The sequence below is a fragment of the Streptomyces sp. SLBN-8D4 genome (assembly GCF_049739545.1).
GTDB classification, from domain to species: domain Bacteria; phylum Actinomycetota; class Actinomycetes; order Streptomycetales; family Streptomycetaceae; genus Streptomyces; species Streptomyces canus_C.
The window spans coordinates 7,066,938-7,123,477 of sequence record NZ_JBMGQC010000001.1 but is presented as its reverse complement, the minus strand read 5'-3'; the positions used below and the strand labels follow the sequence as shown (position 1 = coordinate 7,123,477).

The 56,540-nt window shown below is 71.0% G+C and carries 51 protein-coding genes, 1 pseudogene and 1 riboswitch (2 of these 53 cut by a window edge); of the genes and pseudogenes, 22 read left to right on the top strand and 30 right to left on the bottom strand.

Annotated features, from left to right (window positions below; all coding sequences use genetic code 11):
• A protein-coding gene (locus RKD20_RS32330) for a glycosyltransferase 87 family protein (protein ID WP_424880786.1) crosses the window boundary here: on the top strand, positions 1 to 1,008 show its 3' portion. 234 nt of this gene lie to the left of the window's left edge; 1,008 of the gene's 1,242 nt are visible here — the last part of the coding sequence; the start codon falls outside the window, past its left edge; the stop codon is at positions 1,006 to 1,008.
• Positions 1,009 to 1,384: 376 nt separating this feature from the next.
• Here RKD20_RS32330 and RKD20_RS32325 read toward each other — a convergent pair whose 3' ends face one another.
• On the bottom strand, positions 1,385 to 2,698 hold the full coding sequence (locus tag RKD20_RS32325) for an MATE family efflux transporter (RefSeq protein WP_424880785.1): 1,314 nt from the start codon (positions 2,696 to 2,698) through the stop codon (positions 1,385 to 1,387).
• Positions 2,699 to 2,788: 90 nt separating this feature from the next.
• Between RKD20_RS32325 and RKD20_RS32320 the strand changes: the two genes are divergently transcribed.
• Positions 2,789 to 3,319, top strand: a complete 531-nt coding sequence (locus RKD20_RS32320) for a PadR family transcriptional regulator (RefSeq protein ID WP_424880784.1) — start codon at positions 2,789 to 2,791, stop codon at positions 3,317 to 3,319.
• Here RKD20_RS32320 and RKD20_RS32315 read toward each other — a convergent pair.
• The 5 genes from RKD20_RS32315 to RKD20_RS32295 form a co-directional block, all read right to left on the bottom strand.
• The gene (locus RKD20_RS32315; protein WP_424880783.1) at positions 3,307 to 4,500 is read right to left on the bottom strand and encodes a hypothetical protein; all 1,194 of its coding nucleotides are present in this window, start codon (positions 4,498 to 4,500) and stop codon (positions 3,307 to 3,309) included. The genes RKD20_RS32320 and RKD20_RS32315 overlap by 13 nt on opposite strands.
• Before the next feature lie 33 nt (positions 4,501 to 4,533).
• Positions 4,534 to 5,550, bottom strand: a complete 1,017-nt coding sequence (locus tag RKD20_RS32310) for an NlpC/P60 family protein (RefSeq protein ID WP_424880782.1) — start codon at positions 5,548 to 5,550, stop codon at positions 4,534 to 4,536.
• A 225-nt stretch (positions 5,551 to 5,775) separates the two neighbouring features.
• Entirely contained in the window at positions 5,776 to 6,810 is a 1,035-nt protein-coding gene (locus tag RKD20_RS32305; protein WP_007381471.1) for an NlpC/P60 family protein, read from the bottom strand.
• Between the two features lie 209 nt (positions 6,811 to 7,019).
• Positions 7,020 to 8,363 carry an NYN domain-containing protein gene (locus RKD20_RS32300; protein WP_424880781.1) on the bottom strand — a complete coding sequence of 448 codons (1,344 nt, stop codon included), beginning with the start codon at positions 8,361 to 8,363 and terminating at the stop codon, positions 7,020 to 7,022.
• Between the two features lie 35 nt (positions 8,364 to 8,398).
• Entirely contained in the window at positions 8,399 to 8,638 is a 240-nt protein-coding gene (locus tag RKD20_RS32295; protein ID WP_007381473.1) for a hypothetical protein, read from the bottom strand.
• 171 nt (positions 8,639 to 8,809) lie between these two features.
• Between RKD20_RS32295 and RKD20_RS32290 the strand changes: the two genes are divergently transcribed.
• Positions 8,810 to 9,550: a rhomboid family intramembrane serine protease gene (locus RKD20_RS32290; protein ID WP_424880780.1), complete on the top strand. Its 741-nt coding sequence runs from the start codon at positions 8,810 to 8,812 to the stop codon at positions 9,548 to 9,550.
• On the top strand, positions 9,547 to 9,828 hold the full coding sequence (locus RKD20_RS32285; RefSeq protein ID WP_020137395.1) for an Lrp/AsnC family transcriptional regulator: 282 nt from the start codon (positions 9,547 to 9,549) through the stop codon (positions 9,826 to 9,828). Before RKD20_RS32290 ends, RKD20_RS32285 begins: the two co-directional genes overlap by 4 nt.
• An 18-nt stretch (positions 9,829 to 9,846) precedes the next feature.
• Here the strand turns inward: RKD20_RS32285 and RKD20_RS32280 are convergent, their stop codons facing one another.
• From RKD20_RS32280 to RKD20_RS32250, 7 genes and pseudogenes are all read right to left on the bottom strand, one after another.
• The gene (locus RKD20_RS32280) at positions 9,847 to 12,006 is read right to left on the bottom strand and encodes a protein kinase domain-containing protein (protein ID WP_424880779.1); all 2,160 of its coding nucleotides are present in this window, start codon (positions 12,004 to 12,006) and stop codon (positions 9,847 to 9,849) included.
• 68 nt (positions 12,007 to 12,074) lie between these two features.
• The gene (locus RKD20_RS32275; protein WP_424880778.1) at positions 12,075 to 13,436 is read right to left on the bottom strand and encodes an aminotransferase class V-fold PLP-dependent enzyme; all 1,362 of its coding nucleotides are present in this window, start codon (positions 13,434 to 13,436) and stop codon (positions 12,075 to 12,077) included.
• 120 nt (positions 13,437 to 13,556) lie between these two features.
• A riboswitch (SAM riboswitch) is annotated at positions 13,557 to 13,673 on the bottom strand.
• 76 nt (positions 13,674 to 13,749) lie between these two features.
• A complete protein-coding gene (gene trpD, locus RKD20_RS32270; protein ID WP_424880777.1) occupies positions 13,750 to 14,814 on the bottom strand; it encodes an anthranilate phosphoribosyltransferase in 1,065 nt (354 codons plus the stop codon).
• Positions 14,815 to 15,001: 187 nt separating this feature from the next.
• A complete protein-coding gene (locus RKD20_RS32265) occupies positions 15,002 to 16,639 on the bottom strand; it encodes a cytochrome b (protein WP_424883376.1) in 1,638 nt (545 codons plus the stop codon).
• A 504-nt stretch (positions 16,640 to 17,143) separates the two neighbouring features.
• Positions 17,144 to 17,518, bottom strand: a pseudogene (locus tag RKD20_RS32260) (ubiquinol-cytochrome C reductase); the annotation flags it as partial.
• 170 nt (positions 17,519 to 17,688) lie between these two features.
• The gene (locus RKD20_RS32255; RefSeq protein WP_424880776.1) at positions 17,689 to 18,498 is read right to left on the bottom strand and encodes a c-type cytochrome; all 810 of its coding nucleotides are present in this window, start codon (positions 18,496 to 18,498) and stop codon (positions 17,689 to 17,691) included.
• 60 nt (positions 18,499 to 18,558) lie between these two features.
• On the bottom strand, positions 18,559 to 19,179 hold the full coding sequence (locus tag RKD20_RS32250) for a cytochrome c oxidase subunit 3 (RefSeq protein WP_007381483.1): 621 nt from the start codon (positions 19,177 to 19,179) through the stop codon (positions 18,559 to 18,561).
• 145 nt (positions 19,180 to 19,324) lie between these two features.
• Between RKD20_RS32250 and RKD20_RS32245 the strand changes: the two genes are divergently transcribed.
• On the top strand, positions 19,325 to 19,726 hold the full coding sequence (locus RKD20_RS32245) for a hypothetical protein (RefSeq protein ID WP_424880775.1): 402 nt from the start codon (positions 19,325 to 19,327) through the stop codon (positions 19,724 to 19,726).
• 93 nt (positions 19,727 to 19,819) lie between these two features.
• Here RKD20_RS32245 and RKD20_RS32240 read toward each other — a convergent pair whose 3' ends face one another.
• The 4 genes from RKD20_RS32240 to coxB form a co-directional block, all read right to left on the bottom strand.
• Positions 19,820 to 21,082 (bottom strand): Ig-like domain-containing protein, encoded by a 1,263-nt coding sequence (locus RKD20_RS32240; protein ID WP_424880774.1) that lies wholly within the window; start codon positions 21,080 to 21,082, stop codon positions 19,820 to 19,822.
• Positions 21,083 to 21,213: 131 nt separating this feature from the next.
• Entirely contained in the window at positions 21,214 to 21,612 is a 399-nt protein-coding gene (locus RKD20_RS32235; RefSeq protein WP_424880773.1) for a cytochrome c oxidase subunit 4, read from the bottom strand.
• Complete coding sequence (gene ctaD / locus RKD20_RS32230) at positions 21,609 to 23,351, bottom strand: cytochrome c oxidase subunit I (RefSeq protein ID WP_424880772.1); 1,743 nt, start codon at positions 23,349 to 23,351, stop codon at positions 21,609 to 21,611. The genes RKD20_RS32235 and ctaD overlap by 4 nt, the downstream gene beginning before the upstream one ends.
• Positions 23,348 to 24,313: a cytochrome c oxidase subunit II gene (gene coxB, locus RKD20_RS32225; protein WP_424880771.1), complete on the bottom strand. Its 966-nt coding sequence runs from the start codon at positions 24,311 to 24,313 to the stop codon at positions 23,348 to 23,350. Before coxB ends, ctaD begins: the two co-directional genes overlap by 4 nt.
• 245 nt (positions 24,314 to 24,558) lie before the next feature.
• On the opposite strand from coxB, the gene RKD20_RS32220 reads away from it, so the two are divergent.
• A complete protein-coding gene (locus RKD20_RS32220) occupies positions 24,559 to 25,920 on the top strand; it encodes a cysteine desulfurase/sulfurtransferase TusA family protein (protein ID WP_424880770.1) in 1,362 nt (453 codons plus the stop codon).
• Between the two features lie 4 nt (positions 25,921 to 25,924).
• Here RKD20_RS32220 and RKD20_RS32215 read toward each other — a convergent pair whose 3' ends face one another.
• On the bottom strand, positions 25,925 to 26,899 hold the full coding sequence (locus RKD20_RS32215; RefSeq protein WP_020115841.1) for a carbohydrate kinase family protein: 975 nt from the start codon (positions 26,897 to 26,899) through the stop codon (positions 25,925 to 25,927).
• Between the two features lie 202 nt (positions 26,900 to 27,101).
• Between RKD20_RS32215 and RKD20_RS32210 the strand changes: the two genes are divergently transcribed.
• Both RKD20_RS32210 and RKD20_RS32205 read left to right on the top strand, forming a co-directional pair.
• Positions 27,102 to 27,311, top strand: a complete 210-nt coding sequence (locus RKD20_RS32210; RefSeq protein WP_424880769.1) for a hypothetical protein — start codon at positions 27,102 to 27,104, stop codon at positions 27,309 to 27,311.
• A 191-nt stretch (positions 27,312 to 27,502) separates the two neighbouring features.
• Positions 27,503 to 29,836 (top strand): hypothetical protein, encoded by a 2,334-nt coding sequence (locus RKD20_RS32205; protein ID WP_424880768.1) that lies wholly within the window; start codon positions 27,503 to 27,505, stop codon positions 29,834 to 29,836.
• Positions 29,837 to 29,918: 82 nt separating this feature from the next.
• Here the strand turns inward: RKD20_RS32205 and RKD20_RS32200 are convergent, their stop codons facing one another.
• Entirely contained in the window at positions 29,919 to 30,275 is a 357-nt protein-coding gene (locus RKD20_RS32200) for an iron-sulfur cluster assembly accessory protein (RefSeq protein WP_020137379.1), read from the bottom strand.
• A 254-nt stretch (positions 30,276 to 30,529) separates the two neighbouring features.
• On the opposite strand from RKD20_RS32200, the gene nadA reads away from it, so the two are divergent.
• Positions 30,530 to 31,726 (top strand): quinolinate synthase NadA, encoded by a 1,197-nt coding sequence (nadA, locus tag RKD20_RS32195; RefSeq protein ID WP_424880767.1) that lies wholly within the window; start codon positions 30,530 to 30,532, stop codon positions 31,724 to 31,726.
• A gap of 568 nt (positions 31,727 to 32,294) precedes the next feature.
• Here the strand turns inward: nadA and RKD20_RS32190 are convergent.
• The 6 genes from RKD20_RS32190 to RKD20_RS32165 all read right to left on the bottom strand — a co-directional run bounded on the left by RKD20_RS32190 (position 32,295) and on the right by RKD20_RS32165 (position 37,570).
• On the bottom strand, positions 32,295 to 33,440 hold the full coding sequence (locus RKD20_RS32190; protein ID WP_424880766.1) for an RNA polymerase sigma factor: 1,146 nt from the start codon (positions 33,438 to 33,440) through the stop codon (positions 32,295 to 32,297).
• Positions 33,433 to 33,855: a YciI family protein gene (locus RKD20_RS32185; protein ID WP_020115848.1), complete on the bottom strand. Its 423-nt coding sequence runs from the start codon at positions 33,853 to 33,855 to the stop codon at positions 33,433 to 33,435. Before RKD20_RS32185 ends, RKD20_RS32190 begins: the two co-directional genes overlap by 8 nt.
• 114 nt (positions 33,856 to 33,969) lie before the next feature.
• On the bottom strand, positions 33,970 to 34,647 hold the full coding sequence (locus RKD20_RS32180) for a response regulator (protein ID WP_424880765.1): 678 nt from the start codon (positions 34,645 to 34,647) through the stop codon (positions 33,970 to 33,972).
• On the bottom strand, positions 34,644 to 35,876 hold the full coding sequence (locus tag RKD20_RS32175; RefSeq protein ID WP_424880764.1) for a sensor histidine kinase: 1,233 nt from the start codon (positions 35,874 to 35,876) through the stop codon (positions 34,644 to 34,646). The genes RKD20_RS32180 and RKD20_RS32175 overlap by 4 nt, the downstream gene beginning before the upstream one ends.
• Before the next feature lie 613 nt (positions 35,877 to 36,489).
• Positions 36,490 to 36,768, bottom strand: a complete 279-nt coding sequence (pspAA, locus tag RKD20_RS32170) for a PspA-associated protein PspAA (RefSeq protein WP_020115851.1) — start codon at positions 36,766 to 36,768, stop codon at positions 36,490 to 36,492.
• A gap of 22 nt (positions 36,769 to 36,790) precedes the next feature.
• A complete protein-coding gene (locus tag RKD20_RS32165; RefSeq protein WP_234438850.1) occupies positions 36,791 to 37,570 on the bottom strand; it encodes a PspA/IM30 family protein in 780 nt (259 codons plus the stop codon).
• Positions 37,571 to 37,787: 217 nt separating this feature from the next.
• Here RKD20_RS32165 and RKD20_RS32160 point away from each other — a divergent pair, with 217 nt between their 5' ends.
• The 3 genes from RKD20_RS32160 to RKD20_RS32150 all read left to right on the top strand — a co-directional run bounded on the left by RKD20_RS32160 (position 37,788) and on the right by RKD20_RS32150 (position 40,393).
• Positions 37,788 to 38,465, top strand: coding sequence for a DUF3043 domain-containing protein (locus tag RKD20_RS32160; protein WP_424880763.1), 678 nt, complete (start codon positions 37,788 to 37,790; stop codon positions 38,463 to 38,465).
• An 83-nt stretch (positions 38,466 to 38,548) separates the two neighbouring features.
• Entirely contained in the window at positions 38,549 to 39,250 is a 702-nt protein-coding gene (locus RKD20_RS32155; RefSeq protein ID WP_424883375.1) for a methyltransferase domain-containing protein, read from the top strand.
• Positions 39,251 to 39,307: 57 nt separating this feature from the next.
• The gene (locus tag RKD20_RS32150; protein WP_424880762.1) at positions 39,308 to 40,393 is read left to right on the top strand and encodes a S1C family serine protease; all 1,086 of its coding nucleotides are present in this window, start codon (positions 39,308 to 39,310) and stop codon (positions 40,391 to 40,393) included.
• A gap of 43 nt (positions 40,394 to 40,436) precedes the next feature.
• Here the strand turns inward: RKD20_RS32150 and RKD20_RS32145 are convergent, their stop codons facing one another.
• Positions 40,437 to 40,652, bottom strand: a complete 216-nt coding sequence (locus RKD20_RS32145) for a hypothetical protein (protein WP_020115856.1) — start codon at positions 40,650 to 40,652, stop codon at positions 40,437 to 40,439.
• A gap of 176 nt (positions 40,653 to 40,828) precedes the next feature.
• Between RKD20_RS32145 and RKD20_RS32140 the strand changes: the two genes are divergently transcribed.
• Complete coding sequence (locus RKD20_RS32140; RefSeq protein WP_424880761.1) at positions 40,829 to 42,031, top strand: bifunctional adenosylcobinamide kinase/adenosylcobinamide-phosphate guanylyltransferase; 1,203 nt, start codon at positions 40,829 to 40,831, stop codon at positions 42,029 to 42,031.
• Here RKD20_RS32140 and RKD20_RS32135 read toward each other — a convergent pair.
• A complete protein-coding gene (locus tag RKD20_RS32135; protein ID WP_424880760.1) occupies positions 42,020 to 42,613 on the bottom strand; it encodes a MarR family transcriptional regulator in 594 nt (197 codons plus the stop codon). The two genes, RKD20_RS32140 and RKD20_RS32135, sit on opposite strands and share 12 nt — an antisense overlap.
• A 126-nt stretch (positions 42,614 to 42,739) precedes the next feature.
• Between RKD20_RS32135 and cobT the strand changes: the two genes are divergently transcribed.
• The 3 genes from cobT to RKD20_RS32120 all read left to right on the top strand — a co-directional run bounded on the left by cobT (position 42,740) and on the right by RKD20_RS32120 (position 46,373).
• Entirely contained in the window at positions 42,740 to 43,840 is a 1,101-nt protein-coding gene (gene cobT / locus RKD20_RS32130) for a nicotinate-nucleotide--dimethylbenzimidazole phosphoribosyltransferase (RefSeq protein WP_424880759.1), read from the top strand.
• A gap of 61 nt (positions 43,841 to 43,901) precedes the next feature.
• The gene (locus tag RKD20_RS32125) at positions 43,902 to 45,665 is read left to right on the top strand and encodes a phosphatidylglycerol lysyltransferase domain-containing protein (RefSeq protein WP_424880758.1); all 1,764 of its coding nucleotides are present in this window, start codon (positions 43,902 to 43,904) and stop codon (positions 45,663 to 45,665) included.
• A gap of 9 nt (positions 45,666 to 45,674) precedes the next feature.
• On the top strand, positions 45,675 to 46,373 hold the full coding sequence (locus RKD20_RS32120; protein ID WP_424880757.1) for a hypothetical protein: 699 nt from the start codon (positions 45,675 to 45,677) through the stop codon (positions 46,371 to 46,373).
• A 607-nt stretch (positions 46,374 to 46,980) separates the two neighbouring features.
• Here RKD20_RS32120 and RKD20_RS32115 read toward each other — a convergent pair.
• The gene (locus RKD20_RS32115) at positions 46,981 to 47,736 is read right to left on the bottom strand and encodes a hypothetical protein (RefSeq protein ID WP_424880756.1); all 756 of its coding nucleotides are present in this window, start codon (positions 47,734 to 47,736) and stop codon (positions 46,981 to 46,983) included.
• A gap of 73 nt (positions 47,737 to 47,809) precedes the next feature.
• Between RKD20_RS32115 and RKD20_RS32110 the strand changes: the two genes are divergently transcribed.
• Positions 47,810 to 48,592: an adenosylcobinamide-GDP ribazoletransferase gene (locus tag RKD20_RS32110; protein WP_424883374.1), complete on the top strand. Its 783-nt coding sequence runs from the start codon at positions 47,810 to 47,812 to the stop codon at positions 48,590 to 48,592.
• Here RKD20_RS32110 and RKD20_RS32105 read toward each other — a convergent pair.
• The gene (locus RKD20_RS32105) at positions 48,589 to 49,371 is read right to left on the bottom strand and encodes an endo alpha-1,4 polygalactosaminidase (protein ID WP_424880755.1); all 783 of its coding nucleotides are present in this window, start codon (positions 49,369 to 49,371) and stop codon (positions 48,589 to 48,591) included. The genes RKD20_RS32110 and RKD20_RS32105 overlap by 4 nt on opposite strands.
• A 232-nt stretch (positions 49,372 to 49,603) precedes the next feature.
• Between RKD20_RS32105 and RKD20_RS32100 the strand changes: the two genes are divergently transcribed.
• The 3 genes from RKD20_RS32100 to sucB all read left to right on the top strand — a co-directional run bounded on the left by RKD20_RS32100 (position 49,604) and on the right by sucB (position 54,706).
• Positions 49,604 to 51,139, top strand: a complete 1,536-nt coding sequence (locus RKD20_RS32100) for a leucyl aminopeptidase (RefSeq protein WP_424880754.1) — start codon at positions 49,604 to 49,606, stop codon at positions 51,137 to 51,139.
• Positions 51,140 to 51,451: 312 nt separating this feature from the next.
• Positions 51,452 to 52,840: a dihydrolipoyl dehydrogenase gene (gene lpdA, locus RKD20_RS32095; protein ID WP_037899715.1), complete on the top strand. Its 1,389-nt coding sequence runs from the start codon at positions 51,452 to 51,454 to the stop codon at positions 52,838 to 52,840.
• A 66-nt stretch (positions 52,841 to 52,906) separates the two neighbouring features.
• Entirely contained in the window at positions 52,907 to 54,706 is a 1,800-nt protein-coding gene (gene sucB, locus RKD20_RS32090; protein WP_424880753.1) for a 2-oxoglutarate dehydrogenase, E2 component, dihydrolipoamide succinyltransferase, read from the top strand.
• Between the two features lie 59 nt (positions 54,707 to 54,765).
• Here the strand turns inward: sucB and RKD20_RS32085 are convergent, their stop codons facing one another.
• Positions 54,766 to 55,437, bottom strand: a complete 672-nt coding sequence (locus RKD20_RS32085) for a hypothetical protein (RefSeq protein WP_424880752.1) — start codon at positions 55,435 to 55,437, stop codon at positions 54,766 to 54,768.
• Between the two features lie 214 nt (positions 55,438 to 55,651).
• On the opposite strand from RKD20_RS32085, the gene RKD20_RS32080 reads away from it, so the two are divergent.
• Both RKD20_RS32080 and aceE read left to right on the top strand, forming a co-directional pair.
• Complete coding sequence (locus RKD20_RS32080; RefSeq protein WP_424880751.1) at positions 55,652 to 56,275, top strand: GntR family transcriptional regulator; 624 nt, start codon at positions 55,652 to 55,654, stop codon at positions 56,273 to 56,275.
• Positions 56,276 to 56,535: 260 nt separating this feature from the next.
• Positions 56,536 to 56,540, top strand: partial view of a pyruvate dehydrogenase (acetyl-transferring), homodimeric type gene (aceE, locus tag RKD20_RS32075; protein WP_424880750.1) — the start only. The gene runs 2,698 nt beyond the window's last position; 5 of the gene's 2,703 nt are visible here — the first part of the coding sequence; the start codon lies at positions 56,536 to 56,538; its stop codon lies off the right edge, out of view.

Genomic DNA, 56,540 nt, shown 5'->3' with positions numbered 1-56,540 from the left:
CCCGCGCTGCTGCCCTTCCTGGAGTACACCCAGGCCTTCTTCCTGATCGCCTTCGCCGCCGACCTGGCCGTCCTCCTCCTGCTGCTGTACGCGGGCCTGCGCCCCGGGCGGCGGCTGCGGGGGGCCTGGGTCTGGGTGGCGGGCGTACCTCTGCTCGGGCCGACCGTCTACTCCCGCTACGACGTGATGGTGACCGCGGTGGCGGTCGCCGCGGTTCTCGCGGCCGCCCGGCATCCGAAGGCGGCGGGGGCGCTGGTGGGCTTCGGGGCCATGCTGAAGGTGTGGCCGGCGCTGATCCTGGTCGGCATCCGCAGGCGCAGCGTCTGGGCCTCGGCGGCGGCGACGGTCGCGGTGGTCGCCGGAGTGTTCTCGGTGGCGATGCCGGGGGCCTTCGCCTTTCTGACCTTCCAGCGGGAGCGGGGCACCGAGGTGGAGTCGCTGGGCTCCCTGGTCTTCCACATCGCCCGCCATCACGGCTGGGACGGCTCGGTCCTGCTCAACTACGGCTCGGTCGAGTTCCTCGGCCCCTGGGTGACCGCCGTCAGTACGGCCGCCATCACGCTGACCGGCATGGCCTTCGGACTGCTGTTGCTGTGGCGGCTGACGGCCACGCGGTTCGAGGCGCACACGGCGGCCGACGCGGCGCTGGTGGCGGTGCTGATGTTCACCACCACCAGCCGGGTGATCAGCCCGCAGTACATGGTGTGGCTGGTCGGCCTCGCGGCGGCCTGTCTGTGCTTCCGCGCGAGCCGGATGGGCCTCCCGGCCGTCCTGGTGCTGGCGGCGTGCTTCGTGACGGTCCTGGAGTTCCCGATCTGGTTCGCGGACGTCGTGGGCAGCACCCCGCGCGGCATCGCCCTCCTGCTCGTGCGCAACGGCCTGCTGGTCCTCGCCACGGTCATCGGCATGCGCGAGCTGTGGCGGGCCACGGTCCCGAAGCAGACCCCGCCGCCCCCGGTCCCGGACCAGCCCGCCGCCCCGACCCGAGAGGCCTCGGCCTCCTCCTGAACCCGGACACGGGTCGGCGTCCTGAAGCCCCCGATCCCGCTCACGGACGCCATGCGCGACACCTCGCCCCACAACCCGCGCCGACCACGCCCCGGATCAGACCACCACCCCCCACCCGCGAGACCTCCACCTCCCCCTACACCCGGACACCGGCCAGCACCCCGAACCACCCGACCCCGCTCACGGACGCCATGCGCGACACCTCGCCCCACAACCCGCGCCGACCACGCCCCGGATCAGACCACCACCCCCCACCCGCGAGACCTCCACCTCCCCCTACACCCGGACACCGGCCAGCACCCTGAACCACCCGACCCCGCTCACGGACGCCATGCGCGACACCTCGCCCCACAACCCGCGCCGACCACGCCCCGGATCAGGCCACCACTCCCGCCCGCGAGACCTCCACCTCCCCCTGAACCCGCGCACCCGCCCGACGGAACAGGAGCAGCGCGATCCCGCACTGCAGTGTCATGGCCAGCGCGAGTGCCAGGCACACGCCGGGCAGGCCGAGGCTCGTGCAGGTGTACGCCAGCGTCAGCTGGACCGCCGTGCCGAGCAGCGTCACCTTCAGCAGCACCGGTGCTCCCCCACTGCCCTCGAAGACCCCGCCGAGCGCGATGAAGCAGGCCATCAGCAGCAAGTAGGGGCCGACGCAGCGCAGGAACAACACCCCGTCGTGGGCGACTTCGGGCCCCGCGCCGAAGGCGGCCATGATCCAGGGGGCGGTCACGAGAAGCAGCGCGGCCGCCGCGAGCCCCACCGCCCCGGAGACCAGCACCGCCTCCCGTCCGACCGCCCGCCGCGCGTCCCGCCCGGCGCCCCGCAGATGCGCGGTGTGGATCGAGGCGGCCTGCCGCACCGCGTAGAAGGCCATCGTCGCCACGTACATGACCTTGTAGGCGATGGAGTACGCGGCCACCGCCGTCACCCCGAGCCGCGCCACGATCGCGACGAGGACGAGCGCCCCGCCCTGCCGCACGGTGAAGTCGGCGGCCATGGGGAGCCCGGTGCCCAGCGTCCCGCGCAGGGAGACACCGGCCGGAGCCCCCGCACAGGACCGCAGCAGCGCGTTCCGGCGCAGCACGACCAGTCCCGCCCCGAGGGCCACCGCCCGGCACAGCACGGTCGAGGCGGCGGCGCCCCGGACCCCGTACGCCTGGATCAGGAACGGGTCGCACACCAGGATCAGCCCGTTCGCGAGGAGGGCGAGCCGCATGGGTGTCCGGGTGTCGCCCGCGCCCTTGAGGACGCCGTCGACGAGCTGCTGGGCGAAGAAGACGGCGATGCCCGGCAGGGAGATCGCGAAGTAGGCGGTGGCCAGGGACACGGCCGGGCCGCCGTCGAGCACCAGCCGGGCCAGCGGCTCGCGGAGCAGGAAGCCGCCCACGGCGACCACCGGCGTGACCAGCGCCCACAGCGCCAGGCCGCCGCGCACGGCCGCCCGCACCCCGCCTGGATCCCGGGCGCCCCGGGCGTGCGCCACCAGCACGGTCGTACCGGAGCCGAAGACGAGCGCGACGCCCAGCAGCACGTTCTCGGTGTTGGTCGCCACGGCCACGGCGGCGACGGCGGAGCCACCCAGCCGGGAGACCCACATGGTGTTGATGATCCCGGCGGCCACGGAGGCCAGAAGGCCGAGGTAGACGGGGTGGGCGAGCGCGACGAGCTGCTTGCGATGGCTGTTCACGGAGCAATCCCCCTCGATACGAGATACCTCGAATCGAGGTATCTCGATAAGAGGTAGCATGGCGCCACGCCCCCCGCAAGGAGGAATGCAGTGCTGGAGCTGTCGATCCTCGGCTTCCTCGCCGAGGGACCGCTGCACGGCTATGAGCTCAAGGAGCGCATCAAGGCGCTGACCGGCCATGTCCGCCCGGTCAGCGACGGGGCGCTCTATCCGGCGATCACCCGGCTCGTCAGGGCGGGCCTGCTCGACGAGCGCGCGGAGCCCGGGACGAGCGCCGCGCCGCGCCGGACCCTGTCGCTCACCGAAAGGGGCCGCGAGGACCTCCTTCAGCGGCTGCGGCACCCGAAGCAGGCCGAGATCACCGACCAGGTCCGCTTCAACACCGTCCTCGCGTTCCTGCGGCACCTGCCGGACCGGCGCGAGCAGGCGGCCGTGCTGCGGCGGCGGCTGGAGTTCCTGGAGGCACCGACGAGCTTCTTCTACGACGGCGGCGGACCGGTGCGCGCGGAGGACACGGACGACCTGTTCCGCCAGGGCATGCTGCGGGTGGCGCGGGCGACGGGCCGGGCAGAGCGGGCGTGGCTGGCGGAGGCCGTCGAGCAGTTGGATCAGCCGAGCTGATCGCGCAGGTACTCCTGCCATGCGGCGGTGAAGGCCTTCAGGTCGGTGTCGAGCACCTTCGCCACGGCCTCCTCCACCGCACCCGGCCGCTTCGTGTGCGTGCCCACTGCCCGGTAGAACGCGCCCAGCTTCGCCTCGCCCCACCGGTCCGCGATCATCCGGCAGGCCATCCAGCCGCTCTCGTAGGACACCGCGAGACCGGACGCACTGCCGTCGAAGCCGAAGTCCGCGTCGGACGGCAGGGCCGCCGGCACCCGGCCCGCGGAGACGGCCTCCCCCAGCTCCGGCGCGACCTCGGCCGGGGTACGGCCGGTGCCCCGGTACCCGACCCAGTCGGCATACCCCTCCGACAGCCACAGCGGGGTCGCGGCGGTGGTGTCGGCGCGGGTGGCGACATGGGTGGTCTCGTGGGTGAGGACGACCTGCCTGCCCAGGGTGCCGAGCAGACCGTACGCGTCGGGGTTGACGATGATCCGGTCCGCGGGCGCCCGCGCCGGGGCGCCCGTCTCACCGGTGGTGACGGCCGCGATCCCGCGGTACGAGGAGGCAGGTGAGCCGAGCAGACCCGCCATCCCCTCCAGGGACTTGGGTACGAGCACGACGACGTGCCGGGACCAGGCGGTGCCCCAGGCGTCCGACACGGCGGGCACGGCGCGGTCGGCCAGGTCCGCGAAAACGTGCAGCCTCTCGCCGGACTGGCCGACGCCGAGGACCATGCTGTGCTTCCCGCGGACGACGGTCACCTCGCCCTGGTCCCACAGCTGCTGCGAGGACTTGTGGGCGGGCTTCTCGCTGACGACGTACCAGCGGCCGGACGCGTCCCGGGACAGGTCCAGGACGCGGGCCACGGTCACGGGGGCCTGGTCGTATCCCTGGATCTGGTAGCGGAGTTCGGCGTCCGCGGTGGCCGTCTCACCGGTGCGGTGGACGCCGGTCACCTTGTAGGACCAGGAGGCGAGCGGCACCGCGCTGACGTCCTCGAACCAGCCCGCGGCGCCCGTCCCGGCCACCGCCGCCGTGTCGCGGTCGAGGACGGCCGCGGCCCGCCGGTCGAGCAGGTGCTGCACATCGGCCTTGACGGAGTCGGTCGGCGTCGGGCTCCCGCCGCAGGCCACCAGCGAGGCGAGCAGCAGGCACAGCACCACGACACCGTGTTTCGGCACCCGCCTTCGACCAGCCATGTTTCCCGATCGTACGGGTATCGCGGCCATGGGTCAGGGGCGCGTGACCGTCGCCCCCGGCATCATGCCCACCGGGTCGTAGCGCACCGGGGCACCGGGGTACGGGGCGTGCACGACCTGGCCGTTGCCGACGTACATGCCGACGTGGCTGGCGTCGCCCCGGTACGTGACCAGGTCGCCGGGCCGTGCCTGGGAGAGCGGTACCTGGCGGCCGGCGTAGCGCTGGGCCTGCGAGGTGCGCGGGAGGGAGACCCCGGCCTGGGCGTACGACCACTGCATCAGGCCCGAACAGTCGAAGGCACTCGGCCCGTTGGCACCCCACACGTACGGCTTGCCGATCGCGGACTGCGCGGCGGCCACGGCGGCGGCCGCCCGGCCCGAGGGCGCCGCGGCACCCGAGAGGTCGGGCATGTCGGAGCGCCCGGAGCGGGAGACCCGGTCGTAGGCGGCGCGCTCGTCGGACGGCAGGGAGTTGAGCAGTTCGCGCGCTCTGGCGAGCTTCCTCTCGACGGTCCGCTTGTGGGAGGCGACGGCCTTGCGGCTCTTCTCCAGTTCGCCGAGTTTCCGGGCCGCCTCGCTGCGCTCCTGGGCGAGTTCGCGCATGGCCTCCTGGAGGTCCTTGAGCTCGCCCGCCTGACGGGCGTTGATGCGGTCCAGTACGGCCGCCTTGTCGAGGTAGTCCTCCGGGTCGTCGGAGAACAGCAACGCGAGGGAGGGGTCGAGGCCGCCGGAGCGGTACTGGGCACCGGCCAGTGAACCGAGCGCCTCCCGCATGGAGTTGACGCGCTCCTGCTGCCGGGCGATCGCGTCCTGCGCGGTGCTGACCTCCTCGCGCAACGAGTCGGCGCGCTCGTCGGCCTTGTTGTAGGCCTCGGTGGCGTGCTCGGCCTCCTCGTAGAGACGGTCCACCTCGGCCCGGGTGGCGTCGGACGGAGCGGCGGCGGCCGGTACGGCGCCGAGCGCGGCGGCCGCCGCGGACAGCACGCACAGGGCGGCACCGGCGCCCCGGTTGAACCCGGACGTCTGGACAAGGCGGCGATGGAACCCCACAGGAAGCCGCGCTCCTTCCACTGGCGGACAAAGACGCTTCCCGGCAAGGGGGAAGCGCGGCCGACAGTAGCCCCGCGGCAGGGGCACATCCAACGACCTTCGCGGGCACACAACGTGACGCCCCGCCTATGACGCAGGTCATGGGCGGGGCGTGGAGTCAGTTGTGGTCGTCACGATTCGCCCGAACGGACGGCGAGTCGTCGCGATCTTGAGCGCTCGGGAGGCTCAGATCCGCACGCCGAACTGGAACGGCATGTTGTTGATCGACTCGTAGCGCACGACCGTGCCGGTGCGCGGAGCGTGGATGACCTGGCCGTTGCCCGCGTACAGGCCGACGTGGTGCAGGTCGCCGTAGAAGATGACCAGGTCGCCGACCTTGAGGTCGCTCATGCTGTAGATGCGGGTGCCGGCGTTGGCCTGGGCCTGCGAGGTGCGCGGGATGGTGATGCCGGCCTGCGCGTAGGCCCACGAGGTCAGGCCCGAGCAGTCGTAGGAGGCGGTGCCGGTGGCGCCGTAGACGTACGGCTTGCCGAGCTGGGTCTGGGCGGCGTTGAAGGCAGCCTGGGCCCGGGCGGAGGACGCGGGGGCGTCACCGAGGTCCACGCGCTCGCTGGCGGAGCGGCTGGCGCGGGCGTCGGCGGCGGCGAGGGCGGCCTTCTCGGCGGCCGTCAGCGAGTTGAGGAGCTTCTGCGCCTCGGCGAGCTTGCCCTGAACGGACTTCTTCTGCTTGGCCAGTTCGGTGCGGGTGCTCGCGAGGTCCTTGAGCTTCTCGGAGGCCTCGGCGCGGTCCTGGGCCAGCTCGCGCTGCTTCTCCTGGATCTTCTTCAGCGCCTCGACCTGCTGGGAGCTGAGCTGGTCCGCGGTGGACGCCTTGTCCAGGTAGTCGTCCGGGTTCGACGACAGGAAGAGCTGGAGCGAGGAGTCGATGGAGCCGGTGCGGTACTGCGCGGCGGCCGCCATGCCTATGGAGTCCCGCAGTTCGTTCAGGTCGTCCTGGCCGCGGGCCACGTTGTCCTGGATCGTGGAGATCTCCTTCTGGAGCTTCTCCTGCTTCTCCTTGGCGCCGTTGAGCTTCTCGGTGGCCTGCTCGGCCTGCTCGTACAGGGCGTCGACCTTCGCCTTGACCTCGTCCTTGCTCGGCTTCTCGCTGGGCGCGGCATTGGCGGCATTGGCACTGAGGGCCACGGCGGCAGCGGCTGCGGTCGTGAGCACGGTCACGCGCGTACGGCTCGGCTGCTTGGGTCGACGGTGGGACGCCACGGAGGTGAACTCCTTCTTTTGAGTGATCACCCGCTCGGAGGTTCGAGCCCAGACCCTAGTGACCTTCCCGTGATCAGTTCAAATCCTCAGGAGCAAAATCTCGTCACGCCATGCATTCTTTGCACATAACTCACGTGCAGTGAGGCGGGCTTGACGCTACGTTGCGTGACGATAAGGCTAATTCGGGCATTCAGCCTGGACATTGATGTTTAGGACAGGCGCTTGAGGAGCACCACGGAAGCGACCGGCCGCGCCCCCGCCTTGGCGATGCCGTCGGCGACCTCCCGGTCCGTCGAGGCGACGATCACCGGCCGCCCGGGCGGCTCGGCACGCACCAGCTGACGGATCAACTCGTCGGCGGTGACGCCCGCCTTGGAGAACAGCACCCGCACCCCGCGCGGGGGCGCGAGCAGCACCGGCGCGGCGAGCTCGGCGCCGTCGAAGACGCAGGTCACTTCCGCCCCGGTCTGCGCGGCGAGCTGGGAGAGCTGCCCGAGGAGCCTGAGGCGCTGCTTCTCCAGCGGCATCTGGGGATAGCCGGTCTTGGTGACGTTGTAGCCGTCGACCACCAAGTGCGCCTGGGGCAGGGCGAGAAGCTGGTCCAGGATGGCGGGATCGTTCTCCGACAGGGCCCGCGCGGCGATGTCCTTCGGGGTCATGCGGCCCGGTTCGACCGCGTCCACGGTCTCGGCGGGCCGGACGGAGACCGGCGGCAGGGCCAGTTCCCGGCGCAGCCCCTGGGCCGCGTCCAGAACGGTGTCCAGAAGCAGGCGCACGCGCATGTCCTCGACGCTGCGCCCCTCCCGTGCCGCTCTGCGCGTGGCCTCCAGAGCCGCCTCCGCCTCCCCGAGGCGTGCCTTCAGGCGCCGGGACTCGCTCTCGGCGGCCGACACCTGGGCGTGCCCCTCGGCGCGTGCGGTGTCCGTCTCGGCCTGCAGCTTGCGCAGGGCCGCCTCGCCGCGCTTGACGTCACTGAGTGCCGCGCGCAGCTTCCGGTGAAGCGATTCGGCTTCCTTCTTGGCGGACTCCAGCTCGGTGCGCAGCCGCTCGGTCTCGGCGCGGGTCTGGTCGCGGGCGGCCGCGAGCTCCTCGCGCAGCCGCTCCAGCTCGGCGCGGTTCTCCTCGTCGGCCCGCTCGGCGTCGGCGCGCTGGGCCTCCTCGCCGGCCGCGGTGACCAGCTTGACCCAGCCGGTGGGCCGCAGAACATAGGCCGCGGCCGCCACATCGAGCGGGTCCGCGGCCGGGGGCGGGGCACCGGATTCGAGGGCGCCGGACAGCTCCGGCTGGGCCTCTCTGAACTTCTCCCCGATGCGCTGGCGGAACAGCGGATCGGTCTCCAGCGCGGCCGCCATCGCGTTGCCCGCGAACTTGGCCCGCCGGTTCGGCGCGAAGCGCGCGTACTGTCTCAGCTGTGCGGGCAGTTCGCCGACGGTCAGCCCGCCGAAACCCTCGGAGACGATGTGCACGACCCTGCGCCGCACACCGTCGGGCAGCGGACGGTCGAGGACCTCGGCGGCGCCGTCGCCCGGCTCCCCGCCTTGTGTCTCCACCATCCCTCACACCCCATCACTGTGCGGGGCCGGCCCGGTCAGGAGCCGGCGCCCGGCCTGTCGACGAGTTCCACCTGGTCCACGGCGTTGCACCAACGGCACCGCACCGACTCGATGGTCTCACTGACCACCTCGCGCTCCTCGACCTTCGGGTCTCCCGCCAGGTCGAGGTGGACGTACTCGACGACCTTCGACGAGCGGGTCACGTCGAAGCGCGTGAGGTTGCCGCAGAGGGTGCAGCGCCACCGCGTCGAGGCGGTCGGGAGGGGAACCGTCATCGTGCCTGTGCTCTTTCCTACTAGCCATTGTCGGTGACGCACCGGCATCCCGGTGCATGTGGCTCGTAACCCTACGGCCTGGCGGGTACTCGCCGCTCGGACGTCCGCAGGACCTCTCCGGCGGCGAGGCGCTCTGTTCGGTTGCGTCCCGTTACGTCATGCTCTGTGTTCATGATCAGCAACTGGAGGGTCACAGTCGGTGGAGCAGGCAGGGCGCTGTGGGGGCCGGCTCCGGTCACCTACGGGCTGATCGCCCTGTGCTCTCTGGTCTTCGTGATCGGCCCCGCCTCGGGTCTCGACCCGGCCTACGGCTCCGGGGACGCGGCCCTGGCCGCCCAGCGGGCCTGGTTCCACCGCTGGGGCGTGGTCCCCGCCGAGCTCTTCGAGGGCTCGCCGGGTGCCGCCCTCACCCCGGCCACCGCGCTGTTCGTGCACGGCAGCTGGGTGCACCTGCTGGGCAACATGCTCTTCCTCTACGTGTTCGGGGTGATGACCGAGGAGCGGATGGGCCGGGTGCAGTTCCTCCTGTTCTACGTCGGCTGCGGCTACCTCGCCCTGCTGGGCTACGCGGCCGCCAACGCCGACTCCGCGCAGTCCCTGGTCGGTGCCTCCGGGGCGATCTCGGCGGTCCTCGGCGCGTTTCTGTTCCTGTTCCCCAGGGCCCGGGTGACCAGTCTCCTGCCGTTCCTCTTCTTCCTGCCGCTGCGCTTTCCCGCCTGGGTCGTCCTCCCGTTCTGGGCGGCGCTGCAATGGCTCGCGGCGGGCCGGGCCGCCGACGGCCCAGGGGTGGCCTATCTGGCCCACCTGGTGGGCTTCGGCCTGGGCCTGGTCTTCGCCTGGGTGCGTTTCGGCCGTACGACTAGAGTGAGGGCCGCCCCAGCTCCGGCCCCCGAGGGAGAGAACCAGCCGTGATCACCGCGATCGTCCTCATCAAGACCAGCGTGGACCGGATCCCCGAGATCGCGGAGCGGATCGCCGCGCTGGAGTCCGTGAGCGAGGTCTTCTCCGTGACGGGCACGTACGACCTGATCGCCATGGTCCGGGTCAAGCAGCACGAGGACCTCGCCGAGGTCATCCCCGGCAGTATCAGCAAGATCCCGGGCGTCGAGGCGACGGACACCCACGTGGCCTTCCGCACCTACTCGCAGCACGACCTGGAGGCCGCGTTCGCGATCGGCCTCGACAGCTGAGCCTCCGCCCCCTGCCGGCTAGGAGTCGAGCGCCAGCACCGTGATGCCGTCGGCGGTCGCGGCGTACACCCGGCCGTCCCGGACGACCGGACTCTGGGTTCCGACGGACGCGCCGCCCTCGACGCGCCGGTGCCAGGTCTGCTTCCCCCTGCGGTCGAGGCCGTAGAGCGTCGAGCCGTGGCGGACGTAGACGGTGTCGCCGGAGACCGTGGGGTCGCTGTACTGGTTTCCGTCGTCGGTGAACTGGAAGGACCACGCCGTCGATCCGTCGGCGGGGTCCAGGGCGACCAGTTCGTAGTCGGAGGCGGTGACGGCCAGGCCGGCGAAGGGCACGCAGGTGAAGTAGCGGCCGCCGTACACCTTGTCGTTGCTCGCGTCCCACAGCGGCTTGCCGGTGCGGGAGATGCCGTGCAGCGACCGCTCGCCGCCCGATCCGACCAGCAGCGTGTCGCCGACCGGCGCGGGCCGCCCGGGGTCGGCACCGGCCGTCGTCGCCCAGAGCCGCTTGCCGGTCTTCGCGTCCAGGGCGTGGACCCGGTCCCCGAAGGTGCCGACGTACACCACGCCGTCCGCCACCACGGGTTCGCCGGTGGGCGCCGGTCCGGTCGACGTGGACCAGCGCACGCTGCCGTCGGGGGCGTAGGCCCGCACCCCGCCCGCGTCCGAGCCGTGGCCGTAGGACACCAGGACCAGCTGGCCCGCGGCGACCGGGAACTGGCTGTTCGCGGCGAACGACCTGGTCCAGTGGATCTTGCCGCCCCGGCCGAGCGCGCACAGCTTGGAGGCGCCCTCCTGGCCGTCCTCAAGCAGGCAGTACACGCCGTCGGCGGTGGCGAGCGGGGACATGGCCTCGGCACCGAGCCGGGTCCGCCACACGGTCCGGCCGTCCAGGTCAAGACCGTGCAGCGCGCCGTCCGCGCCGCCGACGTACACCCGGGTGCCGTCGGGCGAGACCGCCGCGCAGGGGCCGCGCCGCCCGCCGAGCCCCTGGACCTTGTACTGCCAGCCCGTCGCGGGCGTGCCCGTCGGGCCCCCCGCCCCCGCCTTCGCCTTCGCCTTCGCCTTCGCCGATCCGTCCGGCGCCGCCCGCAGCCACAGCCAGCCGCCCAGGCCTCCGGCCGCGACCACGCCGGCGCCGCCCGCCACGGCCCGCAGCAGCCCGCGCCGGGACGGCGGGGCGGTGGCCGGTGTGACCGGGGTGACCACGGGGACGTCCGTGACGGTCACGGGCGCCACGTACTCGACCCGGCTCCCCCGCTCCCCCGAGTCGTGCCCGGGAACCCAGTGAGCACCGCTGTGCACGGCCTCGGGCTCCTTCTCGGCACCGGGGGCGTACCACCCCGGCCGCAACCCCTCACGCAGCGACCCCGCGCTGTGCCCCGCGGCCGCGACCAGCTCCGCGGTGGTCGGCCGCGCGGTGGGGTCGTCCCGCAGACAGGCCTCCACGAGCGGCAGCTGTTCCTCCGGTACGGCGGACAGGTCGACGTCCCCGGTCAGGATCCGCAGCAGGACGACCGAGTCCTGGCCCTCGCCGAAGGGTTCCTTGCCGCCGGAGGCGTAGGCGAGGACCGCGCCCAGGGAGAAGACGTCACTGGCCGGCACCACCTGGGCGCCGTTGCGGATCTGCTCGGGCGAGAGATAGCCGACCGACCCGACGACCACGCCGGTCCGGGTCAGCGCGGTGCCCTCCAGGGCCCGGACGATCCCGAAGTCGATGACCCGGGGGCCGTCCGGCGAGAGCAGGATGTTGGAGGGCTTGAGGTCCCGGTGCACCAGCCCCTTGCCGTGGATCGCGGCGAGCGCCTCGGCGAGCGCGGCCGCCAGCAGCCGTACCGCGTCCGCGGGCAGCGGTCCCCGGTCGAGCACCGCGTCCCGCAGGTTGGGTCCCTGCACGAACTCGGTCGCCATCCACGGCCGCGCGGCCTCGGTGTCCGCGTCCACGACCCGCGCGGTGTACGTGCCCGCCCCGCCGACGGTCTGCGCGGCCCGCACCTCGTGCCGGAACCGGGCGCGGAAGGTGCGGTCCTCGGCGTGCTCGGCCCGTACGACCTTCACCGCCAGCCGCAGTCCGCCGCGCGCCTCGGCGAGGTACACCTCGCCCATGCCGCCGGACCCGAGTCTGCCCAGGACCTCGTAGGGCCCGATGGTCCGCGGGTCCGTCTCGCGCAGCTCCTGCACCCCGTGCTCCCCCTGCATTCCGTACGGCTGCCGAGGGGGAGCGTATACGCGTGCCGGACCTCAGTACGTCAGACGGCCGGGACGCAGCGGCCGTCCTCGGTGCGGTACGTCCACTTCGCACCGTCCGCGACCAGTTCCTTCACGGCCTTCACAAAGCGCTCCACGTGCTCGTCCGGCGTGCCCGCGCCGAAGCTCACCCGGATCGCGTTGAGGGACTTCTCGCCCGGCGCGGCCTCGGGGGCACCGCACTCGCCCTGGGACTGCGGGTCGCTGCCGAGGAGGGTGCGGACGAGGGGGTGGGCGCAGAAGAGGCCGTCGCGGACGCCGATGCCGTACTCGGCGGAGAGGGCGGCGGCGAAGTGGGAGCTGTTCCAGCCCTCGACGACGAAGGAGATCACGCCGACGCGGGGGGCGTCGTCGCCGAAGAGGGACAGGACGCGGACCTCGGGAACCTCGGCCAGCCCTTCGCGGACCTTCCCGATCAAGTGCTGCTCACGGGCGACCAGGCTGCCGAACCCGGCCTCGGTCAGCGCCTTGCAGGCGGAGGCGATGGAGTAGGCGCCGATGACGTTGGGCGAGCCTGCCTCGTGCCGCGCGGCGCTCTCGTGCCACTCCACGTCCACTCCCCCGTCCTCGCGCCGGGTGACCTTGCGGCTGGCGCCGCCGCCCGCGAGGTAGGGGTCGGCGGCCCGCAGCCAGTCGGCGCGGCCGGCCAGGACACCGGAGCCGAAGGGTGCGTAGAGCTTGTGGCCGGAGAAGGCGATCCAGTCGACGTCGAGGTCACGGACGCTCACCGGGTGGTGCGGGGCGAGCTGGGCCGCGTCGAGCACGATGCGGGCACCGTGGGAGTGGGCGGCCGCCGCGAGCTCTCGTACGGGCCACAGCTCACCGGTGACGTTGGAGGCGCCGGTGACGCAGACCAGGGCCGGGCCGTGGGGGTCCCGGTCGGCGAGGGCCTTCTCCAGGGTCTCGACGGCCTGCCGCGGGGTGCGCGGCGCGTCGAGGTAGCTGACCCGGGCGTCCTGCCAGGGCAGCAGGCTCGCGTGGTGCTCGGTCTCGAAGACGAAGACCTGGCAGTCGGCGGGGAGGGCGGCGGCGAGGAGATTGAGCGAGTCGGTGGTCGACCGGGTGAAGATCAGCTGATCGTCGTCGCGGCAGTCGAGGAACTCGGTGACGGTCCTGCGGGCGTTCTCGAAGAGGTCGGTCGACAGCTGGGAGAGGTAGCCGGCCCCGCGGTGCACGCTGCCGTAGTAGGGCGCGTACGCCGCCACGTCGTCCCACACCCGCTGGAGGGCCGGTGCGCTGGCCGCGTAGTCGAGCGCCGCGTAGGTGACTTCGCCGCCGGTCACGAGCGGGACGGTGACATCCCGGCCCAGAACGGGCAGCTGGGCACAAATGGTCTGGGCGGAGGCAGCGGTGGAGACAGACATGGGGAACTCCCGTGGAAAGAGAAAAGTGAGATGGGTGTGCGGAGGCGGGGCTCGGCGCCCTATCGCATTCGCTTGCTCACGGAAGACTCCTCGAACGACCAGGATCCCTGGTTCGTGAGGGATCCGTGCTTGCCGCAGACCTCGCTGCCTACGGCCTGGTCTTCACCCGGGGCACCCCGCCACGGACGGAGGGTTGCCGGACAGTCGGCCGGGGCCTCATGACTGTCACTCATGACCTGGTCAAAGAAAATACGTGAGGTGATCGTCGTCCCGCAACCCGTGTCCGGATCGCGGGACGACGCCCTGGTGTTCGCTACGCGTTGCTCGCGGCCACCCAGCGCTCCAGCGTCCGCTTCGCCGACCCCGAGTCGATCGACTCGGCGGCCTTGTCCATCCCGGCCCGGAGCTGCTCGGCCAGGGTCCCGGTGCCCGGGTCCAGGGCGACCAGCGCGGCCGCCGAGTTCAGGAGTACGGCGTCACGGACCGGGCCGGTCTCGCCGTCCAGCAGTTTCCTGGCGACCTCCGCGTTGTACGCCGGGTCACCGCCCCGCAGGGCCTCCACCGGCACCAGCTCGATGCCGACGTCCCGGGGGTCGAAGCTCTCCTCGGTGACCTTGCCGTCGCGGACGATCCAGACGCGGGAGGTCGACGTGGTCGTCAGCTCGTCGAGGCCGTCGTCGCCGCGGAAGACGAGGGCGGAGTTGCCGCGTTCGGCGAAGACGCCCGCGACGACCGGCGCCATGCGCGGATCGGCGACCCCGACCGCCTGGGACCGCACCCGTGCGGGGTTGGTCAGCGGGCCGAGGATGTTGAACACCGTGCGGATGCCCAACTGCCCGCGGGCGGCGCCCGCGTGCCGCAGCGCCGGGTGGAACTTGACCGCGAAGCAGAATGTGATCCCGGCCTCACCGGCCACCTCGGCCACCCGTCGCGGGGTCAGCTCCAGGTTGACGCCGAGCTTCTCCAGGACGTCCGAGGCGCCGGACGCGGAGGAGGCGGCCCGGTTGCCGTGCTTGACGACCGTGGCGCCGGTGCCGGCCACGACGATCGCCGACATGGTGGAGATGTTGACGGTCTTGGCGCCGTCGCCGCCGGTGCCGACGATGTCCACGGTCCGCCCGGGCACCTCGATCACATTGGCGTGCGCGTACATCGTCCGCACCAGCCCGTTGATCTCCTCGACCGTCTCGCCCTTGGCCCTGAGGGCGACCACGAAGCCGGCGATCTGCGCGTCGGTCGCCTCGCCCTGCATGATCCGGTCCATGGCCCACGCCGTCGCGTCGGCGCTCTGGTCCCGTCCGTACAGCAGGGCGTTCAGTACCTCGGGCCAGGAACGGCCCGCCGCGGTGTCGCCTCCAGCGGGGGTCACAGCGCTCATGGGGCCGCTCCAGATGTCGTAGAAAGTGTGCCCACACCCTATCCAGCCCACAGCACGCCGCAGGGCCCCGTCCGGCGTTCGGACGGGACCCGACAAGCCCCCACCGAACCCCCACGGCAAAGGGCCCGTCCGACACACCGGACGGGCCCTTACTACCGCGCGTGGCGAGCGCAGCGACAAGCAGCGATCAGTGGTGGCCGTGGCCGCTCGTGATCTCCTTGTACTCCTCGACGGTCGGCTTGGGGATCTGGGCCTCGTCGCCGTAGTACGCCTCGCTCAGCTTGGCGCGCAGCTTCTCGGTGCCCTTGATCTTCCGCTCGACGCCGTTCTCGTCGACCGCGGGACCGATCTGCGCCGGCGCGTACTGCTCGTGCGCCGTGAGCGTGTGCAGCTGCTCCTGGCTGAGCGGCTCGTGGACCTCGATGAACTCACCGTGCGGCAGGCGCTTGATGATGCCGGACTCGCGGCCGTGCAGCACCTTGTCCTTGTCGCGGCGCTGGAGGCCGAGGCAGATCCGCTTGGTGGCGACGAACGCGAGGACCGGGGCGACGAAGAACGCCACCCGCACGAACCAGGTGATGGCGTTGATCGACAGGTGGAAGTGGGTGGCCCAGAGGTCGTTTCCACCACCGATCAGCAGCACCATGTACCAGGTGATCCACGCGACACCGAAGGCCGTACGCGTCGGGGCGTTGCGCGGCCGGTCCAGGATGTGGTGCTCGCGCTTGTCGCCGGTGACCCAGGACTCGATGAACGGGTAGACCGCGATCGCGACCAGGACCAGCGGGAAGATGACCAGCGGGATGAACACGCCCAGGACGAGCGTGTGGCCCCAGAAGTTGATCTCCCAGCCCGGCATGACACGGATCAGGCCCTCGGAGAAGCCCATGTACCAGTCCGGCTGGGCGCCCGTGGACACCTGGTCGGGACGGTAGGGGCCCATCGACCAGATCGGGTTGATCGAGGCGATCGCCGCGATGGCCGCGATGACACCGAAGACCAGGAAGAAGAAGCCTCCGGCCTTGGCCATGTAGACCGGCAGCAGCGGCATGCCGACGACGTTGTTGTTCGTCTTGCCGGGACCCGCGAACTGCGTGTGCTTGTGGTAGAAGACCAGGATCAGGTGGCCGACGACCAGGCCGAGCATGATGCCCGGCAGCAGCAGGACGTGGATCGAGTAGAAGCGGGCCACGAAGTCGCCGCCCGGGAACTCCCCGCCGAACAGGAAGAACGACAGGTACGTGCCGACGATCGGCACGGACAGGATCGCGCCCTCCATGAAGCGGACACCGGTGCCGGAGAGCAGGTCGTCCGGCAGCGAGTAACCGGTGAAGCCGGTGAACATGCCGAGGACGAACAGCAGGAAGCCGAACAGCCAGTTGACCTCACGCGGCTTGCGGAACGCGCCCGTGAAGAACACACGCATCATGTGCACGAACATGCCGGCGAGGAAGATCAGCGCCGCCCAGTGGTGGATCTGCCGGATCAGCAGACCACCGCGCACATCGAAGGAGATGTGCATGGTCGAGTTGAACGCCTCGGACATCAGCTGTCCCTGCAGCGGGACGTAGCTGCCGTGGTACTCCACCTCGTTCATCGACGGGTGGAAGAACAGCGTCAGGTACACACCCGTGAGGATGATGATGATGAAGCTGTAGAGGCAGACCTCACCCAACATGAACGACCAGTGGTCGGGGAAGATCTTGCGCATGTTGGACTTGGCCAGGGAGTAGATCCCCAGCCGTCCGTCGGCCCAGTCGGCGACGCGCTCGCCGGCCGGCGCCTTCCCGCGTGCGCGGGACTCGGAGGACTCGTTAGTGCTCATCCGCGCTCCCAGAATGCAGGACCGACGGGCTCCTCGAAGTCGCCGAGCGCTTCGAGGTAACCCTGGTCGTTCACGCCGATCCGCAGCTGCGGCAGGGCGTGACCGGCGGGGCCGAAGATCACCCGGGCACCGTCGGAGAGGTCGAAGGTGGACTGGTGGCAGGGGCAGAGCACGTGGTGCGTCTGCTGCTCGTACAGGGAGATCGGGCAGCCCACGTGGGTGCAGATCTTCGAGTACGCGACGATTCCCTCGTACGACCACTCGAGCTCGCGCTTGTCCTTGATGTTGTCCGGCTGGATGCGGACGATCATCAGGGCGGGCCTTGGCGATCTCGGTCTGGAACTCCTCGTCGTGCTCCTCCAGACCCTCGGGCTTGGCGAAGGTCAGCGAGCCGACCGCGACGTCGGAGGGACGCAACGGCTCGTTGGTGTTCATGTTGACGAGCTGGAGGCCCTTGCGCCACATGGTGTGGCGGAGCTTGGTGCCGGGCAGCGGACCGAGGTCGCGCAGCAGCATCACGCCGGAGAGCGGGAACAGGGCCAGCGCGCCGAACATGGTGTTGCGGATCAGCTTGCGACGGCCGAGCGCCGACTCCTTGGCTCCCTGCTTGAAGTCGGCCATGACCTTGGTCTTGACCTCGGGGGGCGCCTCGATCGGGTGACGCTCGTCGGCGATCTCCTCGTCGGACATCAGGGTGCGGGCCCAGTGGACCGCGCCCGCGCCGATCGCGAAGAGGGCGAGACCGAGGGTCAGGCCCAGCGCGAAGTTCAGCGCGTTGATGTGCCCGATCGGGAACACGAAGATCGACTTGTCGTGGGGGATGCCCACGTACGAGGCGATGAACCCGATCGTCGACAGCATCGAGACCGTGAACAGCATGGCCACCGTGCGCTCGGACCGCCTGGCGGCCCGCTCGTCGATGTCCTGCACCCGGTGCTCGTGGGGCGGGAGGCCGGGGTCCGCGAACGGGTTCTTCTCGTCCGCGACGCCGACCGCGCCGTGCGCGTCCTGCTCTGCGGGCAGGTTCTCTTCTGGAATGTCTTGGCTACTCATGACTTCTTGGCCTTTGCGGTCCGAGCGGCGACCCAGACGGCGACTGCGATCAGCGCGCCGAGGCCGAAGATCCAGGCGAACAGGCCTTCGGAGACCGGGCCGAGACCGCCCAGCTCAAGGCCGCCGGGGCTCACGGTGTCGTCGCCGTTGACCGCGTTCAGGTACGCGATGATGTCCTTCTTGTTCTGCTCCGACAGCGTGGTGTCGGGGAACGACGGCATGTTCTGCGGGCCGGTCTGCATGGCCTCGTAGATGTGCTTCGGGGCGACACCCTCAAGGCTAGGCGCGTACTTGCCGTGCGTCAGCGCGCCACCCTTGCCGGTGAAGTTGTGGCACTGGGTGCAGTTGTCACGGAACAGCTCGCCGCCCTTGGCGATGTCGGCGCCGTCGGGGCCGTACTGCGCCTTGGTCGGGACGGACGGACCGGCACCCAGCGAGGCGACGTACGCGGCCAGCTGGTCGATCTCGGCCTGCGTGTAGATGACCTTCTTGCGCGGAACCTGCGCACCCGGCTGCTGGGCCGGCATACGGCCGGTGCCGACCTGGAAGTCGACGGCCGCGGCGCCCACGCCCACGAGGCTCGGACCGTCGGAGGATCCCTGACCCCCGGTGCCGTGGCAGCTGGCGCAGCCTACGGCGAAGAGCTTCTTGCCCTCGTCGATGGCCAGGGACTGGGCGGTTTCATCTGCCTTCGCCTTGTCCGCGGGGGCGAACACGGCGTACAGCCCCCCGGTGCATGCCAGCGCGAGGAGTAGGACGACGAGCGCCGCCAGCGGGTGGCGTCGTCGTGCGGAGAGCTTTTTCACGGATTACCCCGGTGTCAGGATCTTCTGCGTCGATGCTTGCGATGTCGGGAGCGGGCCCGGCTACTTGATCATGTAGATCGTGGCGAAGAGGCCGATCCAGACGACGTCGACGAAGTGCCAGTAGTAGGACACGACGATGGCCGCGGTCGCCTGCTCGTGGGTGAACCTCTTGGCCGCGTAGGTACGCCCGAGAACGAACAGGAACGCGATGAGGCCGCCCGTCACGTGCATGCCGTGGAAGCCGGTGGTCAGGTAGAACACCGAGCCGTACGGATCGGAGGAGAGCGAGAGCCCGTCCTTCTTCACCAGCTCGGTGTACTCGTAGATCTGACCGCCGATGAAGATCGCGCCCATGATGAAGGTGATGATGAACCAGCCCCGGAGCTTCTTCACGTCACCGCGCTCGGCGGCGAAGACGCCGAGCTGGCAGGTGAGGGAGGAAAGCACCAGGATCGTGGTGTTCGTCGCCGAGAACGGGAAGTTCAGGCTGGACGCCATTTCCTTCCAGTGGTCGGGACCCGTCACCGATCGCAGGGTGAAGTACATCGCGAAGAGGGCCGCGAAGAACATCAGCTCGGAACTCAGCCAGATGATGGTTCCGACGCTGGTGAGGTTCGGCCGGTTGACCGATGGGTGCGCGTGCCCGGTTGTCTCTGTCGTTGCTGTCGCCACGACCGACATTATGTCGGTCGCTTATCCCGCCCTCACCCCGGGGGGTGCCGTTCGGAGTGTCTCCCTGCTCCATACCGGTGTTGACGTGGTGTTCAAGGGAGTAGCATCCGGCCCAACGGGCCTGTCCTTACGACGCTGACGTCACGGAGGAACAATGCAGCCGACCGCCACGGTGCTGGTCTACAGCGACGATTCCAACACCCGCGAGCAGGTACGGCTCGCCTCCGGCCGGCGACCGGCTCCGGACGTCCCGTTGGTCGAGTTCCTGGAGTGCGCCACACCCGCGGCGGTGCTGAAGGAGCTGGACAAGGGCGGGATCGACGTCTGTGTGCTGGACGGGGAGGCCGTGCCGATGGGGGGCATGGGCCTGTGCCGGCAGATCAAGGACGAGGTGTTCGACTGCCCGCCGGTGCTGCTGCTGATCGGGCGGCCGCAGGACGCGTGGCTGGCCACGTGGAGTCGGGCCGAGGCCGCGGTGACGCATCCGGTGGATCCGGTGGAGTTCGCGGCGGCGCTGGCTTCCTTGCTGCGGTCTCGGAAGGCTTTGAGCGCCTAGGAGCTCGGTTCCTGCGCTTTGCGGGCGGCTGCGGGTCCGTTGTGGCTGGTCGCGCAGTTCCCCGCGCCCCTGAGGAGTCCACTGAGCCCCTGGCTAGACGCTCCGGGGCCTCAGCCTCGCAACCTGGTCAGCGCTCGGGGCGTCCGGGGTTCCTGCCACCAGGGCGCTGCCGTCGCGCCACTTCTTCCAGTCCAGGTTCCAGTCGCCGAATCCGTTGCCGAAGGGCTCCATGGTGTGACCGTCCGAGTTGACGACCTGGACCACGTCGCCCTCGTGGACGGTGTTGAAGAACCACTCGGCGTTCGCGGTGCTCATGCCGGTGCAGCCGTGGCTGACGTTGGCGTAGCCCTGCGAGCCGACCGACCAGGGGGCGGCGTGCACGTACTCGCCGCTCCAGGTGACGCGGGTGGCGTAGTACACCGGGAGGTCGTACGAGTCCGAGGAGCCCTCGGCGATCCCGATGCTGGTGCCGCGCATACGTACGAAGTACTCCTTGCCCAGCACGACCTTGACGCCGTTGCGGGTCTCGAAGCCGGGCTTGCCGGTGGTGACCGGGAGCTCCTTGATGACCTCCTCGTTCTTGTACACCTTCATCGAGTGCGATGAGGCGTCCGTCACCGCGATGATGCGGTCGCCGGTGGTCAGCTTGAGGGGCTTGGCCTTGCCGCCCCGGAGCCGGCCGCCGATCTTGATGCCCTCCAGGTCGCTCCGGACCTGGATCGTGGCGTGGGCGGGCCAGTACTCCTTGGGCCGGTAGTGGAGTTCCTTGTCGTCCACCCAGTGCCAGGCGCCCGGTGCGGCGGGCGTGGAGTCCACCCTGAGGGCGCGCTCGACGACGGCCCGCTGGGCCTTGTCCTTGACGGGACGGTCCAGCTTGGCGGTGACGGGCTGGCCGACGCCGTACGTGCCCGCCTTGGGGCCGAAGGTGACGTTCAGGCGGGTCTTGCCGAGCGGCTTGCTGGTGTCGAAGTCGAGGACCTTGCGGCCGGGCGCCCCGTCGTCGTCCTCGGTGCTCACCCGGACCGTGTAGTGGGCGTTTGCGGCCAGCGGGGAGGTGCTGTGCCAGCGGGTGCCGTCGGCGGAGAGTTCGCCCGCCAGGAAGCGGCCCGTGGCGTCCGTGGCGGTGACGTCGGTGATGCGGCCGTCGTCGTCCTCGGCGGTCACCTCGAGCGGCTTGTCCGGGTCGGCCTTCTTGCCGTCGCCCGAGGGCGCGTTGAAGGCGACCTGGTCGGCCGCGTCGTACGGCGTGGCCGCCAGCGGGTTCCCGTCGGACCCGCAGGCGGAGGTGCTTATACCGAGGGCGATCACCAGCATCGTGCAGCTGACGACGGTGCGGGTTCGCGGTGCGTGGTTCATGACTTCACGCTAGGAAGCCCCGTCAAGAACGGCACGCCGGGTGACTCGTACGAGGGATACGGATTGCGGCAAACGCAGGAGCCCGGACGCTCCTGACGGAGTGTCCGGGCCCCTGATGAGCTCAGCTCGTGCTACTGGGTGCGGTTCTCACCGCGGTAGTACTCGAAGACCCAGCCGTACAGGCCGACCAGGATCACCGGCAGCGAGAAGTACAGCAGCCACCAGCCGATCGCGACCGACAGGAAGGCGAGGGCGCCACCGAAGCCGAGGGCGAGCGGCTGCCAGCTGTGCGGGCTGAAGAACCCGACCTCGCCGGCTTCGTCCGCGACGTCGGCCTCCTTGTTGTCCTGCGCGCCGGCGTCCACCCGCCTGGCCGTGAAGCCCAGGTAGAAGCCGACCATGATGGACAGACCGAAGGCCAGGAAGAGCGCGGTGGTACCGGCAGGCTCCTTCGACCACACGCCATAGACGATCGCCATGGCCAGCAAGAAGATGCTCAGCCAGAAGAACAGACGTCCCTGGATCTTCACTTCCCGGCCTCCTTGCCGCCGTTGCCGGCCAGAGCCTTCCCACCGTGACCGGCGTTCTCGAGCTGGTCGAGAGCGGCGATCTCCGGGTGGTGCAGGTCGAACGCCGGGGATTCACTGCGGATCCGCGGCAGGGTGAGGAAGTTGTGCCGCGGCGGCGGGCAGGAGGTCGCCCACTCGAGCGAGCGGCCGTAGCCCCACGGGTCGTCGACGTTGACCGGCTTGCCGTACTTGGCCGTCTTCCACACGTTGTAGAGGAACGGCAGTATCGACAGGCCGAGCACGAACGAGCTGATGGTCGAGATCGTGTTCAGGGCGGTGAAGCCGTCGGCCGCCAGGTAGTCGGCGTAACGACGCGGCATGCCCTCGGCGCCCAGCCAGTGCTGGACCAGGAAGGTGCCGTGGAAGCCGATGAACAGCGTCCAGAACGTGATCTTGCCGAGGCGCTCGTCGAGCATCTTGCCGGTGAACTTCGGCCACCAGAAGTGGAAGCCGGAGAACATCGCGAAGACGACGGTGCCGAAGACGACGTAGTGGAAGTGCGCCACCACGAAGTACGAGTCCGAGACGTGGAAGTCCATCGGGGGCGAGGCCAGGATGACACCGGTCAGACCACCGAAGGTGAAGGTGACCAGGAAGCCGGTGGCCCAGAGCATCGGGGTCTCGAAACTCAGGGACCCCTTCCACATCGTGCCGATCCAGTTGAAGAACTTCACGCCCGTCGGTACGGCGATCAGGAACGTCATGAAGGAGAAGAACGGCAGGAGCACACCGCCGGTGACGTACATGTGGTGCGCCCACACCGTCACGGACAGACCCGCGATCGCGATGGTCGCCGCGATCAGACCCATGTAGCCGAACATCGGCTTGCGGGAGAAGACCGGGATGACCTCGGAGATGATGCCGAAGAACGGCAGGGCGATGATGTACACCTCTGGATGGCCGAAGAACCAGAAGAGGTGTTGCCAGAGCAGCGCTCCGCCATTCGCGGCATCGAAGACGTGTGCCCCGAATTTCCGATCCGCCTCCAGCGCGAACAGCGCGGCGGCGAGGACGGGGAAGGCGAGCAGGACCAGCACGGCGGTCAGCAGCACGTTCCACACGAAGATCGGCATGCGGAACATGGTCATACCGGGCGCGCGCATGCAGATGATCGTGGTGATGAAGTTGACCGCACCGAGGATCGTGCCGAAGCCGGAGAAGGCCAGACCCATGATCCAGAGGTCCGCGCCGATGCCCGGGGAGCGGACGGCGTCGGAGAGCGGGGAGTAGGCGAACCAGCCGAAGTCGGCCGCGCCCGAGGGGGTGAGGAAGCCGCCGACCGCGATCGTCGAGCCGAACAGGTACAGCCAGTAGGCGAACATGTTCAGCCGCGGGAACGCCACGTCGGGCGCGCCGATCTGCAGCGGCATGATCCAGTTGGTGAAACCGGCGAACAGCGGCGTCGCGAACATCAGCAGCATGATCGTGCCGTGCATCGTGAACGCCTGGTTGAACTGCTCGTTCGACATGATCTGCAGACCCGGCCGGGCCAGCTCGGCGCGCATGAAGAGCGCCATCACGCCGCCGATGAGGAAGAACGCGAACGACGTGACCAGGTACATCGTCCCGATCGTCTTGTGGTCAGTGGTGGTGAGCCACTTGATGACCACGCTGCCGCGGTTCTGGCGCCGGACCGGCAGTTCGTCCGTGTAGTGGGACCCTGCCGCCGCGGCACCCTGGGGTTCGTTGAGGATGCTCACAGGTTCGTCGTCTCCCGGTCCTTCTCGTGGGCGGTCTGCTCGATGCCCGCGGGAACGTAACCGGTCTGCCCCTTCTTCGCGAGGTCCTTGAGGTGCTGCTCGTAGCGCTCGGGGGAGACGACCTTCACGTTGAACAGCATCCGGGAGTGGTCGACGCCGCAGAGCTCGGCGCACTTGCCCATGAAGGTGCCCTCCTTGTTCGGAGTCACCTCGAAGGCGTTGGTGTGACCCGGGATGACGTCCTGCTTCATGAGGAACGGCACCACCCAGAAGGAGTGGATGACGTCACGCGAGGTGAGGACGAAGCGAACCGTCTTGCCCTTGGGGAGCCAGAGGGTCGGGCCGGGGTTGCCGGTCTGCGGGTTCTTCGTGGCCGGCGTCCCGAAGTCGTAGACACCGCCGGCGTTCGCCGGGAAGTCGTCCTTGAACCGGGTCGGAATCGCGTCCAGGTTCTTGTCGGTCTTCGCGTCACCCGTGGAACCCGCGACGGGCTCGACGTAGTTGAAGGCCCAGCTCCACTGGTAGCCGACGACGTTGATGGTGACGTCGGGCTGCTTCTTGAGGCTGAGGAGCTTCGACTCGTCGCGGGCCGTGAAGTAGAAGAGCACCGAGACGATGACGAGCGGAACCACGGTGTACAGCGCCTCGATGGGCATGTTGTACCGGGTCTGCGGAGGTACCTCCACCTTGGTGCGGCTGCGCCGGTGGAAGATGGCGCTCCAGATGATCAGACCCCACACCAGCACGCCGACGGCGAGCGCGGCAGCCCAGGAGCCCTGCCACAGGGAGAGGATCCGCGGAGCCTCTTCCGTGGTCGGGGTGGGCATACCAAGGCGGGGGAAGTCTTCCCAGTTGTACGAGCAACCGGTGGCGGTCGCCAGGACCAGGCCCGCAATCATTGCCTGCAGCAGCTTCCGCCGCATCGGGCGCCGCGGCGAGCGGTCGGAGCCGTTGGGACTCACGTAGCGCCTTCCCGAGAGTCTCGCCCGCGCGGATTGGCTGCGGCCTGCCCTTACTCGGTGGTCGGTCGCCGCCCTGCGTCGGGCAGGGGTTTGGATGTTTATGCGGACCAAACCCTAGCCGACGCCCTCCGGGGGTTCAGCGGGAGGGGGGCCTACTGGGTCGGGGGTTAGCTGGTTTGGCGGCCGCGGGTGCGTTGTGGCTGGTCGCGCAGTTCCCCGCGCCCCTGGGGGGTTAGCGTTGCTGTGTGTCTTATTTCGACGCTGCTTCCAGTGCTCCGCTTCATCCCGTCGCCCGTCAGGCGCTGTTGGCCTCTCTGGACGAAGGGTGGGCTGATCCGTCTCGGCTGTATCGGGAAGGGCGGCGGGCCCGGATGTTGCTGGACGCCGCCCGGGAGGCCGCCGCCGAAGCCGTGGGGTGTCGTCCCGATGAACTGACCTTCACCTCGTCCGGGACGCGGGCCGTGCACAGCGGGATCGCCGGGGCGATGGGCGGACGCAGGCGGGTCGGACGTCACCTGATCGTGTCAGCTGTCGAACACTCCTCGGTACTGCATTCGGCGGAGTTGTTCGAGGTGACCGAGGTTCCGGTGGACCGTACGGGGGCGGTGCGTGCGCGATCGTACGGCGACGCTCTTCGCCCTGACACCGCTCTGGCGTGCCTGCAGTCGGCCAACCACGAGGTGGGGACCGTTCAGCCGGTGGCCGAGGTGGCCGCCGTGTGCCGGGAGGCCGGGGTGCCGCTGCTGGTGGACGCGGCGCAGTCGCTGGGGTGGGGGCCGGTCGAGGGTGACTGGTCCCTGGTGACCGCAAGCGCGCACAAGTGGGGCGGCCCTGCGGGGGTCGGTCTCCTCGCCGTACGCAAAGGTGTCCGGTTCTCACCCCAGGGACCGGGCGACGAGCGGGAGTCGGGGCGGGCGCCGGGCTTCGAGAACCTGCCGGCGATCGTCGCGGCGGCGGCCTCGCTGCGGGCGGTGCGGGCCGAGGCGGCGCAGGAGGCCGTACGGCTGCGGGAACTGACGGCGCGGATCCGCTCGCGCGTGCCGCAGCTGGTGCCGGACGTGGACGTGGTGGGCGATCCCGAGCGGCGGCTGCCGGGGATCGTCACCTTCTCCTGTCTCTATGTCGACGGGGAGACACTGCTGCACGAACTGGACCGGGCGGGTTTCTCCGTTTCCTCCGGATCGTCCTGCACGAGCAGCACGCTGACGCCGAGCCATGTGCTCAAGGCGATGGGGGTGCTGAGTGAGGGGAATGTGCGGGTGTCGTTGCCGTTCGGGGCGGTCTCCGAGGAGGTCGACCGTTTCCTGGAGGTGTTGCCGACGGCGGTGGCGTCGGTACGGGAGAAGCTGGGCGCCCCGACGCCTTCGGCCGTCGCCCACGCGGACTCGCTGGTCGTGGACGCTCTCGGCAAGCGGTGCCCGATCCCGGTCATCGAGCTGGCGAAGGTCATCGGCGAGGTGCCGGTGGGCGGGACCGTCCGGGTCCTGTCGGACGACGAGGCGGCCCGACTGGACATCCCCGCGTGGTGCGAGATGCGGGAGCAGGAGTACGTGGGAGAGGAACCGGCGGACCAGGGTTCCGCTTATGTGGTCCGCCGGATCTCCTAGCCGGTCACTTGAGGTGGGTGCGGACCTCTTCGGCCGCCTCGTCGCCGTACGCCTTGGTGAACCGCTCCATGAAGTGACCCCGACGCAGCCGGTACTCCTGCGTCCCCACGGTCTCGATGACGAGCGTGGCCAGCATGCAGCCCACCTGGGCCGCCCGCTCCAGGGAGACACCCCAGGCGAGCCCCGACAGGAAACCGGCGCGGAACGCGTCACCGACGCCCGTGGGGTCGGCCTTGCGCTCCTCCTCCGCGCAGCCGACGACGATCGGCTCCTCACCGACCCGGTCGATCCGCACGCCCTGGGCGCCGAGCGTCGTGACCCGGTGGCCCACCTTCGCGAGGATCTCCGCGTCGGACCAGCCGGTCTTGGACTCGATGAGGCCCTTCTCGTACTCGTTGGAGAAGAGGTACGTGGCGCCGTCCAGCAGGATCCGGATCTCGTCGCCGTTCATACGGGCGATCTGCTGGGAGAAGTCCGCGGCGAACGGGATGCCGCGGGACCGGCACTCCTCGGTGTGGCGGAGCATCGCCTCGGGGTCGTCGGCGCCGATGAGGACGAGGTCGAGGCCGTCCACGCGGTCGGCGACCGTCTTGAGCTCGATCTGGCGGGCCTCGCTCATCGCGCCCGTGTAGAAGGAGCCGATCTGGTTGTGGTCGGCGTCCGTGGTGCACACGAAGCGGGCGGTGTGCAGCGTCTCGGAGATCCGGACGGACGCGGTGTCCACGCCGTGCCGGTCGAGCCAGGCGCGGTACTCGTCGAAGTCGAAGCCCGCGGCGCCGACGAGGATCGGGTTCGTGCCGAGCTGTCCCATGCCGAAGGCGATGTTCGCGCCGACGCCTCCCCTGCGGACGTCGAGGTTGTCGACCAGGAAGGAGAGCGAGACCGTGTGCAGTTGGTCCGCGACGAACTGGTCGGCGAAGCGGCCGGGGAAGGTCATGAGGTGGTCGGTGGCGATGGAGCCGGTGACTGCGATGCGCACGGCGAGGCTCTCCAGAGAAATGAAGGGGGGCGCGATAGCGCTCGTTGGAAGGGTGGTGGCGGGAGACGGGAGGGCGTGTTGACGGTTAACGCTATCGGGTCCGTATGGAGTACTGCGAGGCGACGGACGGTGCGGTGAAGCAGGAAAAACTACCCGATAGTAGATCTTTCTTCGCGGGCTCCGGCGTGCTTACGGTTCCGTCATGACGAACCTTGAGCTGTACGCCTCAGCCCCGGCCGACCTGGACGGGGACCTCGCCTCGCTGCGCGGTGACTGTGCCCGGATGGCTCCGCACTGGACGGTTCCCGACCGGATCGTCACCCGTCCGGTCTCCCCCTCGCTGATCCACGGTGTGAAGGTTCCCGAGGGGTCCGCCCGGCTGCTGGAGGCGATGTCGGAGTACGGCGACTGAGTCGCTGCGGCTGACTCAGCGGCGCGTGCGTCGGCGCGTGCGTCGGCGCGTTCGAGGGAACCGCGCGCTCCCCCGCTGCGTCCCATCGCCGTCCCCCGGAAAGGGGATGCGGGATACGACCCGTTTGCCGACCTTTTTGACAGGGTCGGGACAGGGTCGAGGGACAGTTGCGCAGCAGAAGGAGCGATGCGGTGAACACCGAGCGACCCGACAACAACGACCCCGGCGAGGCCTCCGGCGGCGGGGACGGGAGCGCCGCGGAAGCGCACGGTGTCGGTGAAGCGAGCGCTGCCGAGGCCTCCGGCGACGCCGGGACGAGTCACGCCGGTGCAGGTCGGGGCGGGGCCGATCAGGACGGTGGGGCCGAGGGCGCCGAGAAGTCGGGCGGTACCGCCGAAGCCTCGGCCGGGCACGCCGATGCCGACGCCGATGCCGACAGGCACGACTCCCCGGCCTCCGGCGCGGGAGCCGGTGCGGGTGCCGCCGGGCGGGATGACTCCGCGAGCCCGGGCTCCCCTGCCGACCGGGACAAGCTCACCGCCCCCGAGACCGCCGCCGCTGACCAGCCCACGAGCCTCGACCAACCCCAGCCCCCTGCCGACGCCACCCCGACCTCCGACACCGGTGCCGGTGCCGCCGAGCCGGATGACTCCGCGAGCCCCGGCTCCCCTGCCGACCGGGACAAGCTCACCGCCCCCGAGACCGCCACCGCTGACCAGCCCACCAGCCTCGACCAACCCCAGCCCCCTGCCGACGCCACCCCGACCTCCGACACCGGTGCCGGTGCCGCCGAGCCGGATGACTCCGCGAGCCCCGGCTCCCCTGCCGAGCTGAGCAAGCTCACGGCCCCCCAGCCCACGGGCCTCGACCAACCTCAGCCCTCCGCCGACGCCACCCCGACCACCGAACCGGACGGCCACGCGACCGGCGGCTCCAGCGCGGACGGCGATGTCGATGCCGGCGCACCTGTAGCCCTCGGCACCGACACCGATCCCGATGCCGATGCCGATGCCGGCCCCGGTCAGGCTCCCCCCGCTCCCGTTCTCCCCGACTCCGAGATCCCCCGGCACGAGGGTGCCGACGCATCCCGCCCGGCCCGGCATCGGTCCCCCGTCGCCATTGCCGCCGTGGCCGCTGCCGTGCTGTTGGTCGGAGGGGGTGGGGCGTACCTCGCCGCCGGGGCCTCCGGAGGGTCCGGTGGCGGCACGGCCTCCGGCGCGTCCGGTGACGGCACTCCGCCGCCTCTCGCACTCGACGGTTACGGCGCAAGCGGTGGCGGGGGGAACGGGATCGCACCCGGGGAGCCGAATCCGTACGGCGCGACCTATCGCGTCGACGGGAGCCTGCCGGAGGGGCCCGACTCGGCGCCTGTCTACCGGGTCCAGGGGCAGGTCACCAAGGGCGACGTGACGCGGCTCGCCGAGGCGCTCGGGGTCGAGGGGACGCCGGTAGCGCAGGGGCAGGTCTGGCGGGTCGGCGTCAAGGACGGTTCGGGGCCGAGTCTCCAGGTGAACCGGCAGGCGCCGGGCACGTGGACCTTCCAGCGCTACTCCCCCGTCACGGACAACTGCGGCAGTGCCACCGTGTGCGGAGCGCAGCCCGAGACCCCCACCGGCCCTCCGGTGAGCGAGGCGGCCGCAGAGAAGGCCGCCGCGCCCGTGCTGAAGGCGGCCGGTCAGGGCAGCGCGAAGCTGGACGCGAGCCAGGCCATGGGCGCCCAGCGGATCGTGAACGCCGATCCGGTCGTGGGCGGGCTGCCCACGTACGGCTGGGCGACCGGCGTCACCGTGAACGGCCAGGGTGAAGTGGTCGGCGGCACCGGCCAGTTGAAGGCGCCGGTCAAGAGCGACACGTATCCCGTGCTGAGCGCCGAGAAGACGCTGGGCCTGCTGAACAAGGTGCCCGTGGCCGACCACCGCATGGGCATCGGCGGCTGCGCCAGTCCCGTACCGCTGAAGGACCGGCTGGAGGCGCCCTGCGGGGAGCCGAGTGGGGCGAAGAAGAGCACGCTCACCGTCGAGAAGGCGGTGTTCGGGCTGGCCTCGCACTTCGTGGGCGGCCGGCAGGCGCTGGTGCCGTCCTGGTTGTTCGAGGTACGGGCGCCGGGCGCGAAGGACGCCTTCACGGTGACGTATCCGGCGGTCGACCCGAAGTACATCGCCGCCCCGGCGACCCCGACGCCCGCCCCTACGGCTCCCTCGGACGAGCCCACCTCCGCGCCGAAGACGCGGGACGTCGAGGTGGACGGCTACACGGCCGAGGGCGACGAGCTGACCGTGAGCTTCACGGGCGGGGTGTGCGGGGACTACGCGGCGACGGCGAGCGAGAGCGCGGGCGAGGTGAAGGTCACGGTGACCTACACGCCGTGGCCGGACAAGATCTGCATCATGATCGCCAAGGAGATCCAGAAGACCGTGCCGCTCGACGAGCCGCTCGGTGACCGCAAGGTCGTCGGCTCGGACGGCAAGGAGATCCCACTGAAGAAGGCGGGGGCACGGCTGCCGGAGACCTCCGGGGCCCGGTAGTCCCAAAGACGCGCGAAGGCGGCGGCCCCGTCGGAGGGGGCCGCCGCCTTCTGTCGCTCGATGCGGGGTGCGAACTCCGGGCTCAGCTGAAGGAGTCGCCGCAGGCGCAGGAGCCGGTCGCGTTCGGGTTGTCGATCGTGAAGCCCTGCTTCTCGATGGTGTCCACGAAGTCGATGGACGCGCCACCCAGGTACGGGGCGCTCATGCGGTCGGTGACGACCTTGACGCCACCGAAGTCCTTGACGACGTCGCCGTCGAGCGAACGCTCGTCGAAGAAGAGCTGGTAACGCAGGCCGGAGCAGCCGCCGGGCTGAACGGCGACGCGCAGGGCCAGGTCGTCACGGCCTTCCTGGTCGAGCAGGGCCTTGACCTTCGCCGCGGCGGCGTCGGACAGGATGATGCCGTCGGTGACGGTGCCGGTCTCGTCCGATACGGACATCTACATCTCTCCCGGGTTGTACGGAGACTGCTTGCCGACTGGTGCAACCGGCAAGGCCGCGGATTCATTCCGGGCCGGACGCCGGTTTTTCGGCGCCTTCTTCATGCTCGCACACGCGGCGGGGAGCGGAAAACGACTCATCCGCCATTCTTCGGGATTCACGTCACATCGACGCAATGACCATCGTCAAAGTGACGTGAACCGGGTTATGATAGATAACGTCAGTTCGACGAAAAGTAGAAAGGGTGCGTGTCGTGACCACCGCCCAGACCACGGAGCTCGACGTACAGCCGACTCCGCTCGCCCTGTTGCTGCTCGGCCGCGAGGCCGACCCGAGGAGCGAGCGGGGCGTCGAGTGTCCCGGCGATCTGCCCTCGCCGTCCGACCCCGGCCTGGTCGAGCGCGCCCGCGCGGCCAAGGAGAAGCTCGGCGACAAGGTGTTCGTCCTCGGCCACCACTACCAGCGTGACGAGGTCATCCAGTTCGCCGACGTCACGGGCGACTCCTTCAAGCTGGCCCGGGACGCGGCCGCGCGCCCGGAGGCCGAGTACATCGTGTTCTGCGGTGTGCACTTCATGGCCGAGTCCGCGGACATCCTCACGTCCGACGACCAGAAGGTCGTGCTGCCCGACCTCGCCGCCGGCTGCTCCATGGCCGACATGGCGACGGCCGAGCAGGTCGCCGAGTGCTGGGACGCGCTCACCGACGCCGGCATAGCCGAGCAGGTCGTGCCGGTGTCGTACATGAACTCCTCGGCGGACATCAAGGCCTTCACGGGCAAGCACGGCGGCCTGATCTGCACCTCGTCCAACGCGAAGCGCGCCCTGGAGTGGGCCTTCGAGCAGGGGGAGCCTCATTCGACAAAGGTGCTGTTCCTCCCCGACCAGCACCTCGGGCGCAACACCGCGGTCCGCGACATGGGCATGTCCCTTGAGGACTGTGTCGTCTACAACCCGCACAAGCCGAACGGCGGCCTGACCGCCGAGCAGCTGCGGGACGCGAAGATGATCCTGTGGCGCGGGCACTGCTCGGTCCACGGCCGCTTCTCGCTGGAGTCCGTGGAGGACGTGCGCGCCCGCATCCCCGGGGTGAACGTCCTCGTCCACCCCGAGTGCAAGCACGAGGTCGTGGCCGCGGCGGACTACGTCGGCTCGACCGAGTACATCATCAAGGCGCTGGAGGCGGCCCCGGCCGGCTCGAAGTGGGCGATCGGCACGGAGCTCAATCTCGTACGACGCCTCGCGAACCGTTTCGCCCCCGAGGGCAAGGAGATCGTCTTCCTCGACAAGACGGTCTGCTTCTGCTCGACCATGAACCGCATCGACCTGCCCCACCTGGTCTGGACCCTGGAGTCCCTGGCCGAGGGCACGCTCGTCAACCGGATCGAGGTCGACAAGGAGACGGAGGCGTTCGCGAAGCTGGCCCTGGAGCGGATGCTGGCGCTGCCGTAGAACCGTCGTCAGGAGCACCGCTCGCCCCAACGACCAAGCCGTCGGGGATCCACGCGAGCACGGGCGCGGGGTCGGCAAGGGGCGCTCAAACGCGCGATACTCCTGTCCGCGTTCGCCACCTGCGTGATCCCGCTTCCCTCGCCAGTTACGACGATGCCGAGACGGAGGACAGGCCCGCACCCAAGCTGTCCTCCGTCTTGCCCGTCAGTGGATCGACGTGCCGGCGATGCTCCGCAACGCGCCTTCCAGGAACCCCGACACCCACGCCCCGCCTGACGGAAGGCCGAGAGACTCCAACAGACACGAGGGTGCCCTCGGGGGGCGGGGTTGAAGGGGTTAGGCCCGCAGTTCATGGCGGATCTCCGCCGGTGTCGAGACGTCGTCGCGAGTGCTGGGTTGGAATACATCGACGGGGAACGAAGTCTGGTCCGACGGAGCCGATACGCTGGATGTTGGCACCCAGGCGTACAGCGAACTGAACACGAACGGTAGCGAATACAGCGGTTGGACGGATACCCGCTGCTGATCTTCGGCGCGGAGCACCGCGCCGTGTCCCAGCAGTGCTGCGTCAGTCACGCGGACGGGAGTTGAGCCGGGCCGCCTGGCGGGTCAGGTAGTCGCGTTCGGCGAGGTTGGAGGCCTTTTGGGCGGCCGCGGCGTACCTGCGGGCCGCGGTCGTCAGGTCTCCGGCGCGTTCGTGGAGATAGGCCGCGGCCGCGGCGTGGCGGGGCAGTGAGTCATCGAGAGCGGCCAGCGCGGCCAGGCCCGCTCGGGGGCCGTCCGCCTCGCCCACGGCGACCGCGCGGTTGAGGCGGACGACGGGACTGTCGGTGAGGCGGGCGAGCTCGTCGTACCACTCGACGATCTGCACCCAGTCGGTCTCCTCGGCGGTGGGGGCGTCGGCGTGCAGGGCGGCGATGGCGGCCTGGGCCTGGAACTCGCCCAGCCGGTCGCGGGCGAGGGCGGCCTGGAGGATCCGCACGCCCTCGGCGATCGCCGCGGTGTCCCAGCGGGTGCGGTCCTGCTCGGCGAGCGGCACCAGAGCGCCGTCGGGGGCGGTGCGGGAGGCGCGGCGGGCGTGGTGGAGCAGCATCAGGGCGAGCAGCCCCGCGACCTCGGGGTGATCGATGGCGGCGGCGAGCTGCCGGGTGAGCCGGATGGCCTCGGCGGCGAGGTCGACATCGCCGGAGTAGCCCTCGTTGAAGACGAGGTAGAGGACGCGCAGCACGGTGGCGACATCGCCGGGCTGGTCGAGGCGGACGCCGGAGACGGTGCGCTTGGCCCGGCTGATGCGCTGCGCCATGGTCGCCTCGGGCACGAGGTAGGCCTGGGCGATCTGGCGGGTGGTGAGTCCGCCGACGGCGCGCAGGGTGAGGGCGACGGCGGAGGACGGGGTGAGCGAGGGGTGGGCGCACAGGAAGTAGAGCTGGAGGGTGTCGTCCACGGCGGGCGTGGGGCCGGGCACCGGTTCCTCGTCGATACGGCCCTCTCGCCGGCGGCGGGCGGTGTCCGAGCGGGTCGCGTCGAGGAACTTGCGCCAGGCCACGGTGACCAGCCAGCCCTTGGCGTCCCGCGGCGGGTCGTCCGGCCAGACCCGCACCGCCTCGACGAGCGCGTCCTGGACGGCGTCCTCGGCCGCCGCGAAGTCGGCTCCGCGGCGGACGAGGACGGTGAGCACGCCCGGTGTGAGGCTTCTGAGCAGCGCCTCATCCACCGGCGTGGCACTCCGGGTCGGTGGGCGAGGCCGCGTAGAACGGGCGCAGCTCCAGCCACTCGTGGATCGGCTTCCCGCCGGCGCCGGGGGCGGCCGACAGCTCCCCGGCCAGCTCCAGGGCCCGCTCGTAGCTGTCGACGTCGATCACCATCCAGCCGGCGATGAGGTCCTTGGTCTCGGCGAACGGCCCGTCGGTGACGGGCGGCCGCCCCTCGCCGTCGTACCGCACCCAGGTCCCCTCGGGAGCGAGGGCCTGCCCGTCGACGTACTCCCCGGTCTTCACCAGCCGGTCCGCGAAGTCCCGCATGTACTGCACGTGCGCGGAGATCTCCTCCGGCGTCCACTGCTCCATGGGCACGTCGTTGGCCGGAGCCGGAGCGCCACGGTAGTGCTTCAGCAGCAGGTACTTGGCCATGGTGTCTCTCCTCGGTCCCGATGCGGCCATTCTGGTCGCTCTCACCACGGGGACGGAGCGGGGCACGGGTTCTCGACATCACCGCGAGAATTGTTTCCGCGGGCCCTCGGGGGGTCATTCCACCCTCGGCCGTACCAGCCCCGACTCGTACGCGATCACCACCAGCTGGGCCCGGTCCCGGGCACCCAGCTTCGCCATGGCCCGGTTGACGTGGGTCTTGACGGTGAGCGGGCTGACCTCCAGGCGCTCGGCGATCTCGTCGTTGGAGTGACCGCCGGCGACCTGGACGAGGACCTCGCGCTCGCGGACGGTGAGGGCGGCGAGGCGTTCGGAGCTCACCGGGTCGTTGTCGTCCGCGTCGCCCTGGGCGAGGAAGCGGGCGATCAGGCCCTTGGTGGCGGCCGGGGACAGCAGGGCCTCGCCGCCGGCCGCGACCCGGATGGCGCTGAGGAGTTCCTCGGGTTCGCTGCCCTTGCCGAGGAAGCCGGAGGCGCCGGCGCGCAGGGACTGCACGACGTAGTCGTCGACCTCGAAGGTGGTCAGGATGACCACCCGGACATGGGAGAGGGAGGCGTCCTCGCTGATCATGCGGGTGGCGGCGAGACCGTCCGTGCCGGGCATCCGGATGTCCATCAGCACGACGTCGGCGCGCTCCTGCCGGGTCAGCCGTACGGCCTCGGCGCCGTCGGACGCCTCGCCGACCACCTCCATGTCCGGCTCCGAGTCGACGAGCACCCGGAAGGCGCTGCGCAGCAGCGCCTGGTCGTCGGCGAGCAGGACACGGATCGTCATACGGGCTCCCCCGGTTCGTCCCTCGCTGCGGTGCGGGTCTTGACGGGCAGGATCGCATGGACGCGGAAACCGCCTCCGTAGCGGGGACCGGTGGTGAGGGTGCCGCGCAGGGCGGTGACGCGCTCGCGCATGCCGAGCAGGCCGTGGCCGCCGCCGTTGTCCGGGTCGTCGTCGTCGCCGGCTCCGTCGTCGAGGACCGTGATCTCCACGTTGGGGCCGACGCGTACGACGCTGACCTCGGCCTTCGCGTCCGCCCCCGCGTGTTTCCGTACGTTCGTGAGGGCTTCCTGGATGACCCGGTAGGCGGCCAGGTCCACGGCGGCGGGCAGGGTGGTGCCGTGGTCGGCGCGGGCGACCTCGACGGGGAGGCCCGCGCTGCGGAAGGTGCCGACGAGTTCGTCGAGGCGGGCCAGGCCGGGGGCGGGTTCGGTGGGCGCCTCGGGGTCGCCGGACTGCCGCAGCAGGCCGACGGTGGCGCGGAGTTCGTTGAGGGCGGAGCGGCTGGCCTCGCGGACATGGGCGAGGGCTTCCTTGGCCTGGTCGGGCCGCTTGTCCATGACGTGCGCGGCGACTCCGGCCTGGACGTTGACCAGGGCGATGTGGTGGGCGACGACGTCGTGCAGGTCGCGGGCGATGCGCAGACGCTCCTCGGCGACCCTGCGCCGGGCCTCCTCCTCACGGGTGCGTTCGGCCTTCTCGGCGCGCTCCCTGATGGCCTGGACGAAGGCGCGGCGGCTGCGGACGGCGTCCCCTGCGGTGGCGCCGATGCCGGTCCAGGCGAAGATGCCGAGGTTCTCCTGGGCGTACCAGGGCAGCGGGCCTGCGAGCATCGCGGCGCCGGTGAGCACGGTCATGGTGAGCAGGCCGACGCGCCAGGTGGTGGGGCGGTCGGTGGTGGAGGCGACCGTGTAGAGGGCGATCACGGCGGCCATGGCGACGGGCGCGCGGGGGTCGCCGGTGACGCACTCGATGATGGCGGCGGTGCCGGTGAGGGCGAGGACGGTGAGAGGGGCGCGGCGGCGGAAGACCAGCGCGAGGGCGGCGAGGGTCATGAGGACGAGGCTGAGCAGGTCAGGGGTGCGGATGCTCCAGCTGACGGCGTCCTGGTCATGGGGCTGGACGAAGGAACCGGCCACCATGCAGGCGAGCACGCCCGCCGCGAGGACGGCGTCCAGGGCCAGGGGGTGCGCCTTGAGGTGGTGCCGGGCGCGGTCGAGGGGGCGGCTCACTCTTGAACAGTACGGGGGCCCTGCCGGGGGCGGAACGGGGGCCACCTGTACGTTTCCGGCCTCGCGCAGCCGGGTCGCGGTGACGGCTCCGGCGCGCCTGCCGGTCCTCGGAGGCGGGGCGGAGGCACGGGACGGAACCGGGGGGCCGGGGGGCGGCCTGAAGCCCGGAGCCCCTGCCCGGGTCGCGTGACCGCTCCGCAGCCTGCCGGCCCTCGGAGGGAGCAGGGGCGCGGGACGGGAGCCGGGGGGCCGGGGGGCGGCCTGAAGCCCGGAGCCCCTGCCCGGGTCGCCGTGACCGCTCCGGGCCTGCCGGCCCTCGGAGGCGGGACGGGGGCTTGGGACGGGGGCTTGGGACGGGAGCCAGGAGGCCGGGGGGGCGGGCTGAAGCCCGGAGCCCCTGGTCGGGTCGCGTGACCGCTCCGGGCCTGCCGGCCCTCGGAGGCGGGACGGGGGCACGGGACGGAAGCCGGGAGTGGGGAGCGGGCTGAAGCGGGGAGCCCCTGGGTGGCGGCGGGGGCTTCCGTCGGCGCGGGAGAGGGCGGGCGGTGTGGTCCCGCCCCGACGAGCGGGCGCTCGGCGCGGCGGGACCCCGCTGGAGCAGAGCCGTGCGGGGTCAGCCCGGGATCAGGCCGTCGTCGCTGAGCAGGTCCCGGACTTCCTCCAGGGTCGCGTCCGAGGACGGCAGGATCAGCTCCGAGGGTTCCAGGGAGTCGTCGGGGAGAGGCACGCCCAGTTCCCGGACCCGGGCGAGGAGGGCCTGGAGAGTGCGGCGGAATCCCGGGCCGTCGCCTTTCTCCATCTCGGCCAGCAGCTCGTCGTCCAGCTTGTTCAGGTCGGCGAGGTGGCTCTCGGCCAGCCTCACCTGCCCCTCCCCCATGATCCGTACGATCATGTCGCCCTCCTCGGCGTGGGCCCTACTGCTTGTCGAAGCGCGGAGTGTCCTGCGGCTGCTGGGACTGCGACTGGCCGGTGCCGCCCTCGATGGCCTGCTGCGACGACGAGCCTCCCGCCAGCTCCGCCTTCATGCGCTGCAGCTCCAGCTCTACATCCGTACCACCGGAGAGCCGGTCCAGCTCGGCCTGGATGTCGTCCTTGTGCATACCGGACTGGTCGTCCAGGACACCCGAGGCGAGGAGTTCGTCGATGGCGCCTGCCCGGGCCTGGAGCTGGGCGGTCTTGTCCTCGGCCCGCTGAATCGCCAGGCCCACGTCGCCCATCTCCTCGGAGATGCCGGAGAAGGCCTCGCCGATCCGGGTCTGCGCCTGGGCCGCGGTGTAGGTCGCCTTGATGGTCTCCTTCTTGGTCCGGAAGGCGTCCACCTTGGCCTGGAGGCGCTGGGCCGCAAGGGTGAGCTTCTCCTCCTCGCCCTGCAGCGTCGAGTGCTGGGTCTCCAGGTCGGTCACCTGCTGCTGGAGCGCGGCACGGCGGGACAGCGCCTCACGGGCGAGGTCCTCACGGCCGAGCGCGAGCGCCTTGCGGCCCTGGTCCTCCAGCTTCGAGGACTGCGACTGCAGCTGGTTCAGCTGGAGTTCCAGGCGCTTGCGGGAGGTGGCCACGTCGGCCACGCCCCGGCGCACCTTCTGGAGCAGCTCCAGCTGTTTCTGGTACGAGTAATCGAGGGTTTCGCGCGGATCCTCGGCCCGGTCAAGGGCCTTGTTCGCCTTCGCGCGGAAGATCATCCCCATACGCTTCATGACACCGCTCATGGGCTTCGCGCGCCCCCTTCTGACGGACTTCCAGCTCCAGCTCTGCGACAGAACCCACAGTACGGGCCCTGCATCCATTGACGCACTGTTCCGGGACGGATGCGCTCATCCCCAAGGACGACTGACCAATCCCTTGCTCCGGCGTAAGGAGTAGGTGACCTTCAGGGTCAGCAACCGACACCGGACGTCCCCTCTGTCCCCTTACATGACGACTGGTGTTGCCGGATCGTTCCCCACCGGGCTGGGGTCCAACCCCGGACACCCCTTACCCTTGGGTTTTGTGTTCCGTAGCCGTGCCACCAAGGATGAGAAGGCCGCCGTCGCCGACAAGGCGCAGCTGACCGACTCCAAGCAGCCCCGCGACCCGCAGGCCCCCAAGGGCCGGCCCACGCCGAAGCGCAATGAGGCCCAGTCCCAGCGCCGCAGCGTCGCCAACACGTCGCTCACCCGCAAGGACGCCGCCAAGCGCCAGCGCGAGGAGCGCCGCTCGGCGCTGGAGAGGCAGCGCCAGGCGCTGGCCGGCGGTGACGAGCGGTACCTGCCCGCGCGGGACAAGGGCCCGGTGCGCAAGTTCGCCCGCGACACCATCGACGCGCGGTTCAACGTGGCGGAGTTCTTCCTGCCGATGGCCGTGGTCATCCTCGTGCTGAGCCTGGTGCGGGTGGGCGCGCTCCAGAGCATCGCGCTGCTGCTGTGGCTCGTCGTGATCGTGCTCATCGTGCTCGACTCGATCCTCACCGGTTTCCGTCTGAAGAAGCGGCTCGCCGAGCGCTTCCCGGACCAGAACCGCAAGGGCGCGGTCGCCTACGCCCTGATGCGCTCCCTCCAGATGCGTCGCCTCCGGCTGCCCAAGCCGCAGGTCAAGCGCGGAGAGCGGCCCTGAGTACGACGTCTTTCTCCGGGGGTGCGGCCGACGCCTGGCTGGGAAAGCTCGGCGGGTTGCGCAATGTCGTACGACAGGAGCTGGTGGCCCGGCAGCTCGACGAGCAGATAGTGGGCCGGTACCCGGTCGGGCAGCGGCTGCGGGTGCTCGACGTGGGGATGGGTCAGGGCACTCAGGCCCTGCGGCTGGCCCGCGCCGGGCATCAGGTGACCGGGCTCGAACGGGACGCCACCATGGTCGCGGCGGCCCGCGAGGCGCTGTCCTCCGAGCCCGAGGGCATCCGGGAGCGGATGCGGATCATCGAGGGCGACGGCCGGGACACCGGGGTGCACTTCCTGCCGGGCAGTTTCGACGTGGTGCTGTGCCACGGCGTGCTCATGTACGTCGAGGAGCCGGATCCGCTGCTTGCCGGGCTGGCTCGGATGCTGGCACCGGGCGGGCTGCTGTCGCTGCTCGTGCGCAACGCCGACGCGCTGGCGATGCGGCCGGGACTGGCCGGGGACTGGGCCGGCGCGCTGGGGGCCTTCGACACCAGCGCGTACCGCAACCGGCTGGGGCTCGATGTGCGGGCCGACCGGCTGAGCACGCTGACCGCGACGCTCGCCGGCATCGGGGCGCCGCTCCAGGCCTGGTACGGGGTGCGGGTGTTCACGGACACGGCGGCGGACGACACCGGGACGCCGGACGACATGGAGGCGCTGCTGGCCTGTGAGGAGCGGGCCGGGCGGACGGATCCGTACCGTGGCGTCGCCGCGCTGCTGCACCTGTGCGGGGTGCGGGGCTGAGCCCGTTCGGGCGAACAGCACAGGCCCGGGCCTTCACCCCGACATGAGACTCGGGGCATGAATGCTTCGCGTACCCGTGCCCTGCGGCTGCCGTTGGCGGCGCTCGTGTGTTCTGTCGTGCTCCTGTCCGGGTGTTCCGACTCCGGTTCCTCCGACTCCGGTTCCTCCGCACGGAAGAAGACGTCGACCACGCAGGCCGCACAGGCTGCCGCACCCGCCGGCGGCGATCTGCAGAGCGACTACCAGAAGGTGATCAAGGACGTTCTGCCGTCGGTCGTGCAGATCCAGGCCAGCAATGATCTGGGCTCCGGGGTGGTGTACGACGACAAGGGGCACATCGTCACCAACGCGCATGTCGTCGGGAACGAGAAGACCTTCAAGGTGACGACGGCGCACAACGAGAACGAGCTGACCGCGACGCTCGTGTCCTCCTACCCCGAGCAGGATCTCGCCGTCGTCAAGCTGGACAAGGTGCCGGACGGGCTGCGGGCGGCGACCTTCGGGGACACCGCGAAGGTGCAGGTGGGGCAGATCGTGCTCGCCATGGGCTCACCGCTCGGCCTGTCGTCCAGCGTGACCCAGGGCATCGTCTCGGCGACCGGACGGACCGTCAGCGAGAGCGGCGGCGAGGGCGAGACCGGGGCGACCATCGCCAACATGGTGCAGACCTCCGCGGCCATCAACCCCGGCAACAGCGGCGGCGCCCTCGTCAACCTCGACGGCCAGGTCATCGGCATCCCGACGCTCGCGGCGATCGACCCCAGCTTCGGGAACAGCGCGGCGCCCGGGATCGGGTTCGCGATCCCCGCCTCCATGGTGAAGAAGGTCGCCGATCAGATCGTCAAGGACGGCAAGGTCACCGACTCGGGCCGGGCCGCGCTCGGCATCACCGGCCGTACGGTCGTCGACTCCGAGTCCCGGGCCGCCGGGGTCGCGGTCGTGGACGTGAAGAGCGGCGGGGCCGCGGACAAGGCCGGCATCGAGCCCGGGGACGTCATCACGCAGCTGGGCGACACCGGGATCACGACCATCACCTCGCTCTCCGAGGCGCTCGCGGCGGACAAGCCGGGTCAGAAGACCACCGTGACCTACACCCGGGACGGCAGCGCGAAGACGGTCGAGGTGACGCTGGGCGAGCAGTAGCGGTGGTGGGCGAGGGCCGCGCTGTGGCCCTCGCCCACCCCGGTCACGCTTCCTCTGCCGCCTTCAGGCTCATCGGGCCGTAGATCTCGGTGGCGTCCTCGAACAGCCGCACCTGTTCCGCGCCGCCGGCGAGCAGGGGCTTCCAGTACTCGCCGAGCCAGGACTCGGCGTCGCCCTGGGTGGTGAACTCCTCCGGCTCCACGGCGGGTTGGGTCTCCGCGCCGTCGGCCTTCTCGAATCGCCAGGTCCATGTCGCCATGTGAGCCTCCCGTGTTTGATCCGTTACGAAGAGCACCCTAAGCGGTAGTTCGCGGGCCGCGGGCCGGTGGGGGTTGCCCGCGGCCTCGCGGCGGAGCCGCAGATCGGCACGGCTCCGCGGCCCTGAAAGCGGCTCCGCGCGCGCTGGATCACCGGGGACCGGCGAGAATCGGTTCCGTGGAACTGACTCTGCTCGGCACCGGCGCCCCCGCCGGTCTCCCCCGGCCCTTCTGTCCCTGTGCCGCGTGCGCCACCGCGCTCGGTGAGAACGCGCGGGCCGCCACCGCCGTGCTCGTCGACGGGATCCTGCTGCTCGATCTCACCCCCGGTGCCGCCTTCGCCGCCGCCCGGGCCGGGCAGTCGCTCGCCGGGGTACGGCAGGTCCTGCTGTCGCACCCCCATGACGGGCCCCCCGTCGAGGTGCCCGCAGGTCTTCCGCAGCCGGGGCGGGTGCCGGACGGCCGGGAGTTGACGTTGCTGACGGGGCATCGGGTGCGGGCCGTGCCGATGGACGCGCCGGGGACCGGGTACGCCGTCACCGGGCCCGACGGGCAGCGGGTGCTGTACCTGCCGCCCGGGGGTGCGCCCGCGGGGCTGGAGAAGGGGGCGGTGGAGTCGTACGACATGGTGCTCGCCGATGTCGTACGGCGACCGGACGCGCTCGCCCGGCTGCGGGCCGTCGGGGCCGCGGGGCCCACGACCGACGTCGTCGCCGTGCATGTCGATCACGACGTGCCGCCCGGCGCCGAGGTACGGCGGCGGCTGGCCGCTGCCGGGGCGCGGGCCGTGCCCGACGGGACGACTCTGGTCGTCGGCGGCTACGAGGACGTACCGGATGTGCCGCGGCGGACGCTGGTGCTGGGCGGGGCGCGGTCCGGGAAGTCGGTGGAGGCCGAGCGGCGCCTTGAGGCGTTCCCCGACGTGCTGTACGTGGCGACCGGCGGCTCGCGGAACGGGGACACCGAGTGGGCCTCCCGGGTCGCCGCCCACCGGGAGCGGCGGCCCGGATCGTGGCGTACGACGGAGACCTGCGACCTGGTGCCGCTGCTGAAGGACGACGGGGCGCCGCTGCTGGTCGACTGTCTGTCGCTGTGGCTGACGGACGCCATGGACGCCGTGGGGGCGTGGGACGACGCGGAGTGGGCCGACGGCGGGGAGCGGGAACTGCGTTCGCGGGTGCGGGAGTTGACGGAGGCGGTGCGGGAGGCGCGGCGGACCGTGGTGGCCGTGTCGAACGAGGTGGGGTCGGGGATCGTGCCGGCCACCGCGTCCGGGCGCCGGTACCGGGACGAACTGGGGCGGCTGAACGCGGCGTTCGCGGGCGAGTGCGAGCAGGTGGTGCTGGTGGTGGCGGGACAGGCGATGGTCCTACGGGGCTGACGGCTCCTTGCGTGCGATCACCCGGTAGGCCTTCGCGAACCGGGTGCCGGCGAGGAGGAGGGCCAGGGTGTGGTCCAGCGCTCTCGCGGTGGAGGTCAGCAACCCGGGGGTGCCGGGCAGACGGGCCGTCAGGCGGGCCGGGACGTGCGCGGACCGGCGGGCCGTGGCGATGACGGTGCAGCCCCGGGACTCCAGTTCGGGGCGGGGGTCGTCCCGGGACTCCACCAGCAGGTGGCCGCCGGGGCGCAGGACGGCGAGGGCCGCCTTGAGTTCCGCGGGGTCCGCGCGACGGTTCAGCAGGCTGACCACGTCGTAGCGGGCGCGCAGGTGGGCGACGATCCGCGGGTCGGTCAGACGGCCCTGGTAGCCCTCCTCCAGGCGCTCGACCGCCTGGGCGTGCAGGACGCGGGGGGTGGGGTCCAGGCCGTCGAAGGCCGTGTAGGGGAAGAACGTTCGCGCCGCCTCCGGGAAGTCCGCGTCCCCGGTGTCCACGTCCAGCCAGCTCTCGGGTTCGGGGAACGGCAGTATCGCGCGGGCGGTGGAGCGAAGGCGCCGTACGGAAGGGGCGGTTGGTGCGGGCATGGGGCCTCCCGGGGACGCACAGCAATTCGCTACAAAACGGAACGTATGGGATCCCGATCCCGGGTGCAATGACGTCATGGCCCTGTGGCACCCCCGTGTTCGATCAGGGCCGGTACTGTTCGGCGAATGAGCTCGCTTAATCTCGACGACTTCACCGATCTGATCGAGCGCCCCGACGGCGGGGTGCGTCGCGACGCCGAGGCGCGCCGGGAGCGTCAGATCGTGCCTCCCGGGGCGCTGGGCCGCCTCGACGACCTGGGTGAGTGGCTGGCGGCGGCGCAGTCGGCCGTACCGGTACGGCCAATCGAACGGCCGCGGATCGTGCTGTTCGCCGGTGACCACGGGATCGCCGAACTGGGTGTCTCGGGGCGGGCCGCGGGCAGTGCCTCGGAGTTGGTGCGGGAGGTCCTGGAGGGCGGCCGTCCGGTGTCGATCCTCGCCCGGCGCCTCGGCGTCCCGGTGCGGGTCGTGGACATGGCGCTGGACTGCGATCCGGACGAGCTGCCGCAGGACGTCGTACGGCATCGGGTGCGGCGCGGGAGCGGTCGTATCGATGTCGAGGACGCGTTGACCCTGGAGGAGGCGGAGGCCGCCTTCCGGGCCGGGGTCGCGGTGGCCGACGAGGAGGCCGACTCCGGTACGGATCTCGTGGTGCTCGGCGATGTGAGCGTGGGCGGGACCACGGCGGCCGGGGTGCTGGTCGCCGCGCTGTGCGGGACCGACGCGTCCGTGGTGACCGGGCGTGGCGGGACCGGGATCGACGACCTGGCGTGGATGCGCAAGTGCGCGGCGATCCGGGACGCGCTGAGGCGGGCGCGGCCGGTGCTCGGGGACCAGTTGCAGTTGCTGGCGACGGTGGGCGGGGCCGACCTCGCGGCGATCACCGGGTTCCTGCTGCAGAGCGCGGTGCGCAAGCTGCCCGTCGTGCTGGACGGGGTGGTCGTGGCCGCCTGTGCGCTGGTGGGGCAGCGGATCGCGTTCCGGGCGCCGGACTGGTGGCTGGCCGGGCAGAGCAGTGGTGAGCCGGGGCAGGCGAAGGCGCTGGACCGGATGGCCCTGGAACCGCTGCTCGACCATGGCGTGACGGTCGGGGAGGGCGCGGGCGGACTGCTCGCGCTGCCGCTGGTGCAGGCCGCGGCGGCGCTGGCCGCCGAGCTGCCCGAGAAGCCCGCGGACTCCGGGGAGTCGCAGGAGAAAGAACCGGAGAAGGCGTCCGACGAGGAGTAGTCGAGGACAGGGGGGTGCCCTTGCGGCCAAATCGCCGGCGCAAGGGGCATGATCGCCCTTCATGGGAGATGTCCGAGTCGCACCTGTCCGGGATGTACGGTCCACCGCCGCCTCACGGCGGGCCGCCGGGTTCGCCGTCTGGTACCTGCGGGTCGTCGCGTTCGTCAACTTCCTCAGTGCGGTGTGGGTGTCGCTGGGGCAGGACGTACGGCGCCACAACCAGCAGGACCTCTTCACGCCGTATCTCCTGACGGCGGGCTTCGCCTCCGGGGTGTTCACCGCCTTCCTCGCGATCACCATGCGGCGGCGCAAGCGCGCGGCGTGGATCCTGAACCTGGTGCTGTCGGGGGCGTTCCTCGCGCTGTTCGTCTTCGCGATGGTGTTCCCGGAGATCCGGCGGTACGCGCAGAACTGGATCTCCCTGGTCCTCACCGCCGCCTTCGTGGTCGCCCTCCTCGTCGGGCGGCGGGAGTTCTACGCCAAGGGTGACCGGTCCAACCCGCGGCTCGCCGCCGCCGTGGCCGTGGGCGGCCTGCTGGTGTGCTCGCTGCTGGCCGCGCTGCTGGTGACCGTCACCAACCAGGCGTCGCGGTCGTCGGCCTTCGTCGAGCGCTGGTGGTACGGCACGCTGCGGCTGGTCTCGGTCGCCGCCGACGACTCCCGCTTCGACGGGATCCTCACGCCGAACTGGGTCAACGTCGCCATCAACGTGCTCAGCACGGTCCTCGTCCTCGCCGTCTTCTACGCCGCCTTCCGCTCCCGGCGTGCCGTCGACCCCCTCACCGAGGACGACGAGCGGCGCCTGCGGGAACTGCTGGACCGGCACGGCGAGCGGGACTCGCTCGGGTACTTCGCGCTGCGCAGGGAGAAGAGCGTCGTCTGGTCGCCGACCGGGAAGGCGGCCGTGACCTACCGGGTGGTCAGCGGGGTCTCCCTGGCGTCCGGTGATCCGATCGGCGACCCGGAGGCCTGGCCGGGGGCGATCGAGCCGTGGCTCGCCGAGGCGCGGGCGCACGGGTGGCTGCCGGCCGTGATGGGCGCGGGCGAGGACGCGGGGACGGTGTACGCGCGGCACGGCCTGGACGCGCTGGAGCTGGGCGACGAGGCGATCGTGGAGGTCGCCGAGTTCACGCTGGAGGGGCGGGCGATGCGGACCGTCCGGCAGGCGTACAACCGGGTCCGGCGGGCCGGGTACACGGTACGGATCCGGCGCCACGAGGACATCCCCGCCGAGGAGATGGAGGCGCTCGTACGGCGGGCCGACGACTGGCGGGACGGGGCCACCGAGCGCGGGTTCAGCATGGCGCTGGGGCGGCTCGGGGACCCGGAGGACGGGCGGTGCGTGGCGCTGGAGTGCAGGGACGCCGACGGGGAGCTGAAGGCGGTGCTCTCCTTCGTGCCGTGGGGGCCGCACGGGCTGTCCCTCGACCTCATGCGCCGGGACCGCGACGCGGACAACGGCCTCATGGAGTTCATGGTCATCGAGCTGCTCAACCGGGCCCAGGAGATCCAGATCACCCAGGTCTCGCTCAACTTCGCGATGTTCCGCTCGGTCTTCGAACGTGGTGCGCGTCTTGGCGCCGGGCCGGTGCTGCGGCTGTGGCGGTCGCTGCTCAGCTTCTTCTCCCGCTGGTGGCAGATCGAGTCCCTGTACCGGGCCAACGCCAAGTACCGGCCCATCTGGGAGCCGCGGTTCTTGCTCTTCGAGAAGAGCGCGGACCTGCCGCGCATCGTGATCGCCTCCGCCCGCGCGGAGGGGTTCCTGGAGGTGCCGGGGCTGCCGAGGTGGCTGCGGCGCCGGGAGCACTTGAGCACGCACAGATGAGGACGTGGGATGAAGACGCTCGCCCGCTGGGCCCGTGCGGAGTGGGGTGAGCTGTACGGCACCGTCCGCGGGCCTCTGCTGCGGCGGCGATGGCGGGCGGTCCCCCTGGCCCTTGCGGCCGTGTGTCTGACGGCGGTCCTGCATTTCGTGCACAACCAGTCGTGGGGTTACGACCTCGTCCAGGACGTCGGTGCCGTGCGCGCCGCGGATCCCCTCTGGCTCGCCCTGCTCCGCACCCCGCTCTCCCTGTTCGTGCCGGCCCTGGACCTGCCGGTGTGGGGTGCGCTGGCGCAGATCCTGTTCGTGTTCGGGATCGCCGAGATCTGTCTGGGCCGGTGGCGGACGCTCACGCTGGCCTACGCGGCCACGCTCGCCGGAACGCTGTACGCCCGCGTGGGCATCTGGCTGGGCCCCGACAGCCCCCTCGGCCTGCCCGCCTCGGACGCCCACGTCGTCGACACCGGCCCGTCGGCGGCCGTGGTGGGCCTCGCCGTCTTCCTCGGCTGGCGCTACGGCGCCCGGGTCACCGCGGGTGCCGTGATCGCGGCGATGGTGGTCGAGGTGCTGGCGAAGGAGAACCTCGCCGGCCGGGAACACGTGGCGGCGATCGCGGCGATGCTGACCCTGTGCGGCCTCTCGGCAGCGCGCCGCCGGCGTACCCGGCCCCGGGAGAACACCGACTCCGATCTGCCCCCGCTCGGCCCCTGAAACCGACAGCCCCTCCTCGGCACCCGACGGGCCACACTGCACTCCAGTCACCCCCGCGCCAGGTCAGCACCCGGCGGTCCCCTGGGACCGACAGACCCTCCACGCCACACCAGCCCCCGACAGGCCCACCGCACCCCGGGCACCTCCGAGCCCCGTCAGCACGGACAGGCACTCCTCGCCACACCAGCACCCGACGGGCCGCCGCACTCCAGTCACCCCCGCGCCAGGTCAGCACCTGGCGGGCTCCTGAGACGGACCGCCTTCCGCGCCCCGTCAGCACAACACCCGGCAGGCGGCAGGCGGCAGGCGGCAGGCGGCAGGCGGCAGGCGGCAGGCGGCAGGCGGCAGGCGGCAGGCGGCAGGCGGCAGGCGGCAGGCGGCAGGCGGCAGGCGGCATCACACTCCGACTACCCCCGTGCCCTGTCAACACCGGGCAGGCCGCCGCACCACACCCCGGCTACCCCGCGCCACGTCAGCACCCGGCAGGCGCCCGTAGCCGGCCAGGCCGCACTTGCCCCCTCAGAACCCGAGCGTCCGTACACAGTGCGAACTGCCGCCTGTCAGAGCCCGGGTGGACGCCCCCAGCCGAACAGAGCCCCCGCGCGCCTCAACGCCCCACCGGCCGTACCGGGTCCGGTTTGCCGCCAATCATGTCCTGGAACTTGCGGCGGGGGCCCGACCAGCGCTTGTCGTGGCGGTAGGAGCGCAGGGTGGCCCGGGCTCGGGCGCGCGGGCGGCGGCGGTAGAAGCGCCGGGCCCAGGGGGAGCCCGGGCGGGCCAGCCGGATGAGGCCGATCAGGCCGACGAGCGGGACGATCACGCTGAAGATCGCCATCCGGGTCTTGCCCTTGAGCAGGACGAGCATCGCGAAGACGAAGTTGACGACCACGCTGCTGATGACACCGCCGCGGCCCTGCTCCTCACCCTGGGTCACGTCGTTGACGCCGAACGGCGAGAACCCGGCGAGCACCAGCCCGACCAGCGCCACGGTGAGGACGACGACTTCGACGCTCTTGCGGCCCTCCTCGCTCCAGTACACGTCGTCGAGATGCAGGATCAGCGCGAACTCGTCCAGCACCAGACCCGCGCCCATCCCGAAGACCACCGCGCACAGCCCCGCCCCGAAACCGTGCCGCCCGCTGGCGACCGCGCCGAAGCCGCCGATGACGGTGAGGACGACTCCCGGCACCACGTGGTGGATGTGCACACCGCCGGAACTGACGTTGCCGAAGGGCCCCTTGCCCGCCCGGATCATCCGGGTGACGACCCGCGTGATCAGGAAGGTCAGCACGAACGCGGTCAGGGCGAGGAGCAGCGGCAGCTTGCCGGGTTCGACGATGTTGCGGTGCAGCCAGTGGCCCATGGACCCAGTGTCCGGTCGCGAGGGGTGGGCCGCCCGGCGGCTACGGCGTCCGGGCTACCCTGCCGACGTGTCCATGACCCCGCCCCCGCTCGACGGCCTCCGCTTCGCCTTCGGCACGCTCAGCGTGCTCCCCGTGAAGGTGACCCGCTGGGACCGTGAGGCGGCGCGCGGCGGAATGCTGTGCGCTCCGCTGGTCGGCGTGGTCCTGGGATGCCTGTCGGCGGCGGCGGGGCTCCTGCCGCTGTTCCTGGGCGCCTCCGCGCTGCTCGCCGCGGTGGCCACGGTCGCCGCACCGGCGGTCCTCACGCGCGGCCTGCACCTCGACGGTCTCGCGGACACCGCCGACGGCCTGGGCAGCGGCAAGCCCGCCGAGGACGCCCTGCGGATCATGAAGCAGTCGGACATCGGCCCGTTCGGGGTGATCGCCCTCGTCCTCGTGTTCCTCGCCCAGGTGGCCGCGCTGTCGCAGATGTACGGCGATTCATGGGCGCGGGGTGCGACGGCCGCGGTGGTCTCGGCGACGGCCGCGCGCCTGGCCCTGACCCTCGCGGCCCGCACCGGGGTCCCGCCGGCCCGGCCGGAGGGGCTGGGGGCCGCGGTGGCGGGGGTCGTCCCGGTCCGGGGCGCGGTCCTGACGGCCGCCGCCGTGACGCTGGGGGCGGCCGGGGCGGGGGCGCTCCTCGGGTCGTACGACATGGTCCGCGCGGTCTTCGCGGTCGCCGCCGCCGTGGGGGTGGCCGAACTGCTCCTGCGGCACTGCACGCGCCGCTTCGGCGGAGTGACCGGGGACGTGTTCGGAGGGCTGGCGGAGACGGCGGCGACGACCGCGCTGGTGGTCCTGTCGATGAACTTCTAGCAGGCCTCGCGCCACACCCCGAGCTCGTACTTCTTCAGCATCGAACTCAGCTTCAGCCGGCGGGACTCGGCGCAGAAGCGGCTGACGGGGAGTTCGTACTCGACGTGGAAGACCGCCTTGCCGGCCTTGACGAACGGTTCCATGTCCCCGCACTCGTCGTACTGCGCGCACTGCTCGTTGACCGCGAAGTCGAAGTCGCCCACCAGCTGCGGTATCTGGTCGAGGTCGTTCTTCAGGCCGACCGACATGCCGCGTTCGTGGGCCAGTCGCGCGATCAGGCGGTTGTAGCGGAGCTGGTCGGCCGCGGTCAGTGCGAAGCCCGTGCGGTTCTTGTAGCCGTCCATGTTGTCCGGCTCCACCGCGTCGTAGCCCTTCTCGCGGCACATGTCGAGGCGGTCCGCCATCAGCGGTTCCAGGACCTCGGTCGCGCGGATGTCGAGCCAGCGCTCCCCCTCCCAGCCGTTGCCGCGCCCGATCACCGACCTGGGGAACCTGCCGGCGTCGGGGCGCCAGTCCTCCCACGCGCCCGTGGAGAGGTAGCAGATGACCTTGCGGCCCTTGCCGTGCAGCGACGACACCACGGCCGCGGACTGGTCGAAGCCGTCGATGTCGTACACCGGCACGTCCACCGACGTGTCGACGCGGCCGGTCAGCTGCCACTGCCAGGCGATGCCGGGGCGGGGTCGCCAACGCGCGTCGGCGGACGGGGAGTCGGGGGTGGCCGAGCACCCCGTCACCAGGACGAGCAGGCCTATGAGGAGGAACAGGGGGCGTTTCAACGGACGGACTCCAGGGGGCGCGACGGGGTACCCCGGGAATGATCTCGCGTGCCGTAGCCGGAGGTACGCTCGGCCGACCCGAGCGTAGGCTCGTCCCGGGTGGTCGCCGGCAGGGGTGAAGGCCCCGATCGGGATCCGGATCCGGACAAGAAATAGGGTCGGCCGTCGGGCCCGGTCGAGCCCACCCCCCTCGACCCAAGCAACTTCACATCGGAAGCGAGAATTCACCACCGTGACTGCTCTCACTCTCAGCACCTCCGCGGCGCCCGGCCTGCGGGCCGACGCGATCGTGATCGGTGTCGCCAAGGGCGCGAAGGGCCCGGTCGTCGCACCGGGCGCCGAGGCCGTGGACAAGGCCTACGACGGCAGGCTCGCCGGTGTCCTGGAGACCCTCGGCGCCTCCGGGGCCGAGGGCGAGGTGACGAAGCTGCCCGCGCCCTCCGGCCTCAAGGCCCCTCTCGTGGTGGCGGTCGGCCTGGGCGCCGAGCCCGAGAAGGACTCCGCCTTCGACCCGGAGGCGCTGCGCAAGGCCGCCGGTGTCGCCGCCCGCGCGCTGACCGGCGCGAAGAAGGCCGCGTTCGTGCTGCCGCTGGGCGATGCCGCCGACGTCGGCGCGGTCGCCGAGGGCGTACAGCTCGGGGCGTACTCCTTCACCGCCTACAAGGGGACCGCGCCTTCGGAGAACGCCGCCAAGGCCAAGAACGGCAAGGCTCCGCTGGCCGAGGCCGTGCTGCTGGGCGGCAAGCCGCGGGACGCCGCGTACAAGGCCGCGCTCGCCCGGGCCACCGCGGTCGCCGAGGAGCTCAACCGCGCGCGCGACCTCATCAACATGCCGCCCAACGACCTGAATCCCGAGTCCTTCGCCGCGATCGTGCAGACCGCGGGCAAGGAGCACGGCCTCAAGGTGCAGGTGCTCGACGTGAAGGCCCTGGAGAAGGGCGGCTACGGCGGCATCCTCGGCGTCGGCGCGGGCTCGACGTCGGGGCCGCGGCTGGTGAAGCTGTCGTACACCTCGTCCAAGGCGAAGAAGCACCTCGCGCTGGTCGGCAAGGGCATCACCTACGACTCGGGCGGCATCTCGCTCAAGCCCGCGGGCCACAACGAGACGATGAAGTGCGACATGAGCGGGGCGGCGGCGGTGTTCGCGGCCGTGGTCTCGGCCGCGCGGCTCGGCCTTGAGGTCAACGTGACCGGATGGCTGGCGCTCGCCGAGAACATGCCGTCGGGGTCCGCCACGCGGCCCGGTGACGTGCTGCGCATGTACAGCGGCAAGACGGTGGAGGTGCTCAACACCGACGCCGAGGGCCGGCTGGTGCTCGCGGACGCGCTGTGGGCGGCGTCGGCGGAGAAGCCGGACGCGATCGTGGACGTGGCGACGCTGACCGGCGCGATGATGCTCGCGCTGGGCAGCCGGACGTTCGGGATCATGGCCAACGACGACTCCTTCCGTACGGCGGTGCACGAGGCCGCGGAGGAGGTCGGGGAGCCGGCGTGGCCCATGCCGCTGCCGGAGCACCTGCGCAAGGGGATGGACTCGCCCACCGCCGACATCGCGAACATGGGTGAGCGGTTGGGCGGCGGGCTTGTCGCCGGTCTCTTCCTGCGGGAGTTCGTGGGCGAGGGGATCCCGTGGGCGCACCTCGACATCGCGGGTCCCGCGTTCAACGACGGCGGGCCGTTCGGGTACACACCGAAGGGCGGGACAGGGTCTGCCGTGCGTACGTTGGTGCGGCTGGCCGAGCTGACCGCCTCGGGTGACCTGGGCTGATGTTCGCCTGACGACTCGGCTCCCGAGGGGCGTGGACGGCTGCGGGCCCGTTGTGGTCTGTCGCGCAGTTCCCCGCGCCCCTGGGCGTCGCACCGCGGCCCCGGTCCAAAGTCTCACCTGAGCAGTCCTTCTCATGTGAGCGTGTGGTGTCTCACACCCCGGCCCGGCGTCTCGTTCAGGGCCGACAAGTGCGAAGATGGGGCTCGGCAGGACAGGGCCCCCACCACAGGGCCGAAGAAAGAGCGGCCGGACACCAGCCGCCGCCCGGTCACTGCAGACCGGCGTACGGCGCACATGCATGGAGGACGTGACGTGGCGAACGACGCCAGCACCGTTTTCGACCTAGTGATCCTCGGCGGTGGTAGTGGCGGTTACGCCGCGGCCCTGCGCGGGGCGCAGCTGGGGCTTGACGTCGCCCTGATCGAGAAGGACAAGGTCGGCGGTACCTGCCTGCACCGGGGATGCATCCCCACCAAGGCCCTGCTGCACGCGGGCGAGATCGCCGACCAGGCCCGCGAGAGCGAGCAGTTCGGTGTGAAGGCCACCTTCGAGGGCATCGACATCGCCGGGGTGCACAAGTACAAGGACGGCGTGATCGCCGGCCTGTACAAGGGCCTCCAGGGGCTCGTCGCCTCCCGGAAGGTGCACTACATCGAGGGCGAGGGCCGGCTGTCGTCGCCGACCTCCGTCGATGTCAACGGCCAGCGCATCCAGGGGCGCCACGTGCTCCTCGCGACCGGCTCCGTGCCGAAGTCGCTGCCGGGCCTGGAGATCGACGGCAACCGGATCATCTCCTCGGACCACGCCCTCGTGCTGGACCGCGTTCCGAAGTCCGCGATCATCCTGGGCGGAGGTGTCATCGGCGTCGAGTTCGCCTCCGCGTGGAAGTCCTTCGGGTCGGACATCACGATCATCGAGGGCCTCAAGCACCTCGCCCCCCTCGAGGACGAGAACTCCTCCAAGCTTCTTGAGCGCGCGTTCCGCAAGCGCGGCATCAAGTTCAACCTGGGCACCTTCTTCTCGAAGGCCGAGTACACCCAGGACGGTGTCAAGGTCACCCTCGCCGACGGCAAGGAGTTCGAGGCCGAGGTGCTGCTGGTGGCCGTCGGCCGCGGGCCCGTCTCCGCCGGTCTCGGCTACGAGGAGCAGGGCGTCGCGATGGACCGCGGCTACGTCCTGGTCGACGAGTACATGCGGACGAACGTCCCGACGATCTCCGCCGTCGGTGACCTGGTCCCGACGCTCCAGCTCGCGCACGTCGGCTTCGCCGAGGGCATCCTGGTGGCGGAGCGTCTGGCCGGTCTGAAGACCGTTCCGATCGACTACGACGGTGTCCCGCGGGTGACGTACTGCCACCCCGAGGTCGCCTCCGTGGGCATCACCGAGGCCAAGGCCAAGGAGATCTACGGCGCGGACAAGGTCGTCGCTCTGAAGTACAACCTGGCGGGCAACGGCAAGAGCAAGATCCTGAACACCTCCGGCGAGATCAAGCTCGTCCAGGTGAAGGACGGTGCCGTGGTCGGCGTCCACATGGTCGGCGACCGCATGGGCGAGCAGGTCGGCGAGGCCCAGCTGATCTACAACTGGGAAGCGCTGCCGGCCGAGGTCGCCCAGCTCATCCACGCCCACCCGACGCAGAGCGAGGCGCTCGGCGAGGCCCACCTGGCCCTGGCGGGCAAGCCGCTGCACTCGCACGACTGACCCTCGGTCACTGCACGTCGTAGCGACGACTCAGACTTCCGCAATTCGTAAGGAGCAACCGAAACCATGGCGGTTTCCGTAACCCTTCCGGCGCTCGGCGAGAGCGTCACCGAGGGCACCGTCACCCGCTGGCTGAAGGCCGAGGGTGAGCGTGTAGAGGCCGACGAGCCGCTGCTCGAGGTCTCGACCGACAAGGTCGACACCGAGATCCCCTCCCCCGCCGCCGGCGTCCTGGCCTCCATCAAGGTCGCCGAGGACGAGACGGTCGAGGTCGGCGCCGAGCTGGCCGTCATCGACGACGGCACCGGCGCCCCCGCGGCCGCTCCGGCCCCGGCCGCCGAGCCGGTCGCCGAGCCCGCCCCGGAGCCGGCCGCGGCCGCTCCGTCCACCGAGCAGGCCGCCCCGGCGCCCGCTCCCACCGCCGAGGCCGCTTCCGGCGGCGGCTCCGCCGAGGGCACGGACGTCGTCCTGCCCGCGCTCGGCGAGTCCGTCACCGAGGGCACCGTCACCCGGTGGCTGAAGGAGGTCGGCGAGGAGGTCGCGGAGGACGAGCCGCTGCTCGAGGTCTCCACCGACAAGGTCGACACCGAGATCCCCGCGCCGGTCGCCGGTGTGCTGCTGGAGATCGTGGTCGGCGAGGACGAGACCGCCGAGGTCGGCGCCAAGCTCGCCGTCATCGGCGCCCCGGGTGCGGCTCCGGCCGCCGCCCAGGCTCCCGCCGCTCCCGCCCCGGCCCCGGCTGCCGAGGCCCCCGCTCCGGCTCCCGCCCCCGCGGCTCCGGCTCCCGCTCCGGCTCCGGCCCCGCAGGCGCCCTCGGCTCCGGCCCCGCAGCAGCAGACGGCTCCGGCTCCCGACCCGGCGCCCGCCGCCCCGGCCCCGGCGCCCGCCCCGGTCACCCCGGCCCCGGCTCCCGCCGCGACCTCCGGTGACGACGGCGCCTACGTCACCCCGCTGGTGCGCAAGCTCGCTGCCGAGAACGGCGTCGACCTGGCCGGCGTCAAGGGCACCGGCGTCGGTGGCCGTATCCGCAAGCAGGACGTCATCGCCGCCGCCGAGGCCGCGAAGGCCGCCGCCGCTGCTCCGGCTCCGGCCGCTGCCGCCCCGGCTGCCGCCGCCAAGAAGGCGCCGTCGCTGGAGGCCTCTCCCCTCCGTGGCCAGACCGTCAAGATGCCGCGCATCCGCAAGGTCATCGGCGACAACATGGTCAAGGCGCTGCACGAGCAGGCGCAGCTGTCCTCGGTCGTCGAGGTCGACGTCACCCGCCTGATGAAGCTGCGCGCCCGTGCCAAGGACGCGTTCGCGGCCCGTGAGGGCGTCAAGCTCTCCCCGATGCCGTTCTTCGTCAAGGCCGCGGCCCAGGCGCTGAAGGCGCACGCGCCGATCAACGCCAAGATCAACGAGGGCGAAGGCACGATCACCTACTTCGACACCGAGAACGTCGGTATCGCGGTGGACTCCGAGAAGGGCCTGATGACCCCGGTCATCAAGCACGCGGGCGACCTCAACATCGCCGGCATCGCCAAGGCCACGGCGGACCTCGCGGGCAAGGTCCGCGCCAACAAGATCACGCCGGACGAGCTGTCCGGTGCGACCTTCACCATCTCCAACACCGGTTCGCGCGGTGCGCTCTTCGACACGATCATCGTGCCGCCGGGCCAGGTCGCGATCCTCGGCATCGGTGCCACGGTCAAGCGGCCCGCGGTCATCGAGACCGAGGAGGGCACGGTCATCGGCATCCGCGACATGACCTACCTGACCCTCTCCTACGACCACCGTCTGGTGGACGGCGCCGACGCGGCCCGTTACCTGACCGCGGTCAAGGCGATCCTGGAGGCGGGCGAGTTCGAGGTCGAGCTCGGCCTGTAAGCGGCTTCGCTTCCACGGTGCCCCCGTTCGGTTCTCCGGGCGGGGGCACCGGCGTTTCCTCACCTGGGCGTCAGCTGCCTGTCCGACCAGCCCCACAGTTCCTCCACCCACACATTGGGGACGGAGAGCTTCGGGGCGGGCGTGAGGTGCTGCGTGCGGTAGGCCTTCAGGACGTCGTAGGTGGCGTCCTGGCAGTCACGCGAGGTGAGTTTCCCGGTCCTCGGGTCGACCCCGACGAGGAACCCGCGGGCCTCGACCGTACGGATCATGGCCCGGGCGCTGTTCACGTCGTGCGTCGAGGACTTCGTGCAGCGGTAACGGCTGTACGGGTGCTCGGACCGGCCCGGGTAGTACGCGTCCGTGGACATGTCGCTGAGCATGCGGTCGTACGGCCCCTCGGCATGCCAGGCCCCGATGTCGCCGCCCGGCGGGGTGCACAGCTTCTCGCTGGGGTTCTCGACGGCGCCGTAGACCCAGCGGCCCGTGCCCGGGACCTTGAAGCCCCAGCCGACGTGGCCGAACTTCTGCGCCCCGTCGGGCTTGACGAAGACGCAGGCGGCACCCCGGCTCGGGGCCGGACCCGCCATGTTGGTGATCGCCCCGGCGCGGCTCGGTGCCGCCTCCGCCGTCTCCGCGGTCGACCGTGCGGCCGGCTGTCCGCAGCCCGCCACTGCGACGATCGCGCCGATCACGGCCCCGACCGCCGGCCCCCGTCGTCCCCCGATGCGCATGCCGTCCCCCTGCGGTGCGAAGAGGCGCCCCGTGCGGGAACCCCTTGAGGGACGCGACACTTCTCAGGGCCGTGGGGTTCCGTGGCTTGACAGAAGTCGTACGGCTGGGAGCGTGTAAGCCTCGTCTCACCTGCATGAAAGCGCCCCCGTGCGCCCCTCCCGGACGGGCCCTCGGCCTTATTGTCTAAACGTCAAACGCCCTTAAGGAGCTCTCATGACCGCGCCCGTCGTCCACTCGCTGCGCGAACAGATCCGCGAGCACATCGTGGAGGGGATCGTCAGCGGGCGCTGGCAGCCGGGCGAGCGGATCGTGGAGCGTCGTATCGCGACCGAGCTGGAGGTCAGCCAGACGCCGGTGCGGGAGGCGCTGCGCGAGCTGGAGTCGCTGCGGCTGATCGAGTCGGCGCCGAACAAGGGCGTACGGGTGCGGAACCTGACGGCGGCGGACCTGGAGGAGAGCTACCCGGTCCGGGCCGGGCTCGAAGCCATCGCGGCGGAGCTGGCGGCGGAGCGGCTGGCGCAGGACTGCTCGGCGCTCGAACCGCACGTCGCCGCGCTCTACGAGGCCGACCGGGCCTCCGACGGGACCGGCCAGGTGCGGCACACCGTGGGTTTCCACCGCGAGTTGGTGCGGGCGGCCGGCAACTCGGTGCTGCTGCACACCTGGGAGGGCCTGGGCATCGAGGTCTTCACCGCCCTGTCGATCCGCTGGCTGGGGACGGTCCAGCAGTCGTACGCGGAGGAGCACGAGGAGCTGGTGGCGGCCTTCAAGCGCCGGGACCCGCGGATTCCGGAGATCGTGAAGGCACATGTCCTGGGGTGCGCCCCGAGGGCCTGACACAGCCGAGCACACCTACGCTCACCTGCGGAAACCCTGCGAAATCAAGGCACCCGGTGTCTCCGCCGAAGGCACCCCGTGCCTACTTTCTCGTGATCAAGAAGTTTTGCCCCTCAACCCTTTGATCGATCATCGATCAGCGAGTTAGAGTCGCCGACGGGCCTTTACCAGGGCCCTCCGCCCTGTCCTGCCAAAGACCAAGGGCACCCCCGAAACCCTGCCTGATTGAGGGAACCCCTTCGACTGAGGAAGGCGGCGACATGAC

Bases quoted from the DNA above. Each gene is read 5' to 3' on its own strand.
- RKD20_RS32150 (WP_424880762.1), top strand. From the start codon at position 39,308: ATGAATGCTTCGCGTACCCGTGCCCTGCGGCTGCCGTTGGCGGCGCTC.
- RKD20_RS32145 (WP_020115856.1), bottom strand. From the start codon at position 40,652: ATGGCGACATGGACCTGGCGATTCGAGAAGGCCGACGGCGCGGAGACC.
- RKD20_RS32120 (WP_424880757.1), top strand. From the start codon at position 45,675: ATGAAGACGCTCGCCCGCTGGGCCCGTGCGGAGTGGGGTGAGCTGTAC.
- RKD20_RS32245 (WP_424880775.1), top strand. From the start codon at position 19,325: ATGCAGCCGACCGCCACGGTGCTGGTCTACAGCGACGATTCCAACACC.
- RKD20_RS32160 (WP_424880763.1), top strand. From the start codon at position 37,788: ATGACGACTGGTGTTGCCGGATCGTTCCCCACCGGGCTGGGGTCCAAC.
- RKD20_RS32185 (WP_020115848.1), bottom strand. From the start codon at position 33,855: ATGGCCAAGTACCTGCTGCTGAAGCACTACCGTGGCGCTCCGGCTCCG.
- RKD20_RS32125 (WP_424880758.1), top strand. From the start codon at position 43,902: ATGGGAGATGTCCGAGTCGCACCTGTCCGGGATGTACGGTCCACCGCC.
- RKD20_RS32180 (WP_424880765.1), bottom strand. From the start codon at position 34,647: ATGACGATCCGTGTCCTGCTCGCCGACGACCAGGCGCTGCTGCGCAGC.
- RKD20_RS32315 (WP_424880783.1), bottom strand. From the start codon at position 4,500: ATGGCTGGTCGAAGGCGGGTGCCGAAACACGGTGTCGTGGTGCTGTGC.
- RKD20_RS32135 (WP_424880760.1), bottom strand. From the start codon at position 42,613: ATGCCCGCACCAACCGCCCCTTCCGTACGGCGCCTTCGCTCCACCGCC.
- RKD20_RS32165 (WP_234438850.1), bottom strand. From the start codon at position 37,570: ATGAAGCGTATGGGGATGATCTTCCGCGCGAAGGCGAACAAGGCCCTT.
- RKD20_RS32115 (WP_424880756.1), bottom strand. From the start codon at position 47,736: ATGGGCCACTGGCTGCACCGCAACATCGTCGAACCCGGCAAGCTGCCG.
- RKD20_RS32210 (WP_424880769.1), top strand. From the start codon at position 27,102: ATGACGAACCTTGAGCTGTACGCCTCAGCCCCGGCCGACCTGGACGGG.
- RKD20_RS32300 (WP_424880781.1), bottom strand. From the start codon at position 8,363: ATGGTGGAGACACAAGGCGGGGAGCCGGGCGACGGCGCCGCCGAGGTC.
- RKD20_RS32200 (WP_020137379.1), bottom strand. From the start codon at position 30,275: ATGTCCGTATCGGACGAGACCGGCACCGTCACCGACGGCATCATCCTG.
- RKD20_RS32080 (WP_424880751.1), top strand. From the start codon at position 55,652: ATGACCGCGCCCGTCGTCCACTCGCTGCGCGAACAGATCCGCGAGCAC.
- RKD20_RS32275 (WP_424880778.1), bottom strand. From the start codon at position 13,436: ATGTCTGTCTCCACCGCTGCCTCCGCCCAGACCATTTGTGCCCAGCTG.
- trpD (WP_424880777.1), bottom strand. From the start codon at position 14,814: ATGAGCGCTGTGACCCCCGCTGGAGGCGACACCGCGGCGGGCCGTTCC.
- RKD20_RS32240 (WP_424880774.1), bottom strand. From the start codon at position 21,082: ATGAACCACGCACCGCGAACCCGCACCGTCGTCAGCTGCACGATGCTG.
- sucB (WP_424880753.1), top strand. From the start codon at position 52,907: ATGGCGGTTTCCGTAACCCTTCCGGCGCTCGGCGAGAGCGTCACCGAG.
- RKD20_RS32290 (WP_424880780.1), top strand. From the start codon at position 8,810: ATGATCAGCAACTGGAGGGTCACAGTCGGTGGAGCAGGCAGGGCGCTG.
- RKD20_RS32250 (WP_007381483.1), bottom strand. From the start codon at position 19,179: ATGTCGGTCGTGGCGACAGCAACGACAGAGACAACCGGGCACGCGCAC.
- RKD20_RS32110 (WP_424883374.1), top strand. From the start codon at position 47,810: ATGACCCCGCCCCCGCTCGACGGCCTCCGCTTCGCCTTCGGCACGCTC.
- pspAA (WP_020115851.1), bottom strand. From the start codon at position 36,768: ATGATCGTACGGATCATGGGGGAGGGGCAGGTGAGGCTGGCCGAGAGC.
- RKD20_RS32085 (WP_424880752.1), bottom strand. From the start codon at position 55,437: ATGCGCATCGGGGGACGACGGGGGCCGGCGGTCGGGGCCGTGATCGGC.
- cobT (WP_424880759.1), top strand. From the start codon at position 42,740: ATGAGCTCGCTTAATCTCGACGACTTCACCGATCTGATCGAGCGCCCC.
- RKD20_RS32265 (WP_424883376.1), bottom strand. From the start codon at position 16,639: ATGAGCACTAACGAGTCCTCCGAGTCCCGCGCACGCGGGAAGGCGCCG.
- RKD20_RS32295 (WP_007381473.1), bottom strand. From the start codon at position 8,638: ATGACGGTTCCCCTCCCGACCGCCTCGACGCGGTGGCGCTGCACCCTC.